This is a genomic window from Rahnella sp. BCC 1045 (assembly GCF_019049615.1).
Classification (GTDB): Bacteria; Pseudomonadota; Gammaproteobacteria; order Enterobacterales; family Enterobacteriaceae; genus Rahnella; species Rahnella contaminans.
Genome location: NZ_JAFMOZ010000126.1, coordinates 57,672 through 115,342, shown reverse-complemented (window position 1 = coordinate 115,342; position 57,671 = coordinate 57,672). Strand labels below are relative to the sequence as shown.

The 57,671-nt window shown below is 54.1% G+C and carries 53 protein-coding genes (1 of these 53 only partly in view); 23 read left to right on the top strand and 30 right to left on the bottom strand.

The features are described from left to right. Positions 1-55: 55 nt before the first annotated feature. The 5 genes from J1782_RS12910 (at position 56) to J1782_RS12890 (ending at position 4,758) form a co-directional block, all read left to right on the top strand. Positions 56-1,258 carry a benzoate/H(+) symporter BenE family transporter gene (locus tag J1782_RS12910; protein ID WP_217153288.1) on the top strand — a complete coding sequence of 401 codons (1,203 nt, stop codon included), beginning with the start codon at positions 56-58 and terminating at the stop codon, positions 1,256-1,258. A gap of 132 nt (positions 1,259-1,390) precedes the next feature. Beyond that, positions 1,391-2,422, top strand: a complete 1,032-nt coding sequence (gene idnD / locus J1782_RS12905) for an L-idonate 5-dehydrogenase (protein WP_165060737.1) — start codon at positions 1,391-1,393, stop codon at positions 2,420-2,422. Positions 2,423-2,504: 82 nt separating this feature from the next. Continuing rightward, positions 2,505-3,101: a DJ-1/PfpI family protein gene (locus J1782_RS12900; RefSeq protein WP_152323689.1), complete on the top strand. Its 597-nt coding sequence runs from the start codon at positions 2,505-2,507 to the stop codon at positions 3,099-3,101. Positions 3,102-3,220: 119 nt separating this feature from the next. Next, entirely contained in the window at positions 3,221-3,775 is a 555-nt protein-coding gene (locus J1782_RS12895; RefSeq protein WP_152323690.1) for an isochorismatase family protein, read from the top strand. 35 nt (positions 3,776-3,810) lie between these two features. Beyond that, complete coding sequence (locus J1782_RS12890; RefSeq protein ID WP_217153287.1) at positions 3,811-4,758, top strand: GlxA family transcriptional regulator; 948 nt, start codon at positions 3,811-3,813, stop codon at positions 4,756-4,758. 164 nt (positions 4,759-4,922) lie between these two features. Here the strand turns inward: J1782_RS12890 and J1782_RS12885 are convergent, their stop codons facing one another. Continuing rightward, positions 4,923-5,465, bottom strand: a complete 543-nt coding sequence (locus J1782_RS12885; RefSeq protein ID WP_217153286.1) for a hypothetical protein — start codon at positions 5,463-5,465, stop codon at positions 4,923-4,925. A 167-nt stretch (positions 5,466-5,632) separates the two neighbouring features. Then, positions 5,633-6,628, bottom strand: coding sequence for an acyltransferase (locus J1782_RS12880; RefSeq protein ID WP_217153285.1), 996 nt, complete (start codon positions 6,626-6,628; stop codon positions 5,633-5,635). A 237-nt stretch (positions 6,629-6,865) separates the two neighbouring features. On the opposite strand from J1782_RS12880, the gene J1782_RS12875 reads away from it, so the two are divergent. Continuing rightward, a complete protein-coding gene (locus J1782_RS12875; protein ID WP_165060725.1) occupies positions 6,866-8,104 on the top strand; it encodes an MFS transporter in 1,239 nt (412 codons plus the stop codon). Positions 8,105-8,214: 110 nt separating this feature from the next. Here J1782_RS12875 and J1782_RS12870 read toward each other — a convergent pair whose 3' ends face one another. The 6 genes from J1782_RS12870 to fdnG all read right to left on the bottom strand — a co-directional run bounded on the left by J1782_RS12870 (position 8,215) and on the right by fdnG (position 16,139). Next, on the bottom strand, positions 8,215-9,753 hold the full coding sequence (locus J1782_RS12870; RefSeq protein ID WP_152323695.1) for an aldehyde dehydrogenase family protein: 1,539 nt from the start codon (positions 9,751-9,753) through the stop codon (positions 8,215-8,217). 101 nt (positions 9,754-9,854) lie between these two features. Continuing rightward, positions 9,855-10,496, bottom strand: coding sequence for a glutathione S-transferase (locus tag J1782_RS12865; RefSeq protein ID WP_217153284.1), 642 nt, complete (start codon positions 10,494-10,496; stop codon positions 9,855-9,857). 95 nt (positions 10,497-10,591) lie between these two features. After that, on the bottom strand, positions 10,592-11,518 hold the full coding sequence (gene fdhE, locus J1782_RS12860) for a formate dehydrogenase accessory protein FdhE (protein ID WP_165060719.1): 927 nt from the start codon (positions 11,516-11,518) through the stop codon (positions 10,592-10,594). Beyond that, a complete protein-coding gene (gene fdoI, locus J1782_RS12855; protein ID WP_152323698.1) occupies positions 11,515-12,168 on the bottom strand; it encodes a formate dehydrogenase cytochrome b556 subunit in 654 nt (217 codons plus the stop codon). The genes fdhE and fdoI overlap by 4 nt, the downstream gene beginning before the upstream one ends. After that, complete coding sequence (fdxH, locus tag J1782_RS12850) at positions 12,165-13,079, bottom strand: formate dehydrogenase subunit beta (protein WP_217153283.1); 915 nt, start codon at positions 13,077-13,079, stop codon at positions 12,165-12,167. Before fdxH ends, fdoI begins: the two co-directional genes overlap by 4 nt. Before the next feature lie 12 nt (positions 13,080-13,091). Then, positions 13,092-16,139, bottom strand: coding sequence for a formate dehydrogenase-N subunit alpha (gene fdnG / locus J1782_RS12845; protein WP_217153282.1), 3,048 nt, complete (start codon positions 16,137-16,139; stop codon positions 13,092-13,094). A gap of 145 nt (positions 16,140-16,284) precedes the next feature. On the opposite strand from fdnG, the gene fdhD reads away from it, so the two are divergent. The 4 genes from fdhD to yiiM all read left to right on the top strand — a co-directional run bounded on the left by fdhD (position 16,285) and on the right by yiiM (position 20,990). Then, entirely contained in the window at positions 16,285-17,127 is an 843-nt protein-coding gene (gene fdhD / locus J1782_RS12840) for a formate dehydrogenase accessory sulfurtransferase FdhD (RefSeq protein WP_217153281.1), read from the top strand. 208 nt (positions 17,128-17,335) lie between these two features. Further along, on the top strand, positions 17,336-17,956 hold the full coding sequence (gene sodA / locus J1782_RS12835) for a superoxide dismutase [Mn] (protein ID WP_217153280.1): 621 nt from the start codon (positions 17,336-17,338) through the stop codon (positions 17,954-17,956). A 311-nt stretch (positions 17,957-18,267) separates the two neighbouring features. Beyond that, complete coding sequence (locus J1782_RS12830; protein WP_217153279.1) at positions 18,268-20,211, top strand: methyl-accepting chemotaxis protein; 1,944 nt, start codon at positions 18,268-18,270, stop codon at positions 20,209-20,211. A 107-nt stretch (positions 20,212-20,318) separates the two neighbouring features. After that, a complete protein-coding gene (gene yiiM, locus J1782_RS12825) occupies positions 20,319-20,990 on the top strand; it encodes a 6-hydroxyaminopurine reductase (protein ID WP_152323703.1) in 672 nt (223 codons plus the stop codon). Between the two features lie 65 nt (positions 20,991-21,055). On the opposite strand, the gene J1782_RS12820 is transcribed toward yiiM, so the two are convergent. After that, positions 21,056-21,415: a YibL family ribosome-associated protein gene (locus J1782_RS12820; RefSeq protein WP_208951435.1), complete on the bottom strand. Its 360-nt coding sequence runs from the start codon at positions 21,413-21,415 to the stop codon at positions 21,056-21,058. Positions 21,416-21,480: 65 nt separating this feature from the next. After that, positions 21,481-22,983 carry a PLP-dependent aminotransferase family protein gene (locus J1782_RS12815; RefSeq protein WP_208951434.1) on the bottom strand — a complete coding sequence of 501 codons (1,503 nt, stop codon included), beginning with the start codon at positions 22,981-22,983 and terminating at the stop codon, positions 21,481-21,483. A 145-nt stretch (positions 22,984-23,128) separates the two neighbouring features. Between J1782_RS12815 and J1782_RS12810 the strand changes: the two genes are divergently transcribed. Next, positions 23,129-23,737 carry a LysE family translocator gene (locus J1782_RS12810; protein ID WP_152323706.1) on the top strand — a complete coding sequence of 203 codons (609 nt, stop codon included), beginning with the start codon at positions 23,129-23,131 and terminating at the stop codon, positions 23,735-23,737. A 2-nt stretch (positions 23,738-23,739) separates the two neighbouring features. Here the strand turns inward: J1782_RS12810 and J1782_RS12805 are convergent, their stop codons facing one another. From J1782_RS12805 to J1782_RS12735, 15 genes are all read right to left on the bottom strand, one after another. Continuing rightward, complete coding sequence (locus J1782_RS12805; RefSeq protein WP_014411435.1) at positions 23,740-24,288, bottom strand: MltR family transcriptional regulator; 549 nt, start codon at positions 24,286-24,288, stop codon at positions 23,740-23,742. A gap of 136 nt (positions 24,289-24,424) precedes the next feature. Further along, positions 24,425-25,573, bottom strand: coding sequence for a mannitol-1-phosphate 5-dehydrogenase (locus J1782_RS12800; RefSeq protein WP_217153278.1), 1,149 nt, complete (start codon positions 25,571-25,573; stop codon positions 24,425-24,427). A gap of 125 nt (positions 25,574-25,698) precedes the next feature. Beyond that, positions 25,699-27,612, bottom strand: coding sequence for a PTS mannitol transporter subunit IICBA (locus tag J1782_RS12795; RefSeq protein ID WP_152323708.1), 1,914 nt, complete (start codon positions 27,610-27,612; stop codon positions 25,699-25,701). A 528-nt stretch (positions 27,613-28,140) separates the two neighbouring features. Beyond that, complete coding sequence (locus J1782_RS12790) at positions 28,141-28,935, bottom strand: DsbA family protein (RefSeq protein WP_165060708.1); 795 nt, start codon at positions 28,933-28,935, stop codon at positions 28,141-28,143. 116 nt (positions 28,936-29,051) lie between these two features. Continuing rightward, entirely contained in the window at positions 29,052-29,759 is a 708-nt protein-coding gene (locus tag J1782_RS12785; protein WP_217153277.1) for a nucleoside/nucleotide kinase family protein, read from the bottom strand. Then, a complete protein-coding gene (locus J1782_RS12780; protein WP_152323711.1) occupies positions 29,737-30,264 on the bottom strand; it encodes an MltR family transcriptional regulator in 528 nt (175 codons plus the stop codon). The genes J1782_RS12785 and J1782_RS12780 overlap by 23 nt, the downstream gene beginning before the upstream one ends. A gap of 42 nt (positions 30,265-30,306) precedes the next feature. Next, positions 30,307-31,575 carry a zinc-binding dehydrogenase gene (locus J1782_RS12775; RefSeq protein WP_217153276.1) on the bottom strand — a complete coding sequence of 423 codons (1,269 nt, stop codon included), beginning with the start codon at positions 31,573-31,575 and terminating at the stop codon, positions 30,307-30,309. Beyond that, positions 31,572-32,975 carry a PTS mannitol transporter subunit IICB gene (locus J1782_RS12770; RefSeq protein WP_217153275.1) on the bottom strand — a complete coding sequence of 468 codons (1,404 nt, stop codon included), beginning with the start codon at positions 32,973-32,975 and terminating at the stop codon, positions 31,572-31,574. Before J1782_RS12770 ends, J1782_RS12775 begins: the two co-directional genes overlap by 4 nt. Positions 32,976-33,005: 30 nt before the next feature. After that, positions 33,006-33,452, bottom strand: a complete 447-nt coding sequence (gene cmtB, locus J1782_RS12765) for a PTS mannitol transporter subunit IIA (RefSeq protein WP_152323714.1) — start codon at positions 33,450-33,452, stop codon at positions 33,006-33,008. A gap of 329 nt (positions 33,453-33,781) precedes the next feature. Further along, positions 33,782-34,504, bottom strand: a complete 723-nt coding sequence (locus J1782_RS12760) for a DUF3053 domain-containing protein (RefSeq protein ID WP_152323715.1) — start codon at positions 34,502-34,504, stop codon at positions 33,782-33,784. A 183-nt stretch (positions 34,505-34,687) separates the two neighbouring features. After that, positions 34,688-36,757: a glycine--tRNA ligase subunit beta gene (gene glyS, locus J1782_RS12755; RefSeq protein WP_165060699.1), complete on the bottom strand. Its 2,070-nt coding sequence runs from the start codon at positions 36,755-36,757 to the stop codon at positions 34,688-34,690. A gap of 9 nt (positions 36,758-36,766) precedes the next feature. Continuing rightward, complete coding sequence (gene glyQ, locus J1782_RS12750; protein ID WP_152323717.1) at positions 36,767-37,681, bottom strand: glycine--tRNA ligase subunit alpha; 915 nt, start codon at positions 37,679-37,681, stop codon at positions 36,767-36,769. A gap of 111 nt (positions 37,682-37,792) precedes the next feature. Beyond that, positions 37,793-38,077 carry a type II toxin-antitoxin system RelE/ParE family toxin gene (locus J1782_RS12745; RefSeq protein ID WP_152323718.1) on the bottom strand — a complete coding sequence of 95 codons (285 nt, stop codon included), beginning with the start codon at positions 38,075-38,077 and terminating at the stop codon, positions 37,793-37,795. Further along, complete coding sequence (locus tag J1782_RS12740; protein ID WP_152323719.1) at positions 38,067-38,315, bottom strand: type II toxin-antitoxin system Phd/YefM family antitoxin; 249 nt, start codon at positions 38,313-38,315, stop codon at positions 38,067-38,069. Before J1782_RS12740 ends, J1782_RS12745 begins: the two co-directional genes overlap by 11 nt. A 73-nt stretch (positions 38,316-38,388) precedes the next feature. Next, complete coding sequence (locus J1782_RS12735; RefSeq protein WP_217153274.1) at positions 38,389-40,389, bottom strand: autotransporter outer membrane beta-barrel domain-containing protein; 2,001 nt, start codon at positions 40,387-40,389, stop codon at positions 38,389-38,391. Positions 40,390-40,572: 183 nt separating this feature from the next. Here J1782_RS12735 and J1782_RS12730 point away from each other — a divergent pair, with 183 nt between their 5' ends. The 11 genes from J1782_RS12730 to J1782_RS12680 all read left to right on the top strand — a co-directional run bounded on the left by J1782_RS12730 (position 40,573) and on the right by J1782_RS12680 (position 52,932). After that, entirely contained in the window at positions 40,573-41,139 is a 567-nt protein-coding gene (locus J1782_RS12730; RefSeq protein ID WP_152323721.1) for a DNA-3-methyladenine glycosylase I, read from the top strand. Next, positions 41,136-41,579 carry an N-acetyltransferase gene (locus J1782_RS12725; RefSeq protein WP_208951426.1) on the top strand — a complete coding sequence of 148 codons (444 nt, stop codon included), beginning with the start codon at positions 41,136-41,138 and terminating at the stop codon, positions 41,577-41,579. The genes J1782_RS12730 and J1782_RS12725 overlap by 4 nt, the downstream gene beginning before the upstream one ends. A gap of 223 nt (positions 41,580-41,802) precedes the next feature. Beyond that, positions 41,803-42,465, top strand: a complete 663-nt coding sequence (locus J1782_RS12720) for an OmpA family lipoprotein (protein WP_152323786.1) — start codon at positions 41,803-41,805, stop codon at positions 42,463-42,465. Positions 42,466-42,567: 102 nt separating this feature from the next. Next, a complete protein-coding gene (locus J1782_RS12715; RefSeq protein WP_217153273.1) occupies positions 42,568-43,575 on the top strand; it encodes a LacI family DNA-binding transcriptional regulator in 1,008 nt (335 codons plus the stop codon). Positions 43,576-43,715: 140 nt separating this feature from the next. Continuing rightward, positions 43,716-45,842 carry an alpha-galactosidase gene (locus J1782_RS12710; protein ID WP_217153272.1) on the top strand — a complete coding sequence of 709 codons (2,127 nt, stop codon included), beginning with the start codon at positions 43,716-43,718 and terminating at the stop codon, positions 45,840-45,842. Positions 45,843-45,900: 58 nt separating this feature from the next. Next, positions 45,901-47,187, top strand: a complete 1,287-nt coding sequence (locus tag J1782_RS12705) for an MFS transporter (RefSeq protein ID WP_217153271.1) — start codon at positions 45,901-45,903, stop codon at positions 47,185-47,187. A 68-nt stretch (positions 47,188-47,255) separates the two neighbouring features. Then, positions 47,256-48,290, top strand: coding sequence for a LacI family DNA-binding transcriptional regulator (locus J1782_RS12700; protein ID WP_152323726.1), 1,035 nt, complete (start codon positions 47,256-47,258; stop codon positions 48,288-48,290). A 212-nt stretch (positions 48,291-48,502) separates the two neighbouring features. Then, on the top strand, positions 48,503-49,252 hold the full coding sequence (locus J1782_RS12695; RefSeq protein WP_217153270.1) for a sugar phosphate isomerase/epimerase: 750 nt from the start codon (positions 48,503-48,505) through the stop codon (positions 49,250-49,252). A gap of 28 nt (positions 49,253-49,280) precedes the next feature. Continuing rightward, a complete protein-coding gene (locus J1782_RS12690) occupies positions 49,281-50,558 on the top strand; it encodes an MFS transporter (RefSeq protein ID WP_152323728.1) in 1,278 nt (425 codons plus the stop codon). A 14-nt stretch (positions 50,559-50,572) separates the two neighbouring features. After that, entirely contained in the window at positions 50,573-51,550 is a 978-nt protein-coding gene (ghrB, locus tag J1782_RS12685; protein WP_165060680.1) for a glyoxylate/hydroxypyruvate reductase GhrB, read from the top strand. A 131-nt stretch (positions 51,551-51,681) separates the two neighbouring features. Continuing rightward, positions 51,682-52,932: a valine--pyruvate transaminase gene (locus J1782_RS12680; protein WP_165060677.1), complete on the top strand. Its 1,251-nt coding sequence runs from the start codon at positions 51,682-51,684 to the stop codon at positions 52,930-52,932. A gap of 78 nt (positions 52,933-53,010) precedes the next feature. Here the strand turns inward: J1782_RS12680 and ibpB are convergent, their stop codons facing one another. Both ibpB and ibpA read right to left on the bottom strand, forming a co-directional pair. Further along, positions 53,011-53,445 carry a small heat shock chaperone IbpB gene (gene ibpB / locus J1782_RS12675; protein WP_152323731.1) on the bottom strand — a complete coding sequence of 145 codons (435 nt, stop codon included), beginning with the start codon at positions 53,443-53,445 and terminating at the stop codon, positions 53,011-53,013. A gap of 118 nt (positions 53,446-53,563) precedes the next feature. Continuing rightward, positions 53,564-53,974 (bottom strand): small heat shock chaperone IbpA, encoded by a 411-nt coding sequence (gene ibpA, locus J1782_RS12670; protein WP_152323732.1) that lies wholly within the window; start codon positions 53,972-53,974, stop codon positions 53,564-53,566. A gap of 390 nt (positions 53,975-54,364) precedes the next feature. Between ibpA and J1782_RS12665 the strand changes: the two genes are divergently transcribed. Continuing rightward, positions 54,365-54,742, top strand: coding sequence for a YceK/YidQ family lipoprotein (locus tag J1782_RS12665; RefSeq protein WP_152323733.1), 378 nt, complete (start codon positions 54,365-54,367; stop codon positions 54,740-54,742). A 51-nt stretch (positions 54,743-54,793) separates the two neighbouring features. Here J1782_RS12665 and J1782_RS12660 read toward each other — a convergent pair whose 3' ends face one another. From J1782_RS12660 to dgoD, 3 genes are all read right to left on the bottom strand, one after another. Then, a complete protein-coding gene (locus tag J1782_RS12660; RefSeq protein ID WP_217153269.1) occupies positions 54,794-56,059 on the bottom strand; it encodes a DUF3748 domain-containing protein in 1,266 nt (421 codons plus the stop codon). Positions 56,060-56,127: 68 nt separating this feature from the next. Next, positions 56,128-57,423, bottom strand: a complete 1,296-nt coding sequence (locus J1782_RS12655) for an MFS transporter (RefSeq protein WP_217153268.1) — start codon at positions 57,421-57,423, stop codon at positions 56,128-56,130. Positions 57,424-57,641: 218 nt separating this feature from the next. Beyond that, a protein-coding gene (gene dgoD / locus J1782_RS12650) for a galactonate dehydratase (RefSeq protein WP_152323736.1) crosses the window boundary here: on the bottom strand, positions 57,642-57,671 show its final stretch. 1,119 nt of this gene lie beyond the right edge of the window; 30 of the gene's 1,149 nt are visible here — the last part of the coding sequence; its start codon lies beyond the right edge, outside the window; it ends in the stop codon at positions 57,642-57,644.

Sequence of the window (57,671 nt, the reverse complement as noted above, 5' to 3'; positions counted from 1 at the left end):
CTATAACGCACAACAGCATACCGCCAGCGTCCGCTAACCCGAAGGATTTTCACAAATGACCATGCGTATCAGTTTGCAGGATGTCACTTTTTCGGCGGTGATCGCCGGATTTGTCGCAGTTTTAGTCGGCTATACCAGCTCCGCGGCAATTATCTTTCAGGCAGCTGAAGCGGCGGGTGCCAGCGCGCCACAAATCGGCGGCTGGCTGAGCATGCTGGGCCTGGGAATGGGCGTGACGAGCATCGGACTTTCGCTGTATTACCGCACGCCGGTCGTGACCGCATGGTCGACGCCCGGCGCAGCGTTACTCGTCACCAGTCTGCCCGGCACGTCGATTAACGAGGCCATTGGCGTGTTTGTATTTGCCACCGGTCTGATCCTGCTGTGCGGCGTGACCGGCTTGTTCGCCAGACTGATGCATTACATTCCGCAGGCGCTTTCGGCTGCGATGCTGGGCGGCATTCTGCTGCGTTTCGGGCTGAATGCGTTTACCTCGCTGCAAAGTAATTTCGCGCTGGCGGGCACGATGTGTCTGGTTTATCTGCTGGCGAAACGCGCCCTGCCACGCTATGCGGTGGTGCTTGCGCTGATTGCCGGGCTGATCGTCGCCGGCTTACAGGGCGATATTTCGCTGCACGGCCAGACCATGACGTTTGCCGCGCCGGCATTTGTGATGCCGCATTTTACGTGGCCTTCTATTATCGGCATCGGCATTCCGTTTTTCGTGGTGACCATGGCGTCACAAAATGCACCAGGTATCGCCACGCTGAAAGCGCACGGCTATCACCTGCCCGTTTCGCCGCTGATTTCGTGGACCGCGCTCACCGCGTTAATTCTCGCCCCGTTCGGCGGATTTACCGTTTGTATCGCCGCCATTACCGCCGCAATTTGTATGGGTGAAGATATCCACCCGGATCCGAAAAAGCGCTACATGGCCGCCGTCGCCGCCGGGATTTTCTATCTGATTGCCGGCGTATTTGGCGGTTCGATCGGCCTGGTGTTTACCGCGCTACCTCCCGCGCTTATTCATACCATCGCCGGGCTGGCACTGCTCGGCACTATTGCCGGGAGTTTATACCGGGCGCTGGAAAATGAACGTCAGCGTGACGCAGCGGTTATCACGTTTCTGATCACCGCGTCCGGCGTGACATTACTCGGCGTGGGTTCGGCGTTCTGGGGCTTAACCGGCGGCGTAATCTCGCATCTGATCCTCAGTATTCCTGCGCGTAACAAGGCGCAACCGCCCGCGAAAGGTTGAGTCCGTTCAAGTTATGGGTAACAGGTTTTCGTAACACGAAACAAAGTGACGGTGGTCACATTTTCCGCCGTCCAAACGCTCTTTACTGGGAGCCATCAGGCCAAAAATGCCCCTTTAAAGAGCGAGAATTCCATGACAATTGCCACTCAATCCTGCGTCGTAACCGGGAAAAAAGACGTCTCGGTGATCGGCCAGACCATCGACTACACAGGCCAGGGCACGCTGGTAAAAATCACCCGTGGCGGCATCTGCGGTTCCGACCTGCATTACTACGAACACGGCGCGGTGGGCGATTTCAAAGTACGCGAGGCGATGGTGCTCGGGCATGAAGTAGTGGGTGTGGTGGAGAAATCTGACAACCCAAATTTGCAGCCGGGCCAGAAAGTCGCGCTGAACCCCAGCAAGCCATGCAAGGCCTGCAAATATTGCCTTTCCGGTGATGAAAACCAGTGCACCACCATGAAATTCTTTGGCAGCGCGATGTATTTCCCGCACATCAACGGTGCATTCACGCAGTATAAAATCGTCGACAGCGAACAGTGTATTCCTTACGACAATCAGGTCAGCGACCGGCTGATGGTTTTCGCTGAACCGCTTGCGGTAGCAATCCACGCGGTCAATCAGGCCGGGGATATTCACGGCAAAACGGTGTTTGTTTCCGGCGTCGGTCCGATTGGCTGCCTGATCGTGCTGGCCGCTAAAGCCAAAGGTGCAGCACAAATCGTGGTAACGGATCCGAGCGAACGTTGTCGCACGCTGGCACTGGCCGTTGGTGCAAACAAAGCGCTGGACGCCGCGCAGGGTGATTTCAGCGAATATCAGGCCGAAAAAGGTTTCTTCGATGTCTCCTTTGACGCCTCCGGCCATCCTTCTTCTATCCGCCGCTGTCTGGAAGTCACCCGCGCACGCGGCACACTGGTGCAGGTCGGCATGGGGCCGGTGGTGAATGAATTCCCGCTGATGATGCTGATTGCCAAAGAAATTAACTGGGTCGGCAGCTTCCGTTTCACCGGGGAATTTAATACGGCGGTGGAATGGCTGGCGAATAAAACCGTCGATCCGATGCCGTTACTGTCAGCGGAATTCCCGCAGGAAAGTCTGGTCGAAGCACTGGACTATGCAATGGATAAATCCAAAGCATCGAAAGTTCAGCTGGTTTTCTAGTCTGCTGACGGACTCACAATATCAAAACATCGTTTCATTTTATGATGTCCTCTGATTTTCATCCTCAGAGGACATTTGCATTATGGTGAAGGATAACGCGAAAAAGCAGGTCGCGCTGCTGCTGGCCGACGGATTTGAAGAAGGCGAAGCGGTGATTGTGCTCGATATTCTCGAGCGGCTGGAAATTCAGGTCACTACGCTGGCCTGCCAGAAAAGCCTGACGCTGCGCACTTACCACGGCATTCAGATGCAGGCCAATGAATTGCTGAGCGCACAGGGCGATCGTTTGTATGACGCGGTGGTGATGCCCGGCGGCCCGGAAGGCTCGGTGGCGCTGGCGGCCAGCAAAGATGTCGTGGAATTTGTCCGCCGTCATGACGAAGCTGGAAAACTGATTTGCCCGCTGTGCTCGGCGGCCGCTCGCGTTCTGGGCGGTAACGGCCTGCTGAAAGGACGGCGTTATGTCTGTTCCGGCGATTTATACAAAGACGTCAAAGACGGTGTTTATGTGAATCAGTCTTTTGTCGAGGACGGCAATCTGCTCAGCGGAAAAGGCTTAGGGCTGGCATTTGATTTCGCTTTCCAGCTGGCGTACCGCCTGACCGGCGACGCCCAGACCACCAATTTTCAGGCCGACCACATCGATTATCACCACTGGCGCGCTGACCAGAAAATCTGATTTTTATCAGCGGGCGATGCAGATCGTCCGCCAACATCAGCATCATGTCCGTTTTTGGCATTCTCCCGGCAGGTTTTCAGGCGCAGACTGGTTTCACATTCACCAGACGGAGTCCGAAAATGACCCACAGCGCCCTGTTAAATATCGACGTGCAACGTTCTTTCGAGCAAAAAGATTTCTGGCAGCAGGATGATTTACCGGCTTTCAGCCAGGCATTAACCCGCCTGATCGACGGCTGTCAGACCCGTAAAGTTCCCATCATCGACGTGTTTCATGTCAATCCTGACGGTGTGTTTTCGCTTGAATCCGGGCTGGTCACGCCGATGGCTTTTCTCACCCATCAGCCGCAGCACGTTGTCCATAAACATGTTCACAATTCCCTGACCGAATCCGGCCTCGACGCGTGGCTGCGGGAACGAGGTATCACACATCTGATCATTGCCGGAATGCGTACCGAACAATGCTGTGAAACCACGGCGCGCGTGGCGTCCGATCTGGGTTACACAGTGACGTTTGTTACCGAAGCGACGCTGACGTTTCCGATGACACACGCCAGCGGCGTGACGCTGAGCGCGGCTGAAATCAAATTGCGCACCGAGCTCGTGCTGGCCGACCGTTTTGCCACGATTACCGACGTCAGCGGCGCACTGGCGGAACTCGCTCGCGCTGTGTGAAGATAGGCGCAGTGATGATGAATCTGTGAGGCGATATGCAACGAAATGTCTACTTTATGACGCTACCGGGCGTGATGGCCTTAGACCTGACCGGTCCGGCGGAAGCACTGCGTATCGCCGGGCATTTTGCTTTGCACTACATCGGCCCGCTGCCGGAAATCACGATGTCGACCGGGCTGACGGTCAGCCATTTGCAGCCACTGCCGGAAACGTTGCCGGAAGGCAGCATTCTGATCATGCCCGGCGTTGATCGTTCGGAAGAAAATTTTTCCTCACCCGTCGCCCAATTTGCCTGTGACTGGCTGCGTCAGCAAAAAAATGCCATCGAAAACGGTTTGCTGACGCTGGTTTGTATCTGTTCCGGCAGCCTTCTGGCGGGAAAGGCCGGGCTGCTCGACGGCTATCAGTGCACCACGCATCACGACGTGATCGCGCGTCTGCGCCAGCAGGTGCCTGCCGCACAGGTGAAAGATAACCGGATATTTGTCGAGGATCGTTCCGTGCTGACCAGCGCGGGGATCAGCGCCGGTATCGATCTGGCACTGCACCTGATCGCCACACATCTCGGCCCGCAGGCCGCGCTGGACGTCGCCCGCGAAATGGTGGTGTATTTCCGCCGCGGCGGCGATGACCCGCAACTTTCCCCGTGGCTGCGCTACCGCAATCATCTGCATCCTGCCGTCCATCGTGCGCAAAACCTGATGGCCGCCGAACCGGAATCTCCGTGGCAGGTGGAAGACGTCGCCGCCAGAGCCCACATCAGCGGCCGCCACCTGACGCGCCTGTTCCGCCAGCATCTGGGTATCAGCGTACGCGACTACCACGAACAGCTGCGCATCGCCGTCGCACAACAACGCATCCGGCAAGGATCAGGCATCGAGAAAGCCGCCCTCGCCGCCGGATTTTCCTCCGGCAGGCAATTCCGGCGGGCGCAGGAGCGCTGGAATGATGGTGTTGCTGATTGCAAGTTGAGCAATAAGTGAGTAAAATTTTACTCACTGACGGTTTGTGGGACTGAATAGCAACGCTAAACAGTACGTCAGTGTCTGCCTTTAAAGGTCGCTGGCCGTGCCGCGATAAGATGAAAAATCCAAAGACCTCCGCCTGAAGCTGTAAAACAAAAAAGCGACCCTGAGTCGCTTTTTTGTTATCTGCGCTTTGCCGGCAGTTTTATTCCTTTCATTCTCGCATCAAAAATATACCAAAAACTGAATCGCCCGTTTACACCAACCTGTCCGGCCCATTTTTCTCTCGGATAACCTGTCATTACTTTTAATCGGATATCACTCGCAGGATGTGTGTTTTTCGTTATCTCAAAAAACATACAATAATCTACACCCATATAATGTTCTTCAAGATAATAAAAGGTGTCCTGATGCTGATGAGGAGTTCTTGCTAATATCGCATTTTCGTTAATCAATTTATTAACAAGGTCGGGTAAGCGGCATGAATAAGAATAACGCTCCCGGCAGAAATAGCGCCGGTGCTTACCAGGGCTGTGCGGATAAACCCAGAGTTCAGACTCAGCCTGATGTGCTGTAAAACAATGATCAGTATAAACAATAAAAATCTGCAACTGACGAACTGGAAAGTCATGGCTGGCAGGCCTGACCGCGGTAATTGTCGATGCCCGCAGATGTTCCAGCGAATAAATCTCACCGTTGATTTCAAAGGGCAGCCAAAATGTCATGTTGATTTGCCTGAATAAAGGAAATGAAAGAGTATCCAGAAAAAACAGACAAAGATAATGAAATAGATTAATCGTCCTGCGGTACATTCCTGACATAATAAAATAGACAAAGGAATTAATATATAACCCGATATCATTCACGCCAGTTATAATCACATTACTCCGAATTAACTCACCCAATTCCGCCGGTCAATTTTCCCCAGCGCCATCGCCAGCAGCAGGCCGCCGCCGAGCCCGCAAATAAATAGGTACGCGACATTGAACAGCGGGAATTGGGGGAAATCGAGATGGCGGCCGCGCAATCCGATGATAATCAGCGCATGAAAGCCGTAGATAGCCAGAGAATGGCGGGAGATCAGCGCAAATCCTGGCAGGATGCGTTGCGCCAGCGCGTTTTTAAACACCACAAACAGTGATATGGCGGAGATAAACACCAGCGGGCCGGTGTAGACGTAGAAAGTATCGGCGAAATTCTGGTTAATCAGCATCTGCCGGTAAGTCCCGTCCGCAATCGCCAGCGTGCTGAGAACGAAAACGGCCACGGCGGTCAGCGTCACGCCGGGTTTTCGGGTATCAATATGGCTGATGGCACGCCCCATCAGGGCATACAGGACGTAATAAAACGTGTCGCCGCTGATGTACAAATCCAGCGGTAACAGATGGATTTTCTGCCAGGTGAAAGCCGGAAGCTGCGGGTTCGCCAGAACGCCGAGCAGTATTCCGGCGATCAGCAGATATTTGCCAGACACAGTTTTGACGTTTATCAGCGGGGAAAGGAGGTAAACCACGATAATCGCGTAGAAGAACCAAAGGTGATAAAACACCGGTTTTTCCAGAATCAGACGCAGAGACGGCCAAAATCCAATCTTTGTCATCGTGAGGATATAGATTAGCGAGACAACGCTGTAAAAAATCAGGCATAGTGTGACGCGCAGGAAATGCCGTTTTTGTGCGCTCCGTTCACCAAAAAACAGCGCGCCGGAAATCATAAAAAATAGCGGTACACAGACACGCGAAGCCGAATTGAGCAGATTGGCAACGGTCCATTCCGCCGTGTGTATCGCCGAAAAATTCACTACCAGTGACGTGCTGGCGTGAATCATCACCACCATCATGCAGGCGAGCGCGCGCAGGTTATCTATCCAGCTGATTTTTTGGCTCATTACCTGCGATTTCCTTCCCGTTGATGTGCTGTTTGCAGCGTAGTCACCTTTTTGAACGTAAACAAGGCAAAAGTGCCGATCTCAGATTGTGCTTAACGTGAATCAGAAGATTGCGCTGCGCTCAATAAATGGGCAAAATAACGCCCATTACTGCCTCGCTTGCGAATCCCGCCCGGACAGTCTCTTATTCTTCCGCTAATAATCAAACGATTAGCCTTACGTCTGTGAAATAAAAATATGCATAATTCTCCAAATACTGCGTCCCTTCTGGGGCGGCAGGCGCTTTTGTTCCCTCTGTGTCTGGTGTTGTTCGAGTTTGCGACCTATATCGGCAACGATATGATCCAGCCGGGCATGCTGGCCGTCGTGGCTAATTTTAATGCCGGGGAAGAATGGGTGCCCACCTCAATGACCGCGTATCTCGCGGGCGGAATGTTCCTGCAATGGCTGCTCGGGCCGCTGTCCGACCGGCGCGGGCGGCGGCCGGTGATGCTTGCGGGCGTCAGCTTTTTCATCGTCACCTGTCTGGCGATTCTGTTCGTACAGAACATCGAACAATTTATGGTGATGCGCTTCCTTCAGGGCATCAGTCTGTGCTTTATCGGCGCGGTCGGGTATGCCGCGATACAGGAATCTTTCGAGGAATCCATCTGCATCAAGATCACGGCCATGATGGCAAACGTCGCGCTGATCGCACCGCTGCTGGGCCCGCTGGCCGGTGCGGCGCTGATCCACGTTGCGCCGTGGCAGCTGATGTTTGTGATTTTCGCCGTGCTGGCCTCGATTTCGCTGTGGGGGTTGTGGAAATCCATGCCAGAAACCGCGTCACGCCTCGGCGAGAAGTTTTCCATGCCAAGCCTGCTGCACGATTACAAACTGGTGCTCAAAAACCGCCAGTTCCTGTGTGGCGCACTGGCAATTGGCTTTGCCAGCCTGCCGCTGCTGACGTGGATTGCGCAGTCGCCGGTCATCTTAATCAGCGGCGAAGGCTTACCGGCGTACGATTACGGCCTGCTGCAGGTGCCGATTTTCGGTGCGCTGATTATTGGTAACGTCACGCTGGCGCGCCTGACCGGGAAACGGACGGTCGAATATCTGATTAAACTCGGCGCGGGCCCGATGGTTGTCGGTCTGCTGATTTCCGCCGTGGCGACGCTTTTCTCCGCCCATGCTTATCTGTGGATGACCGCCGGTCTGAGCCTTTACGCTTTCGGGATTGGTGTGGCGAACGCCGGTTTGTACCGCCTGACGCTGTTCTCCAGCGACATGAGCAAAGGCACCGTTTCTGCGGCGATGGGCGTCATCAGCATGATGATTTTCACGTTAGGGATTGAGCTGGCGAAAGTAGCTTACGTAGAAGGCGGTGCGGGAATGTTTAACCTGTTCAACCTGCTGAGCGGCCTGTCGTGGCTGGCCCTGGTGGTCGTTTTCCTGCGCAGTCGTCAGGTTGTGCTGCCGCCAAACAGCGTAGTTTGATTTCGTTCTGAGTCGCCATTAATACCCCCTTCGCAGGGAGCAGATCGCGCTTTTGCTCCTCCCCCTGCGAAGGGGGAGGCTGGGAGGGGGTTTAGCAGACAGCTCAGTGTTTAGAATAACCCCATCGGTTTACTCGAATATGAAACGAGTAAACACTTGGTTTGCTGATAGTGATCCAACATCATCTTATGGGTTTCACGCCCGATGCCGGATTGTTTGTAGCCACCGAACGCCGCATGTGCCGGATAGGCGTGGTAGCAGTTGGTCCAGACGCGACCGGCCTGAATGTTGCGTCCCATGTGATACGCCACATTGCCGTCACGGCTCCAGACGCCCGCACCCAGCCCGTACGCCGTATCGTTGGCGATTTGCAGCGCGTCATCCATATCTTTAAACGTGGTCACCGCCAGCACCGGCCCGAAGATTTCTTCCTGGAATACCCGCATGTTGTTTTTACCCAGCAGGATGGTCGGTTGCAGGTAATAACCGTCGTTCAGCGAGCCTTCGAGTTTTTTCTTCGCGCCACCGGTCAGCACTTCCGCGCCCTCTTTCTTACCGATTTCGATGTAATCCAGAATGGTTTTCATCTGTCCGGCAGAAACCTGCGCGCCCATCTGGGTTTCGATATCCAGCGGGTTACCGGTTTTGATGGCCTCTACGCGTTTGATGGCGCGCTCCATAAAGCGTTCGTAGATGGATTCCTGCACCAGCGCGCGGCTCGGGCAGGTACAAACTTCGCCCTGATTGAACGCAAACAGCGCGAAACCCTCCAGCGCTTTGTCAAAAAACTCATCTTCTTTGTCCATCACGTCGGCGAAGAAAATATTCGGGGATTTGCCGCCCAGTTCCAGCGTAGCCGGGATCAGGTTTTGTGCCGCGTAACCGGCGATTTGCTGGCCGACTTCGGTCGAACCGGTAAAGGCGACTTTGGCGATACGTTTGGACGTCGCCAGATATTCGCCGATTTCACCGCCTGAACCGTTCACCACGTTGATGACGCCCGCTGGCAGAATGTCCTGCACCAGTTCCATCAGCAACAGCACGGAAAGTGGGGTCAGTTTGGCTGGTTTGAGCACGATACAGTTACCGGCAGCCAGCGCCGGTGCCATTTTCCAGCAGGCCATCAGCAGCGGGAAGTTCCACGGGATGATTTGCGCCACCACGCCCAGCGGCTCGTGGAAATGATAGGCGACAGTTTCGCTGTCGATTTCGCTGATCCCGCCTTCCTGCGCACGCACGCAGGACGCAAAATAGCGGAAATGGTCGATGGCCAGCGGAACGTCCGCACCGCTGGTTTCGCGGATCGGTTTCCCGTTGTCCCAGGTTTCGGCATTCGCCAGCAACTCAATGTTTTCTTCCATCCGGTCGGCGACTTTCAGCAGCAAGTTTGCCCGCTGCTGCACCGGCATTTTGCCCCAGTCACCTTTGGCTTTGTGCGCGGCGTCCAGCGCCAGCTCAATATCATCGGTGCCGGAACTGGCGACTTTGCACAGCACCTCACCGGTCACTGGCGTCAGATTGTCGTAATACTCTTTTTTCACCGGCGCGACCCATTCGCCGCCAATGAAGTTGTCGTATTGTTTTTTGAGTTTGAGCGGGAAACCGTATTCTTCCGGTTTGACGGCATGAGGATTTTTATCATAAGCCATGATGGAACTCCTTTATGCAGCAGGTTTTAGCAGAGCGCTGCATAAAGTTTAGGCAGTGAAAATCTAACCGACGGGATGTAAAGAGAACTCTTCGAGCGGCTTCACACCTTTTTTGCTGCAACGCTGGCGTTACCGCTGGCAGGGGGTGTCGTGCGCGCAAAACTCTCGCGCAGGAACAGGCGTTCAACCAGTTTGATCAGCGCCGGACGCTCAACACACCAGCCCGGCGCAATGCGGCGAAAGTTGATATAACCGAGCGAACAGGCGGTGGCGATATCGGCGACGTTAAGATGGTCAGAATTCAGCAGCGTGCGGTTTTCGGCGTGTTTTTCCAGCGCGTCCAGCCCGCGCAGAAGTTTCTCCCGCTGGCGTAAAATCCAGGCTTCGTTGCGTTTAACGGCTTCACGGCGGTTTTCCAGCACCAGCGCGACGGCGGCGTCTGTCACGCCATCGGCCAGCGCTTCAATCTGTTTTACCCGCAACGCTTCCAGCGGCTGCCACGGCAAAAAGGTCGGCGCGACGTTCATCAGCTCGATGTACTGCACAATTATGGGGGAATCGTAAAACACTTCGCCGTCGTCAGTGACCAGCGCGGGGACTTTGCCAAGGGGATTAAACTGGGTGATTTTGCAGCCCGCGTCGTGCGGCACGTCGTTGATGAAATCGAACGGGATACCTTTTTCCAGCAACATCACCGAAATTTTGCGCACATACGGGCTGGTATAACTGCCGATCAGTTTCATCTGAGCCTCCACGTTTTTCACCGGAACCTCTGTTAAAGCTAGCAGCCACGGCACGCTTTACCAGTAAAGACGCGACGGACTGCCAGCTTTCAGAGTCATCCTGCGGGGAACAGGAAGGGGTTCACGCCGCTGCCAGTAAAGCCTTTATCTTCCATGCGGTCGTCGAGCAACAGCGTGGCGAGATCGTCGGCGACGGCATCGGCCTGCGGATCTTTATCCTGATAAATCACTTTGAGATACGCGCCGCAATCATCGCAGGCTTCGGCTTTGATCGTCGCCTGCTCAGCACCGGCGGTATCTTCGCTTAAAGACCAGTAGTGAAGATTGCCCATTTCGTCGCAATTGCTGCATTTGGCGCGCACGACGTGCCATTCGCTTTCGCACAGATTGCAGTGCAGATAGCGCAGGCCGTTATTAGCCCCCATCGCAATCACCGCCGAAACCGGAATGCTGCCGCACACCGGACAAAACTGGCGGCTTTCACCATAATCGGCGCGGCCAACGCCACGAAGCTGCGCAGCCATCTGCGCCCAGTACAGCGACAGCGCCGCCCAGATAAACGGCGCTTTGTCAGCAGGAACGTGTACGAAATCCTGGTTCAGTAATTGCGTCGCCATCATTTCCCGCTGAAGGCTCGGGGAATGTTCGAGGCGTTCCAGTACCTGGCGCACTGTTTCATCGGCACCCGGTTTGAGTTCCGCAATCAGCGCATCCAGCAGAACCAGCCAGTGCGGCGTTCGCGGAAACAGGCTGCAATCGAGCGGTGGTTTACCGGCGGCTTTTTGCAATTCTTCGCTGAGGTCAATTTCCAGCGGGAATGCCGCCAGAACGCGCTGCTGCGCGTCGCAAATCGTCGCGGCAAAATTCAGATACCCGTCCAGCGGGCTGTCTTCAGCCAGTGCGCGCAAACGATCGGCGCGGCGCTGGTAAAGGTTTTTCAGATTGGCGAACAATACGGGCGGGATATTTCCCGCCGTTTTGCCGTCAGCCAGTTCGTCCTGTGGAACAATCTGTATGCTCATCCGGCTTTCCTTTCATCCTTGTCTTTTTTCAGTTGTTCAGCACGCACCTGACGATACCAGCGGGGATGATGATATTTCGCCCATGACGCCGGAACTTTGCCTTCCGTCATGGCCGTGATGGAGCCTCTCGCCCAGGTCGCCGCGTATACATGCATGATAATCACCAGAATCAACCCGATACCGGCCAGCGAATGCACCAGCAGTGCAAGGCGGATCAGCGGGATCGGGAAGTAACCGGCAAACCACGGGCGCCAGATAATGACGCCGCTCGCCATCAGCAGAACCAGACAGCTGATGGCCGCCCAGAATACGCATTTCTGACCGAAGTTATAGCGACCGGTGTCTCCGACTTCTTCATTCATCAGGACTTTATGAATATTTTTCGCCCACACGATGTCATCTTTTTCCGGCAGATTGTGCTTCCAGTAACGGAAGAACATGCCGAGGAAAGAGACGAACATCACCACGCCGAAGAACGGATGCAGAATGCGCGCCATTTGCGGGGTGCCGTAAACGTTCATCAGCCAGTTAAACGACGGGAAAAAGAAGCCGATGCCGCTGAGTGCGAGCGTCACAAAACAAAAAGCGACGATCCAGTGATTGAGGCGTTCCACCAGGCTATAGCGCTGGATTAACTTCTCTTTTTTCATGGGTGTGTCTCCTCATCATTCTGTTTTTCTTCCTCTTTCTCATCTGCGTGATCTTCTTTCACGTAGTTTGGCCCCACGCCAAGGAAGTGGAAGGCCGCCGCCGCGAAGGTCACTGCAAAACCAACGGCCGCCAGCGGTTTCCAGATGCCTTTCCAGAGCGTTACCGCCGTGCTGATGGCCGGGTCTTTTGGCAGGCCGTGGTACAGGTCGGGTTTGTCAGCATGATGCAGCACATACATAACGTGCGTGCCGCCGACGCCCTGCGGATCGTACAAACCGGCCTGTTCAAAGCCGCGCCCTTTCAGCTCGCTGACACGTTCTGCCGCCAGCTCCTGCATTTCCGTTTTGGTCCCGAAATGAATCGCGCCGGTCGGGCAGGTTTTCACACAGGCAGGTTCCTGCCCGACGCTGACGCGGTCAACGCACAGCGTGCATTTGTAAGCGCGGTTATCCTGCGGGTTAATGCGCGGGATGTTGAACGGGCAACCAGCGATGCAGTAACCGCAGCCGATGCAGTGTTCCGACTGAAAATCGACGATGCCGTTGGCGTACTGCAAAATCGCTCCCTCTGCCGGACAGGCTTTCAGACAGCCCGGATCGGCGCAGTGCATGCAGCCGTCTTTGCGGATCAGCCATTCCAGCTTGCCGTTCTCTTCCACTTCCGAGAAACGCATGACCGTCCAGGATTTCGCGCTGAGATCCATCGGGTTGTCGTAAACGCCGGTGTTCACGCCGACTTCATCGCGCAGGTCGTTCCATTCGGAACAGGCGACCTGACAGCCTTTGCAGCCGATGCAGGTGGTGACGTCGATGAGTTTCGCCACTTCCTGCTGATGATCGCGGGCACGCGGCGCTGGCGTGAACCCGTTGGTTGCGGACTTACGAAGTATGTCCTGAGATTGCATTGCCATAATTCGCCTCCGTTAAACCTTTTCCACGTTAACCAGGAACGCCTTGAACTCCGGCGTTTGCGAGTTAGCGTCGCCGACTGACGGCGTCAGCGTATTGGCCAGATAACCTTTACGCGTCGCACCTTCAAAACCCCAGTGACACGGGATGCCGATGGTATCGACATGTTTGCCGTCGATGGTCAGCGGGCGGATGCGTTTGGTCACCACGGCTTTCGCCACGATAAAACCGCGCTTCGAGGAGACTTTAATCTCATCGCCCTGAGCGATATTTTTCGAGGCGGCCAGACTTTCGCCGATCTCGATAAACTGCTCAGGCTGCGCGATGGCGTTCAGCAAGGCGTGCTTGGTCCAGTGGCGGAAAAGTTCGGTGATCGAATAGGTGGTCGCGACGTAAGGGAAGTCTTTCGCGGTGCCCATATTCGGTAAATCGCTGGCAAAAATGCGGGCGACCGGATTGGAGATCACGTCCGGATGCAACGGGTTGGTGCCAATCGGCGATTCGATCGGTTCGTAATGCTCCGGGAACGGGCCATCGGCCATTTTGTCGGTCGCAAACAAACGCCCGACGCCTTCCTGTTGCATGATGAACGGCCCGACGCCGGTGCCCGGCGCGGCGGTGCTGTAATCGGCAACGTCGAAACCGGTCCATTTCGCGCCATCCCAGCGGATGATTTCACGTTTTGGATCCCACGGCTGGCCCTGCGGATCAACGGAGGCGCGGTTATACAGAATTCGACGGTTCAACGGCCAGCTCCATGCCCAGCCGGACGTACAGCCCAGACCGGACGGATCGGCGTTATCGCGGCGCGCCATCTGGTTACCGGCTTCGGTCCAGCTGCCGGCGTAAATCCAGCAGAAACTGGCGGTCGAACCGTCATTTTTCAGGTGCGCAAAGGTGGAAATCTGCTGCCCTTTTTTCGCCAGAATATTGCCCTGATCGTCGCGGATATCCGCCAGCGCTTTGCCGTTGGCTTCGCGGGCAATTTCTTCCGGCAGCGGGTCAAGTGGATCCTGATAATCCCACGCCATGTTCATTACCGGCAGCGGATTCGCCCCGCCTTCTTTCTGGTACAGTTCTCGCAGTTTCATGAACAGACGCGCGATGATTTTGCCGTCGTGCAGCGCTTCACCCGGTGGCTCAGACGCCTGGAAGTGCCATTGCAGCCAGCGGCCGGAGTTCACGATTGAGCCATTTTCTTCCGCAAAACAGGAAGACGGCAGGCGGAACACTTCGGTCTGAATGTCGGCGGTTTGCACGTCGTTCATCGCGCCATGGTTCTGCCAGAAGTTCGAAGACTCAGTCACCAGCGGGTCGATCACCACCATGTATTTCAGTTTTGAAAGCGCACGCGAGGATTTGTTTTTGTCCGGGAAAGCCGCCAGCGGGTTGAAGCCCTGCACGATATACCCGTTGAGTTTGCCCTGGGTCATCAGCTCGGCCTGTTGCAGCACGTCGTAGCTTTTGTCCCATTTCGGCAACCAGTCATAACCCCAGTCGTTGTCCGCCGTGGCGTGTTCGCCCCAGAAACTTTTCATCATGCTGACGAAGAAGTTCGGCGTGTTTTTCCAGAAGTTAACCTGATTTTCGACCAGCGTTCCCGGCGTAATTTGCTTCAGGTAATCGGTGATATTGGTTTGTTTCTCAGACGGCAGCGGCATGTAACCCGGCAGATTGAGCGACAGCAAACCAAGATCGGTATAACCCTGAATATTCGAGTGGCCGCGCAGCGCATTGACGCCGCCGCCAGGCATGCCGATATTGCCGAGCAGCAACTGAATCATCGCCGCACAGCGGATGATTTGCGCGCCGCCGGTGTGGTGCGTCCAGCCCAGTGCATACAGGATGGTGGAAGTTTTATCGCGCGCGCAGGTTTCCGCCAGAATCGAGCTTATCAGCAGGAAATCTTCTTTCGACGTTCCGCACAGGCGTTCGACCATTTCCGGCGTATAACGGGAAACGTGCTCTTTCAGCAGATTCCAGACACAGTGCGGGTCTTGTAACGTTTTGTCCTGTTTTGCGATACCGTTTTCATCGAGCTGATAATGCCAGCTGTCTTTGTTGTAGGATTTTTTGGTCGCATCAAAGCCGCTGAACAATCCGTCATTAAATTCATAATCTTCACGCACCAGCAGACTGGCGTTGGTGTATTCCCTGACGTATTCCGTCTGGATTTTATTATGCGTAATCAGGTAGTTGATCATGCCGAGCAGGAAGGCGGTGTCGGAACCGGCGCGGATTGGCGCGTAAATATCGGCGACGGCGGCACTGCGGTTAAAGCGCGGATCGACAACAATGACTTTGGCGTTATTTTTAGTTTTGGCTTCAATCACCCATTTGAATCCGACCGGATGGGCTTCCGCCGCATTACCGCCCATAATCAAAATGACGTTGGCGTTTTTGATATCCACCCAGTTGTTGGTCATCGCACCGCGACCAAAGCTAGGCGCTAATGCCGCCACGGTCGGACCATGACAAAGACGGGCCTGACAGTCGATGGCGACCATACCCATTGCGCGGGTGAATTTCTGATCCAGCAGGCCGGTTTCGTTACTGGCCGCAGACGAACAGAGCATTCCGGTGGTCAGCCAGCGGTTAACGGTGACGTTATTTTCGTTTTTCTCGATAAAGTTGGCGTCGCGGTCATCTTTCATCAGGCGGGCAATACGGGAAATCGCCTCGTCCCAGGTGATACGCTGCCATTTATCTGAGCCCGGCGCACGGTATTCCGGGTATCTCAGACGGCCTTCGCTGTGAATATAATCCAGCACACCTGCCCCTTTCGGGCACAATGAGCCACGACTGACCGGATGATCGGCGTCACCCTCTACGTGGAAGATATTTTCAGTGACGTTTTTCGCGCCATCGCCCTGGCTGTAAATCAGCATGCCGCAACCGACTGAACAGTACGTGCAGTTATTGCGGGTTTCACGCGAACGAAGCAGCTTATACTGGCGGGTTTCCGCCAGCGCCAGCGTCGGGGCGAACCCTAACAATGCTGCCGTGGTGCCGGCCATACCGCCCGCACATATCTTGAATAATTGTCTTCTGCTGACCTGCATGAAAGACTCCTTCCCATCATTTGTTAACACATTGCATTTCAAATTGGCGCTTTCCCCGTCAGACGCGGAAGCGGTAAAATTAAGACTCATTACCCATATTTTTTGTACGGCTTATGTAGCCGGATTGTTTATAAGGTTATTGCCAATGGATGTCCATCAAGTAAACGAACTGGGCGAAAAAGATGACAAAAAAGTGACTCAGATCATCGGAGTGCGCCAAAAAACGGTGATGCAGCGCGCCCGTCTGGACGCGCCTGAAGAGGACTGGATTGCTGAAGAAGTGCCCGTCGCGCTGGTCTATAACGGGATATCGCACGTGGTGATGATGGCGTCGCCGAAGGATCTCGAAGCCTTTGCGCTGGGATTTTCGCTGTCGGAAGGCATTATTGAATCATCGGCGGATATTTACGGGCTGGACGTGACACCAAACTGTAACGGTATTGAAGTTAACATCGAGTTATCGAGCCGCCGCTTTGCCGGGCTTAAAGAACGCCGCCGCGCGATGGCGGGCCGCACCGGTTGCGGCGTTTGCGGTATCGAACAGCTGGGCGATCTGTTTCGCCCGCTTGCGCCGCTGCCGTTTACGCAAACCTTCGATCTGGCGAATCTGGACGCCGCGCTGCACCAGCTGAAATCCGTTCAGACCATCGGTCAGCTGACCGGCTGCACACACGCCGCCGCGTGGATCACACCGGATGGCACACTGTCGGGTGGCTGCGAAGACGTGGGACGTCACGTGGCACTGGATAAAATGCTCGGCCTGCGCGCCAGACAAAACGACTGGTACACCGGCGCTGCGCTGGTGTCTAGCCGCGCAAGCTATGAAATGGTGCAGAAAGCCGCGATGTGTGGCGTCGAAATTCTGTTTGCCGTCTCCGCCGCCACGACGCTGGCGGTAGACGTTGCCGAAAAATGCAACCTGACGCTGGTCGGTTTCAGCAAACCAGGACGGGCAACGGTGTATACGCATCCTCAGCGGTTGCGGTAACCCTCTAAGCATCACGTGCCTTTAGACAATTTAGGATTGTTTGCGGTTATCTGGTTCTAAGCCCTCAATAACAGGGGCTTACGCGTAACCTCACGAAGCGTCGGGCTTAGATAATCATTTTCAATATCATTTAATTAACTATAATGATCCGACTGATTACGCGGTGCTCACAAAGACGGTGCCGCCCTACACTATGGAGACGATGAACATGAGTTATTCACTGCCATCACTGCCTTACGCATACGACGCACTCGAACCGCATTTCGACAAAGAAACGATGGAAATCCATCACTCTAAACACCACCAGGCTTACGTTAATAACGCTAACGCCGCGCTGGAAAGCCTGCCAGAACTGGCTGCGCTGTCTGTTGAAGAGCTGATTGCTAACCTGGACAAAGTGCCTGCGGACAAGAAAGTTGCACTGCGTAACAACGCAGGTGGCCACACTAACCACAGCCTGTTCTGGAAAGGCCTGAAAACTGGCACTACCTTACAGGGCGAACTGAAATCTGCGATCGAACGCGATTTCGGCAGCGTTGATGCTTTCAAAGAAGCTTTTGAGAAAGCAGCAGCAACCCGCTTCGGTTCCGGTTGGGCATGGCTGGTTCTGAAAGACGGCAAACTGGCTGTTGTTTCTACTGCTAACCAGGACAGCCCGCTGATGGGCGAAGCTGTTTCAGGCGTTTCCGGTTACCCGCTGCTGGGTCTGGACGTTTGGGAACACGCTTACTACCTGAAATATCAGAACAAACGCCCTGATTACATCAAAGCCTTCTGGGCTGTTGTAAACTGGGACGAAGCAGCAAAACGTCTGGCTGAAGCGAAATAATTTCGCTTTACCGCCCTGAACGGGCACGATGTTTTCGCAAGAGGCAGGTCGGTGACCTGCCTTTTTTTATGCCTTCGTTTCAATACCCCCGACTTATATGCCCTGACTTTATGCAAAAAAAACCTAAGCCTGATCACTGTGTTACAGTGAATTATCCTCACCTCTTCCGCCATTTTTAGACCGCCCTCTCATTATTCAAAAATACCCCCCGACACCTATAAAGTTTCTCTTAAGTACTGACGATAGATTGTTCACAAAGGCGTCACAAAATCGCAAATTTTATTGCATGGAATGCTTGACGGAGAACAGCAATGGGCAACGGCACGGGTCTTTCGCAGTGGATGAATAATCTCAAAGTCGGCACCAAACTGGGGCTCGGCTTCGGGTTGGTTCTTTTGATCGCCGCGGTGATCACCGCAGCCGGAATGATTAAGTTTAATGACATCAGCCAGCGCGCTGAGAAAGTTGATTTTAGTAATCAGATGAATGCGTTACTTAATGATGCCCGCCTCAGCCGCACGTTGTATCAGCTCAACTACGACCCTGCCTATCTCAAGCAAAATCAGGACAAAATTAATGCACTGTCGCAGCTGATTGCGCAGTCGAAAGGCAAACTGGAATGGGATGCGACCAGCCAGGCCGATCTCAATCTGGTACCGGTAAAAATCCGTGAATATCAGGTAGCGCAGGACGCCTTCAAACAGGCTGTCGACAGAAAAGATGCCGTGCGTGCCAGCTGGAACCTTTCCGAAACAGAAGCCGTTGTGAAGCGCCTGCAAGAGCAACTGCGCGTCGAAGATGCCGATCCGTCGATTCGTCTTTCCCTTGCGGAAGTGATTCAGAAACTGATTAGCGTACGTTATTACGTGCGCGGCCTGTTGCTCAGCATCAACAAGGAGTCTGAGGCCACATTGTTGCAGGCCATCGACGATACGCAGGCCAACGCCAAAAAACTCAACGCACTGCTGCTCCCCAATCAGCAGGCGACACTGGCTCCGCTGATGACCGCGCTGGCGACGTACAAAAGCCACGTTGTGGCGTATATGCCAGCCTATGAAGATGAACAGAAAAACTCGCAACTTCTGTCTGTGAAAGCCGCGGAGATGAACGCGCTGGTGGCGAAAATCTTCAAAAACGAACTCGATAATACCCACAACGATATCAGCAATGCGCAGATGATCATGATGGTGATTACGCTGATTGTAATGCTCGCCGGTATCCTGATTGCGTGGCGAATTACCCGTCAGATTGCGCAACCGATCCGCGATACGCTGAAAACCGCCGAAGCCATTGCACAGGGTGATCTGACCGCTGCCCGAACCACCACGCGCCGTGACGAACTGGGCATGCTGATGAATGCCGTTGCCGGGATGAGCCAGAATCTCAGCACGATGATTTATGAAATCCGCTCAGGCGTCTCGCAGGTTTCCCACGCAGCAGCGGAAATCGCCGCCGGAAATACCGATTTGTCTTCACGCACCGAACAGCAGGCCGCCGCGGTTGAAGAAACGGCCGCCAGCATGGAAGAACTGAGCGCCACGGTGAAACAGAACGCCGATAACGCCCATCACGCCAGCAAACTGGCGAGCGAAGCATCGGGCACCGCCACCTTGGGCGGCAAACAGGTCGGCGAAGTGGTCGATACCATGCAGCAGATTTCCGGCAGTTCAAAACGCATCGCTGAAATCACCTCTGTCATCAACGGCATTGCGTTCCAGACCAATATTCTGGCGCTGAACGCCGCCGTAGAAGCCGCGCGCGCTGGTGAACAGGGCCGGGGATTCTCGGTGGTGGCGTCTGAAGTTCGCACGCTGGCACAGCGCAGTGCGCAGGCAGCAAAAGAGATAGAAGGACTGATTGCCGAATCCGTTGAACGGGTGAATACCGGCGCGAAGCTGGTGGAAAATACCGGGCGCACGATGCAGGACATTGTGAAATCCGTCTCGCACGTCCGCGATATTATGGGCGAAATTGCGTCGGCTTCTGACGAACAAAGCCGCGGGATCAGCCAGATTTCGCAGGCGATTGTGGAGATGGACAGCACCACCCAGCAGAACGCCGCGCTGGTTGAACAGTCTTCGGCGGCGGCGGATTCTCTGGAAGATCAGGCCGCAACGCTGACGCAGGCGGTGTCGGTATTCCGTCTGGCCGATAACGGCAATATGCTGAAAGCGCCAGACTCCGGCGCGCTGCGCCGCCCGGTTCTGCCGGCTGTACAGGGCAAAACCAGTCAGGATAATTGGGAAACCTTCTGATTTTCCCCTATCGCCCTGCGTAATTTTAGCGCAGGGCGATTCCTGATACTCCGAACCAGTAATGCAGGTTATGCTGAGGTTAACGACTGATTCCTCGCGGAGACCATATGCATTATCCCGACGTTTATATCGGCAATATCGAAAGCTACCCGGATTATTCGCCCAGCGCGATTGCCAAACGACAGATCGACGGTGCGGTCGTTCTGACGTCTGCCGGGCTCGAAGGCGATCAGCAGGCAGAAAAGAGTTATCACGGCGGCGCAGACCGCGCACTGTGCCATTTCCCTCGCGAACACTACGCCTGGCTGCGTCAGCAGTTTCCTGAAGAAGAAGAACGTTTCCATCCTCCCGCCTTCGGCGAAAATCTCTCAACGCTCGGCATGACGGAGGATAACGTGTTTATCGGCGATATTTTCCGCTGGGGCGAAGCGCTGATTCAGGTCACACAGCCGCGCGCGCCCTGTTATAAGCTCAATCATTTTCTGGGATGCAAAAACCTGTCGCCGTTGTTGCAACAAAGCGGCCGCTGCGGCTGGCTTTATCGCGTTGTCGGCACCGGAAATGTCAGCGGCGATCGCCCGCTGGAGTTGCTGACGCGTAACAGCGAAGTCTCCGTGGCTGAAGCGATTTCGATAGCCTTTAACATGCCGTTCGATGAGGAGCAGTACCGGCGTCTGATGTCTGCGGCGGGGATTTCGGCGAGCTGGACTAAAACCATGCAAATGCGGTTGGTGAATCGCAAGATCGAAGATTTTGGGCGGAGATTGTTTGGGAAGTAATGTTAACGCCCTCCCCCTTTGCAGGGGGAGGAGCAGGGCAAAACTTCACCCCCGGGAGTATTTCATCAGAATTCTTTTTTCGCGAAACCGGTGACGACTTTCAGGCCCATTTCGCGGCCCAGTGCGGTCATCGGGTGAACCACCACGATACCGCGCACGGTTTTCTTCAGCGTGCCCATATCAGCCTGTTCTTTCTTGGTGATTTCACGGCTGAACAGCTTTTCCAGTTTTTGCGCTTCGGTGCTGAGCTTTTTCACACGCACTTCTTTGAGACGCGCGATCTCGGCAGCCAGCTTTTCTTTCTCTTCTTCGTGCTTGTCGATCAGTTCAGCGTTACCTGCCTGAATAACGGTCGCATCTTTGTGATTCAGTGCATCCAGCATGTCGCTGAGACGCTTGATCTCGGCTTTTTCGACTTCTTTCATGGTTTCAGATCCGTTCATGCCGCAGCGGGCATAACTGTAAATTGGGAATAATAAACATCAGTGTATCAGGAAGTGCGCGATTCTTCAGCTTGCTCCTGCGTTTCTGCCAGCCCGGGCGGCAAGCCACACATCTCGCACGCCCGCTCGCCGATGCGGATCATCGCCGATATATAGCGGGTATCAAAAACATAGCAGCACGATAAACGCAGGCCGTTACTGTAGCGGCCACTCGGCGAATATAACTGTCCCGGCGTCATACAAATTTTATCTTTCAGCAACTGCTTAAACAGCGTGACACAATCCACGCCCGGCGGAAAATCGACCCAAATCACAAAGCCTCCCGCAGGTTGCGTGGCGCGCGTTCCCTGCGGGAAATGGCGGGCGATCAGCGCACGTGCCTGCTCGACCTGCGACGCGTAACGCTTACGCAAAGCCCGCAGATGATGGTCATAGCCACCCGATTCCAGAAACACCGTCAGCGTTTGTGAAAGCAATGCGGATTCTGCCATCGACGAGACCGCTTTGAGTTTATGTAGCTTGTCAGCAAAGCGCCCGCCTTCTACCCAGCCGATACGAAAATCGGGTGCCAGCGTTTTAGTGAAACTGGTGCAGAACAGGATCCAGCCATCGGTATCAAACGATTTCACCGCCGGAGACAACGTCGTACCGAACTGGATTTCCGCATAAAGGCCATCTTCAATCAGCGGGACCTGATGAACGTTCATCAACCGCGCCAGCCGTTTTTTGGCTGCCAGCGGCATGGTGAAGCCCAGCGGATTTTGCGCCGTTGGCATGGCGATCACCGCATTCAGGCGCTTCTCGCTGAGCAGCATTTCCAGCACATCCAGCGATAAACCGGTTTGCGGATCGGTCGGGATTTCCACCGCTTTCAGCCCGAGGCTCGCCAGCATTGGCAGCAGATAAAAATAGGTCGGCGTTTCCAGCCCGACGCTGTCACCCGGTTTGGTGGTCACGCGCAGCGCCAGCTGTAACGCTTCCATACAACCGTGCGTAATCGTAATGTCGGTCGGTTCTAAAATCATGCCCAGCGCCAGCGCACGGCGGGCGATTTGCTGTCGCAGCGCCGGATGCCCCGGCGGCAAAGCATATTTCCCGATCAAGTCTGGCTGACGGCGCAACAGGGACGACATAATGCGCCCGAGTTTTCCGCTCGGATAAAAGTCATTGGACTGCGGACACGCCAGCGAAAGATTGGTATACGCCGGGTCGGTTTGCGAGGCAAAAACGGTGTCGATCAGATCCAGTACTTCGTCTGCCGGTTCGGCGGCTGGCGTCTGAGGTTGTTCCTGCGGCGGCTGATGTTCCAGCGCGGGCAATGCGGCACGCACATAAAAACCGGACTGCGGACGCGCCTCAATAAAACCGCGATCTTCCAGCCGCCGGTACGCTGCCACCACGGTATTAATACTGACTGACCAGGTTTGTGCGCTGCGCCGTACCGAGGGCAAACGGCTGCCGGGCGCGAGCGTGCCCCGCCGGATGGCATCCGCCAGTTGTTCCGCCAGCTGGTTATATCGGGTGTCAGTGAGATCCGCAGTGTCAGTCATGGTGTCAGTTCCGTGAAAAGTGATGGGTACAGTTTTTTGTTACGCAATCTGTAACCATGACAATAGCGTATTTTTGGTTCTGTTACCTTCGACTGACTCTGATTATTCTGGTTCTCTGGAAAACAGGGGATGCAGGAAAACGAAAATGATAGATACCGCTTTTGTCAGTTATGTCACCGTGATGTCGATTACGCCCGGTCCGAACAATCTGTTGCTCGCTGCTTCCGGCGTCAATTTCGGGCTGCGACGCAGCGTGCCGATGATGCTGGGGATCACGCTCGGCTGCGTGGTGCAGTGCGCGCTGATGACCTCGATGCTGGCGATTTTACTCAGCTGGATGAATGTGGTGCGCCTGCCGATGGCGGTGATCGGCTGTACCTATCTTTTCTGGCTGTCGTGGAAAATCTACCGTTCCGGCACGCCAAAAGAAGGCGAAAAACAGCAGCCGATGAATCTGTTCAGCGGTGCACTGTTTCAGGCCGTTAACCCGAAAGCCTGGCTGATGGCGACTAACGTCGCGATCCTGTTTACGCCACCGGACGGCAATATGCTGCATCACACGCTGCTGATTTGCGTCGGATTCGCGCTGATCAACCTGCCGTGCATACTGGTCTGGGTGGTGATGGGTGACAGATTACGTCAGGCTTTACGCGTGGAATGGAAGCTGAAACTGTTCAATACGATTATGGGCGGCATGATGGCGTTAACCGCGCTGTGGCTGCTGGTCGGCGAAGTGCGCCACGTACTGGCGTAACGTTATTTTTGCACCGGAGAAAGTCTTGAGGGCTGCTGATTGCTGATATGGGCGATCAGCCCGGTCACGGAAAGAACCATCGTGGAGCGGACGATTTGCTGGTAGCGCTGACGTTGCATGGCGATCAGCGATTCGTCGGCTTCACCGGGTTTGAGGAAGGTTGGTGCAGGCGGAAGCTCCGTAACGCAATGTAATTCACCAAACGGGCCAAGAATTTCATCGTCGGTAAAACGATACTCTTCGCCGTCGTAATTCAGTTCTTCCCGCAGCGCCATCAGTAATTCGGCGTCTTCATATTCATGACGGCTGATCACTCCCAGCGCGTAAATCAGTTTGAGACGCACAGATAAATCACCGAGCGGGCCGGTACCGGTCAGTAACGGTTCGACGGCATATTTCACCGCGTAATCGTCTTTGCGGAAAACCTGCACCACCAGAATATCCAGCGCTTCGGCCAGCAATTCCACGGCGGTCATCAAAAAGCTGCGCACGGTTTTACCCGCATTGAGCTTTTCAAGAACCCGGTTTTCAAACGCCTGAGCTTTTTCCATAGGGCTTACTTGCAGTAAAGTGCCGATGCTGACAGCGCCCCTGGCGTCATCCATGATGCGCGCATGTCGGGCAGAAACATCCTGCCCGACAGGGCTTTCTTTGCCTGGTGTTGGCGAAATCAAAATAAACGCAGTATTAGTGCATCGATTCGTAGAGAGCGACGGCTTTCGCCACAACTTCGCCATCTTCCGGCAGACCTGAAATCTGGGCGAGGGCGGCTTTTGGCCCTACTTTCTCCAGCAACTCTACCAGTTCTTTAGCTTGCGGGTCTTGCTCGCTGCGATAATGCATCGCGGCCGCAATCCCTCTGACAAGATTGTCGTTCGGCAGGCGGTATTCCTGCGTGCCCAGCAACGGTTTAATCAGCCGGTCGCCTGCGCTCAGTTTACGCAGTGGCTGACGGCCAACGCGTTCAACATCGTCATGCAGGTACGGATTTTCAAAACGAGACAGAATTTTTTCGATGTACGCAGAATGTTTTTCCGGATCAAAGCCGTAACGGCGGATCAGGACTTCACCACTTTCTTCCATCGCACCACGAACCACCAGACGCACTTTCTCATCGAGGATCGCATCACGAATCGTCGCGTGGCCTGCCTGCTGACCGAGATACGCAGTGATCGCATGACCGGTGTTCAGGGTGAACAGTTTACGCTCGACGAAGGCCATCAGATTATCCGTCAGCTCCATACCGGCGATTTGCGGCAACTCCCCTTTGAACTGGGTTTTGTCCACAATCCACTCGCTGAAAGTTTCAACGGTGACTTCCAGTGGATCGGTAGTACCCGCAGCCGCTGGCGGAACGATGCGGTCTACAGCGGAATCGACAAAGCCGATATGCGCTTCAACCCAGGCTTTTTCATCTTCCGGCAGCGCGTTGAATACATGCTGTTTGAACTGGCTGGTGCCCCGCACCATGTTTTCACAGGCGATAATATTCAGTGGCTTTTCGTTGCCCTGCTGATGACGCAGCACCAGACCTTTCGCCACGTTCGGTGCGATTTTTTCGAGCACGGTCGGGCCAACGGCGGTGGTCACTAAATCGACTTCGGCAATCAGGTTGATGGCATCCTGACCGGCGCTGTTCACGGCATTCACATTGCTGACAGGCTCAACGGTGGCCTGTTCACCGACAACGTGCACGTTGTAGCCTTTGCGGCTGTTCAGTGCATCCAGTAAAGCAGGGCTGACATCGGCAAATGTCAGTTCAGCCCCGGCATCAGCAAGTAATTTACCGATAAAACCGCGACCAATGTTACCTGCGCCAAAATGTAATGCTTTCATAATATTTCCTTCAAATCGGGGGCCATACTTTCTGGTAAAAAGCTTTAGGTAAAGCTGGGAGCCGCCCGGCTCCGAATCAACAAGCGGGTCTCAATATCAAGACCCGCTTAGTAACGCTCTACTGATTAACCGCGAAGAATCGTCAGAACTTCTTCAACGCTGGTGGTGTTCGCCAGACGTTCGATAACACCGTCTTCGTCAAGCGCAGTCGTCAGCTTGGTGATCACGTTGATGTGTTCGTTGTTGCGTGCGGCGATACCCACCACCAGACGCGCTGAATCATCTTCGTCTTCACCCCAGCGGATGCCCGCCGGATACTGACAGAACACGATACCGGTTTTCAGTACGCGATCTTTCGCTTCGATTGTACCGTGTGGCACCGCGATTGACTCGCCCAGATACGTGGACGTCAGTTTTTCACGCGCCAGCATCGCATCGACATATTCTGCCTGAACGTAACCGCCTTTAACCAGTTGTTCACCTGCAAAACGAATGGCGTCTTCTTTCGTTGCTGCGTGCAGGCCCAGGAAGATGTTGCTTTCGCTGATGCGGAACAGGTTTTCGTTTTCACTGTCGGACACGATGCTGTCGCCCAACGTGGTGGTCACTTTCTCTTTGTACTGGCTGCTTTTGTTCACTTCCACCAGACGGGAAGTCAGGTCAGTGTACAGGCCGCTGTCGAGGAAGTTAGTCAGCGAGATGTGCTGTGCATGTGGCACCTGGCGCATCGCACGTTCAGTCAGGTCACGGTGCGTAATCACCAGGTCCACATCGTCAGGCAGATTGTTGATCGCGCTGTTGGTTACGCTGATGTTGGTCAGCCCTGCATCCTGCACTTTTTTGCGCAGAACACCGGCACCCATTGCGCTGGAACCCATACCGGCATCACAGGCAACGATGATTTTGCGTACGGTAGACAGGTCGCCAGCAACGCCAGTCGCGCCTGCTTTACCGCCTTTAGATTCGGCTTTCATGTCCTGAACGCGACGGGTTGCGTCTTCCAGATCATCACCTTCTTTCGCCTTGGTGGTTTTGAGCAAGAAGGAAGAAATCACGAAGGACACCGCAAACGCAGCCACGATAGCAGCGATGTTAGCGAAGTACGCACCTTTTGGCGTCATCGCCAGCACGGCCAGGATTGAACCCGGAGAAGCCGGAGACACCAGACCGCCGTTCAGCATAGTCAGGGTGAACACGCCAGTCATACCGCCCAGAATAACCGCCAGTAACAGACGCGGGTTCATCAGAACGTACGGGAAGTAAATTTCGTGGATACCCCCCAGGAAGTGGATGATTGCCGCGCCGCCGGCAGATTGCTTAGCGCTGCCACGACCGAAGAACATGTACGCCATCAGGACGCCCATACCCGGACCCGGGTTCGCTTCGATCAGGAAGAAGATTGATTTACCGGTTTCAGTCGCCTGCTGGATACCCAGAGGAGAGAAGATACCGTGGTTGATGGCGTTGTTGAGGAACAGGATTTTCGCCGGTTCAACAAAGATAGAAGCCAGCGGCAGCAGGTTATGAATAACCATGATATGCACGCCTGCGGCCAGCACTTTAGACAGCGCTTCTACCAGCGGACCGATAGCCAGGAAGGCGAGGATCGCCAGCAGCATACCGATAATCCCGGCGGAGAAGTTGTTAACCAACATCTCGAAGCCGCTTTTGATTTTACCGTCAACCCAGCGGTCGAAACGCTTGATTGCCCAGCCACCCAGCGGACCTGCAATCATTGCGCCGAGGAACATTGGCATATCCGCACCGACGATAACACCCATAACGGTGATTGCGCCGACCACACCACCGCGATCACCACCGACCAGACGACCACCGGTGAAACCGATGAGCAACGGGAGGAGATAAGTGATCATCGGGCCCACCAGCTTCGCTAATGTTTCATTAGGGATCCAGCCGGTAGGAATGAACAGAGCAGTAATGATACCCCACGCGATAAACGCGCCGATGTTGGGCATTACCATGTTACTCAGGAAGCGACCAAAGTTTTGAACCTTGATCTTAACGTCTGGTGAAAACATAAAACGCACCCCTATTGATACGCGCTGACAATAGAGCGCGTGATATCAGTTAATTATCGGTGACGGTTATTTCGGTTTTTCTGCCACTGCTTTAAAAATCCGTCCGTCGAATTGCTGTCTGCGAGGCGGACTCTACCACGTGATTATAGGCCTCGCGTAGCCACCCCACAGCCCGTGACAGAGATCACACGTATACGACCACTACCCCCTGCATTTTGGTGATCGCGATCACAAAACACCCCTGTAATCCGGCTACACAGACGATAATTTGAGCTTGATACGTATAAAAACGTGATGAAAGTCACTTTTTATTAACGAGTCTTTATCATAAAAACGTGATATTCATCACAAAGTATTTTTCGATAACCTTGCTTATTTCGCTTAAAAACCGTTCAGACGTGTCAGGTGGATGCGGAATTGAGTTTACGGGGGAGAGTTTGAAATAAAATTACAGGATGGGGTGCTGAAAAAAAAAGCGAGCTGTCTGCCAGCCCGCCGTTATTTAATGAGTTTTTCGCAGCGAAAAAATTACTTCCCGCCTTGCGCCTTAACAATGGCAGCCTGCAATTCTTCGGCTGAAACCGCACCCGGAAGCACGGTGGTGTTCGCCGCCGTTGCGCCGCTGGTTGGCATCACGACAAAGCCGGGTGTACCGCTGAAGCCCAGCGTACGGGCCAGTTCGTCATTGGAGGCTATCGCCTCATGCGTGGCTTTACGCTGCGCATCAGTAGGCTGGGTGGCTTTGGCCGCTTTCACCGCACCGGCGATATCGGCATCGGTCAGTTTACCTTCGTCATGGCCGGTGCGATAAATGCTGTTGTGGTAGTCGAAGTACGCCTGCGCGCCCTTCTCTTTCCAGATAGCCATACCGGTTTCCGCCGCAGTAATGGACGCTTTCCAGCGGTCACCGAAGATTGGCCATTCTTTGAAGACGAAACGCACGTTCGGATTGGCTTTCACCGTTTGCTCGACTACCGGTGCCATGTGGCTGCAATACAGGCACTGGTAATCGAAGAATTCTACGAAGGCCACTTTGGCATCTTTCGGGCCATAACTCGGCGTGGCAGGGTCTTCAGTCAGGGCTTTTGAATTTGCCAGAACGGCACTCAGGGTTTCCTGTTGCTGCTGATCCGCCTGCTGTGCCTGCAACTTCTGGCTGACCTGCACCAGAATTTCAGGATGCTGAAGCATGTAATCTGCTGCAATTTTACCAATGGCTTCCTGTTGCGCCGGGGTGAAATCTGCCGTTGCGCTGTCAGCAGCAAAAGCCAGCGTCGGAGCCAGCACCAGAGAAGCCAACAGAGTCATCGTCTGACGTTTCATCAAAAATCCTTAAAGTGAAATACGGGGAAAACCGGACAGTTGCCTTCAAAAGTAGAGGAATTTTCTCGGCTTTGCAGGCTAAAAATTGTCATTTTTTATAAATCCCGCCGTCACTATCACTCAAAATGAAACGCGCCATCGCCCGACATTTGCAGCGTGATATCTGCCTGACGGCTATCCCTCAGAACCCGCGCCACATTGGGTCCGTCCGTGGCAGCGTAAAAATCACCGGCCCGGGCAGGCGTCAGTCCACCGCGGATTTTACGTTCAATGAGACGACCGCGCAGGACTTCCGGACTGGCACGAATAAAGACGCTCAGATCGCAATTTTCTGTCAGTTGCCGCCAGCCGTCATCGTCAAGCAGCAGCCAGTTTCCCTCGACGACCAAAACAGGCGCGGTAACATGGATCGCGCCTTCGACCGGCTCATGCAGCGTGCGGCTGTACTCCGGCCAGCGGCTTCCCGGCTCGCGTAAAGCGATCAGTGCGTCCCGCAATTTGGTCACATCAAACGTCTGTGGTGCGCCTTTACGCTGACGCAAGTTGTGTGCGTCCAGCCAGTCATTGCGATGATGGAAACCGTCCATCGGCAGGGTCTGCAAAGGGACTAAATCCGGCGTTTCATGAGAAAGCTTTTGCCAGAATGCGGAAAGCGTCGATTTGCCGGTGCCGGGCGGCGCAACCAGAAACACCACCAGCGGGCGGTTAAGCAGGCGCTGCTGTGAAGAAAAACGTTGAAGAAGGGGGAGGTGTAGTTGTTCGATATCTTCGTCGGGGAAAAAAGCCTGCGTGGACAGTCCGTTAATGGTCAGCGTCACGTTCATAAGTCAGTTCCTTGAGTAAATCCGTCACTGCCAGAGACAGTGCCGTCCTCATCAGATTGCCGTAACGCGCCTTACTGAAGGTTTCAAAACTGGCAAACTTCATTTTCTCGACAGACTGAAACATCAGCGTGTTATCCGTCACGCAGCTCAAATTCTGGAGAAATTCATAAGCCGTTTCTTCATGAAATTCCACAATCTCTGTCCCTGCTTTCAGGTGCTCGTCCAGCTGAGAAAACAGCAAAATATCGGCATACACCGGTTTTTTGATTTTCCCCAGGGCATAAATCAGCCTCAGGGAAACATCAATACTGTCCAGCGGGCCTGATTTAGCGAGTAAGGGCTTTACGGCAAATTCGCGGATGTCCTCGTCATTATTGATAAAAAGGTGGGGAAGGAACTGTTTTATACCGCTGAGTAAAATGGCATTCGCGGCATGCAGAAAATCATTGAGATTCGTCTGGCCGGATAACCTCTCCAGCACCTGATCTTCAGTTAATACAGTCATCCTTCCCTTAAACACCGTCAGTAATGAGGAGAACCGATAATATTACAGCCCGGTGGAAACACCAAAATGGTTCAGCAGCGCCTGCTCGGCCTGCTCATTCCAGACGCCATGCGTCGGTGCTACCCGTTCCGCCAGCAGGGCAAACAGCGGATCGGTTTTGCCCAATTCTGCAAAATCTTCAATGGCGGTCAGCGGCAGAGAAATGCCGTTATAAATAAGCTTTTTACCGCCGGGAATATGCGGCAGATTGAGCACCGTTTCCGGTACAGCGTCCAGGCCGCCGATGTGCGTAATCATATAAGAAGGCTGAATACGTCCGGCCGCCGTCAGTGCCAGCGCCTCTTCCATATCGCCGGTCGAACCGCCGGATGTGCCGACAATGTGCGTAGAACCGTAGTGAACGTTGTAGAAATTGAAGGGAACGTTGAAGTTTTTGTCGGTCGGTCCGGCAAAGAAATTCAGGCAACCGTCCTCACCCAGCAGCGCGTCGCCCAGTTCGATAACTTCAGCCACGGCAGCGAAAACAAAGACATCATCAAAACCTGCGCCGCCCGTCATTTCGCGCAACGTGGCAGCCGGATCAGACAACGTTTTACTGTTGATATACACCAGCTCGATGCCTTTTTCTGCCGCCATCGCCACCGGCAGAAGCTGCTCTGCGCGCGCCAGCCGTTGTTCGTCGATATCCACCACCACCACCCGCGCCGGGCGCACATCGCCGTTGATCGCATAATCAATGGCACCAATGCCCATCGGCCCCGCGCATGCCAGCAGCGCCAGATTTCCCCCCGCTTTGATGCCCATCTGATGTTCATACACATATTGCGTGGTGTGATAGCTGGCGTGATAGGCGCCGATAATGCAGCACATCGGTTCAGCCAGCGAGGCGGCGGCGAAATAATGCCCTTCGTACGGCAGAACACAGCCCAGGTCGATCGCCAGTTTCGGGATGATCATGTACGTCGCGTTGCCGCCAAAGGTTTCGTAACTGTAACCGGCGGAATACCCGCTGGGCAGCCCCATCGCCGGTTGCAGCACGAAGCGTTTTCCCGCTTCAAACCGGTTCGTAAGATTTTTGCCCACCTGCACAATCACGCCCGCGCATTCGTGCCCCGTTACCGCCGGATGGTCGGCGATATCTTCCGGTACACGTTTATGTTCACCGCCCAGCAAAGCGGCTTTGTAAGTCGAGAGGCAAACGCTGTCCGACACCACGCTCACCAGCAGTTCGTCATCGGTGATTTCCGGCAGTTCAAATTCACGGAGTCTCACATCTTTTTTACCGTAAATGGCGGCGACTTTGGTTTTCATGCTGTTGCTCCTTGCTGAACCGGGGAAGTGATATCGGCAAACAACGCATCGAGCGCCGGATCGCCGAGATAGTTTTTAATCAGAATCAGTGGCTGGTCGGTCACACGCTGAGCGCGGCCTTCAAGACTGGCGTGGGTCACAATGATGTCGGCATCGGCCGGAATGTTTTCGATGGAGTAATGCTTCACTTCGATTTCATAACCGGCTTTTTGCAGCTTTTTGCGAAAAGTCGTCGCCCCCATCGCGCTCGACCCCATTCCCGCATCACACACAAAAGCGATTAACCGGATACTGGCCGCCACAGGCTGCATCCCGCTTTTGCCTTCGGCTTTGCGCTTTTTGCTGGCGGCCTGAGAATCCGCAAAACTGTCCGCCGCAGGGGATTTGTCCAGTTTCAGAATGGCAGAGGCGACGACGAAAGAGACCACGGTTCCGGCCAGCACGCCCGCACAGGTTCCCATAAAGCCCCCGCGTGGCGTCAGTGCCAGATACGCAAAGATAGAACCCGGACTTGGCCCCGCAACCAGCCCTGCGCCAAAGAGTTCGAAAACATAAATGCCGGTCATGCCGCCCGCGATCATGGCGATAATCATCAGCGGTTTCATCAGCACATACGGGAAATACAGCTCGTGAATACCACCGAGAAAATGAATGATCATCGCGCCGGGCGCAGATTTTTTACTCAGCCCTTTGCCGAACAGCGAAAATGCCAGGAGGATCCCCAGACCGGGGCCGGGATTTGAGGCCACCATGAAATAAATAGATTTTCCGGCGACGGCGGTGTCCTGCATACCCAGCGGATAGTAAACGCCCTGATCGATGGCGTTATTCAGAAATAACACCTTGGCGGGTTCATTAATCACCGACAGCAGCGGCAGGTAACCGGTCGCCACCAGCGCCTCAATGCCCTGTTTCACAAAATTATTGGCTTCCATTACCGCCGGGCCGATTACTTCATACGCCAGCAAACAAAGCAGCATGCCGAGAATGCCGAGTGAGAAATTATTGATCACCATCTCAAAGCCCGCCGGAATACGTTTCTCCAACGCCTTATCGACCACTTTAATGAGATAACCGCCCAGCGGCCCCATGACCATCGCGCCGATAAACATCGGAATATCCGCCCCGACAATCACGCCCATCGTGCCGATACCGCCCATCACGGCACCGCGTTTTCCGCCAATAAGATGCCCACCCGTAGACCCGATCATCAGAGGCAATAAATAGGTGATCATAGGGCTAACGAGTTGCCCGAAATGCGAATTAGGTGTCCATCCGGTGGGAATAAACAATGCTGTAATAAAACCCCAGGCAATAAACGCGCCTATATTGGGAATGACCATCGCTGTGAGAAACCCGCCAAAAGCCTGCACTCTGGCGCGTATTGATTTATTAGCCATATTAAAATCCTGTTGAGTGTTAGGATAAAACTAATAACGCTGAATGATGTTAATTAATTCCTCTGGGTTATTTGCATTGAGTAATTCATCAATAACCTCATCTTCGCAAAGCATTTCACTTAACGCCTGAATCGCCTCAATATGTGAATCAGAATCTTTTGCCGCTAATCCGATAAGCAGCCTAACGGGCGGGCTTTCAGCTTCAAAGCTGACGCCTTCTCGCAACAGCGTAAAACTGAGCGCCGTCTTTAACGCACCGCATTCCGGTCTGGCATGTGGCATGGCAATGCCGGGCGCGAGCAAATAATAAGGCCCGATTTCCGTTGTGGTATCTTTTATTGACTGAATATAATCCGCAGTAATGTATTTTCTTTGCAGCAGGTTTCTCATCGATAAATCTATTGCCTGCGACCAGTCTTCCGCTGATGGATATATGGCAATACTTTCACTGTCGAAAAAATCCATTAATGATGACATTATTTATCCTTATTTTTATCGATGAGAATTTATATTCCTGAGCATATTCTCTGAAAGGGATTTAATCAAACCGGCGGGGATTTGTGATCAGCATTATAAAAATGGCGTTCGCAATAATAAAACCCGACATGCATCACACCGATGGTGGGTTATTTCAATTAATTAGAATAAATGCAATAGCCTGTTTGTGAACAAGACCACAAAAAATGTTTTTATATTATTATTCATTTTTGTGACCGCCGTCTGATTGACGTTATTGCGTTTGGTTTTCGCTCATAAAAAAGCCACGCGTTGAGGCGTGGCTTCTGTTCATCACATCGTAAACTGGCTTAGTTGCTGAAATCGCCCTGGGCGACTTTCTGCGCCTGAAGCAATGTCTGCTGTTTGCCGACCAGATTCGACATCATGGTGTTGTACTGCGTCGCCTGTTGCTGCGTCGGGAACTGCACGCCGCCGTTAGCGAATGCCACCTGAGGGCCCTGTTGTTGCAGGAAATCACCCACGGAGACGATATCCTGCGTGAAGCTTTGCAGCGCCGGCACCAGCGGAGTCAGCACGTTAGCTGGCTGGGTCACCACGGTGTTGTAGACCTGACCATAAACCGCTTTCAGGTCATCCGGTTGTTTCAGGGCAGCCATCGCCGTATCGGCTTTCACTTTTGAATCACGCAACTGCGCATTCAGCATGCTCAGCGTGCTGGCCGCCTGTTGTAACGCGCTGCGCTGGGTCATGTAATCCTGCGGGGTACGCACCTGGCCAATCGCGCTCACCACCGGTACCAGACTGCCATCAACAGCGCCTTTCATCTGGCGGGAGAACGACAGGATGATGCCGTAGTCATTCGCGTAATTACCAAACCGTTGTTTCTGATCTTCACTCAGCGAAGGCAGGTTTTGCCCGCTGCGCATGACGGTATTTTGCAAATAATCGATAAAGGCTTTGCGTTGTTCCGGTTCTTTATCGCCACAGGCAGTGAGCTGGAAAACAACCAGCAGTGCGATAAACGGCGCCAGCCAGCGAGAAAATACACCGCTTCTGATCCCTACAGCCATGAGTCCTGACTCCTGATTTCAATGTTCTTCTTCCGGCCAGTTCCCTGCCGATGCTGTGCATTCCATGCGGGATATAGGATAGAACAATTGGGGGGATAACGCTTTTTAAAAAAGCGTAGAAATTGACATCTGATAAGGTGCCTTGCTCCTCCCCCTTCGCAGAGGGAGGAGCAAAAACTTCACTTACTGAAGCAGCGAAATATCCGCGACCTGCAGGAACAGCTCACGCAGCTTGGACAGCAGTGTCAGGCGGTTGATACGCACCGCCTCGTTCTCATCCATCACCATCACGGTGTCAAAGAACGTATCGACGGTTTCGCGCAGCGCAGCCAGTTCCACCAGCGCTTCTTTGTACTCACCGGCCGCAAACAGCGGTTCCAGTTTGTCGCGCAGAACCACCAGATGCGTCGCCAGTTTCAGCTCGGCAGGTTCTTTCAGCACGGAGGCGTGAACGTGATCCAGCAGAACGTCGGTGGATTTCGCCAGAATGTTCGACACACGTTTGTTAGCCGCCGCCAGCGTTGCCGCTTCATCCAGCGTACGGAAGTAGCTCACCGCTTTCACACGCGCATCGAAATCGGCCGGTTTGGTTGGACGACGTGCCAGCACGGCCTGAATGGTATCGACCGCGTGACCTTCTTCCTGATACCACGCGCGGAAACGACCGAGCATGAAATCAACCACCTCATCGACAACCTTGGCGTTAGTCAGCTTGTCGCCGTACAGGCGCACCGCTTCTTCGGTCAGGGTTTGCAGATCAAGAGACAGGTTTTTCTCAACGATGATACGCAGCACGCCCAGCGCAGCACGGCGCAGTGCGAACGGGTCTTTATCGCCTTTCGGATGCTGACCGATGCCGAAAATTCCGGCCAGGGTGTCCATCTTGTCAGCGATAGCCAGCGCACAAGCCACCAGCGATGCCGGTAATTCGTCGCCCGCAAAGCGTGGCTGATACTGTTCGTTCAGCGCAACGGCGACTTCTTCCTGCTCGCCGTCGTGACGCGCATAGTGCATGCCCATCACGCCTTGGGTGTCGGTGAACTCGAAGACCATGTTGGTCATCAGGTCGCATTTTGACAGCAGGCCGGCGCGTTTAGCGTTCTCAACGTTGGCACCGATTTTCTCAGCGATCCAGCCAGACAGCGCCTGAATGCGGTCGGTTTTATCACGCAGCGTACCCAGCTGTTTCTGGAACAATACGGTTTCCAGACGCGGCAGGTTATCTTCCAGACGTTTTTTGCGGTCAGTATTGAAGAAGAATTCGGCATCGGCCAGACGCGGGCGAACCACTTTCTCGTTACCGGAAATGATTTGCTGCGGATCTTTAGATTCGATGTTGGCGACAAAGATGAAGTTCGGCAGAAGTTTGCCCGCGGCGTCGTACACCGGGAAATACTTCTGGTCGCCTTTCATGGTGTAAACCAGCGCTTCCGCCGGGACTGCCAGGAATTTCTCTTCGAATTTCGCGGTCAGCACCACCGGCCATTCCACCAGAGAAGCCACTTCTTCCAGCAGGCTTTCGCTCAGATCGGCGATACCGCCAATCTCTTTCGCCGCTTTCTCAGCATCCTGTTTAATGATGGCTTTACGCTGCTCGTAATCCGCAATGACTTTGCCGCGTTCCAGCAGAATTTGCGGGTACTGATCGGCATTATCAATCGTGAATTCCGGCTCGCCCATGAAGCGGTGACCGCGAAGGGTACGCGCAGAATCGATACCCAGGATTTTCGCCGGGATCAGTTCGTCGCCTAACAGCAGGGTCACGGTGTGAACCGGACGCACAAACTGTACGTCAGAATCGCCCCAGCGCATCAGTTTAGGAATGGGCAGTTTAGCCAGAGAGGTCGCGATCATCGCCGGCAGCAGTTGTTGCGCGCTTTCGCCTTTGACGTGCGCACGGTAAACCAGCCATTCGCCTTTGTCGGTGACCAGACGGTCAGCCTGATCGACGGTGATGCCGCAACCACGAGCCCAGCCTTCAGCGGCTTTGCTTGGTTTGCCTTCGGCGTCAAACGCCTGCGCCACAGCGGGACCACGTTTTTCAACTTCGCGGTCAGCCTGTGATTCATGCAAACCGGAGACTTTCAGCGCCAGACGGCGCGGTGCAGCAAACCACTTAACGTCGCCGTGTGGCAGATTCGCCGCATCAAGCTCCGCAGTCAGGTTAGCGGCAAAAGATTCAGCAAGGCTACGCAGGGCCTTCGGTGGCAGTTCTTCCGTGCCGATTTCCACCAGAAAAGTTTTTTCAGTCATGGCTGTTTCTCACTTCTCGTTCTTTTTGCACATCGGGAAGCCCAGCACTTCGCGGGAAGCGTAATACGCCTCAGCTACCGCTTTAGTCAGGGTACGGATGCGCAGAATGTAGCGCTGACGTTCAGTCACAGAAATCGCTTTACGCGCGTCGAGCAGGTTGAAGCAATGGGCCGCTTTCAGAATGCGCTCGTAAGCAGGCAGTGCCAGCGGCTTTTCGAGCGCCAGCAGGGTTTGCGCTTCTTTCTCGTGCTGTTCAAAACAGGTGAACAGGAAATCGACGTCGGCGTATTCAAAGTTATAGGTGGATTGCTCCACTTCGTTCTGGTGGAACACGTCGCCGTAGGTTGTTTTGCCCAGCGGACCGTTACTCCAGACCAGATCGTAAACGCTGTCCACGCCCTGGATGTACATCGCCAGACGCTCCAGACCGTAAGTGATTTCGCCGGTCACCGGTTTACATTCCAGGCCGCCGACCTGCTGGAAGTAAGTGAACTGCGTCACTTCCATGCCGTTCAGCCACACTTCCCAGCCAAGACCCCAGGCGCCGAGCGTCGGGTTTTCCCAGTTGTCTTCAACGAAGCGGATATCGTGGACAAGCGGGTCAAGGCCCAGCTCTTTCAGGGAACCGAGGTACAGTTCCTGAATGTTTTCCGGTGACGGTTTGATCATCACCTGGAACTGATAATAGTGTTGAAGGCGGTTCGGGTTTTCGCCGTAGCGGCCGTCAGTGGGACGGCGTGATGGCTGAACATAGGCTGCCGCAAAAGGCTCAGGGCCGAGTGCGCGCAGGCTGGTCATCGGGTGCGAGGTGCCTGCACCGACTTCCATATCCAGCGGTTGAACAATGGTGCAGCCCTGCTGCGCCCAATAATCTTGCAGTGTCAGGATCAGGCCCTGAAATGTCTTGGTATCAAACTTTTGCATGTTGGATTCGCACGCGAGAAAGTGGGTTTATAAAGAGTCGGACAGTATACCCGCTGAACGGAAGATAATCACACAACAGATCCCTGTGAACTACCTTAAAAACGCCAGTATTCAGCGCTTCTCTGCCAGTTTATAGGCTTCATTGCCCTCACGTTTATCAATCGCGACAACAATTACCACGATTTCCTGATCCTCAACCTGATAGACCAGACGGTAGCCGAGGCTCTTCAATTTAATTTTATAACGGTTAGTTTTTGGGCCACATAAACGGGCAGAAACAACATGAGGATTTTCGAGCCGCTCAGCGAGTTTCTTTTTAAACTGGTCTTTAATGGGAGGTGCCAGCGCCTTCCATTCTTTCAGGGCTGACTTCAGAAAATCGATTTTATAAGTCATCCAGCGTCAGCCTTATCCTTTCTTCGCCCTGCCGCGCATCCATTATGCGGTTTAGTTCCACGTCTTCTGCAAGACTCAGGAAATAGGCGTAAACCTCTGGTGGAACACAATAAAAGGCCGGTTCATTACGGTTAAGGATCGCCACGGCTTCACCTTCTCCGGCGGAGAACGTTCCCATCGGATCACGTTTTAGCTCGGTAATACTGGCGGCTGAGGAAGTGAGTATTTCAAACGGCATAGCTTTTCTCCTGTCACACTATGCCGTTATTATAGCCTTAAAAGCATCTTTAAAAGCACCCTTTAAGATGCTTTTAAAATCTTGCGCTGATCCCCGCGTTGTATGACGTTTGTTCGCCGGAATCCAGTCCGGTGCTCTGGGAGACGGCGGCAAAGGCGGAAATGCTATGGGTGATCTGGACGTTGGCGCCGACGGTCATATCGACCCAGTCGTCATCCTGCTCGCCTGTGGTGCGGCTAAAATGCGTGCGGGTGGATTTGATGGCACCGGTCGCGGTATAGGTTTTGTCCCCAAACTGCCGGTCATACGTCACCTGTGCATATGGATTGACGATGCCGAGTTCTGCATTTACACGCCAGCCGAGTGCGCCGATCTGCGAATGGGACGTCTGGTCGCCAAAGCGCATTGAGGTGCTGTTGTTACCTTGCTCGCTGTAGCCATTGATGCTGCTGTAATCCCAGCTGTATTGCGCTACAGGGCCGGTTTTCAGCACCGGTAAAATTGGGAAATCCCAGCCCGCGGTGACGCGTCCGCCGATCTGTTTACCGTCTGTCTCACCGCGCTCAGTGCGGGTGGTGGGCCCGAGCGTGATGCGGCGGTTAATGTCATCATAATTGAGTGAACCATAATGCACATCGCCGTTGATCCAGCCGTTTTCGGCGATTTTCACGCCGGTAAACGCCGTCGCCATCCAGCCGCGTGTGCGGTAGCTGTAATGGTCAGTCGGATCCTGTTTATCGTCTGAACCGGAAATCATCAGCCCCATCATCCAGCGATCGGTCATCTGATAATCCATGCCGATATTGAGCGAATTCGAGGTCAGATCGCCATCCCCCAGCGACGGATTGATTTTGCTGTCGGCACTCTGCCCGGCATACCCGCCAAACATACCAAACGTACCGGCATCGTTATCCTGCGTGCGCAGTTGCTGATAACGGCTGTCGAGCAATCCCTGCGTATTTCGCGCCAGCGCCAGCGAGCCCTGATTCAGCGCCGTGGCTTCCAGCGGACCGTTGATCACCGATTGCATGTACTGGGCGATCAGCGCGTGCGCCTGAGGTGTCGGGTGGAAATGATCGGAAAACAGGAACGATTTACTGGCGTCGAAGCCCGGCAGATTCGAGGTGCATTCCGACGCGGATGTCCCGACCGGACAGGCCGTGCCGGCAGTATTGGCGAAACCGTATAACGCCGGATCGGCTACCACTTCGTTGAACAATCCGTTGATATCCACGCGGGCAATATTGCCGCCAGTTTTCGCCAGCGCGATATCCTCAGTGGTGTTGTAGGTATCGGTCAGGCCGCCCGCTACGTCTTTGAGCGCGTCATACGCTGCCGCCAGCCCTTTGGCGATAACGTCCTGCACCAGCGGAATACCGGAACCTTCCGCCGCGGCTGCGGCCAGAGCCTTGTGAATCGCTTCGGTACGGGCACCGGCATCCGGCGTATTCTGCGCATTCAGATACTGATAGGCCGCTTCCAGCGCCTGTTGCTGCACCGGCAGTAATCCGACCTGAATCACGCCTTCCATCAGTACCGGCGTCAGTCCGATGTTGGGCACCGTCGGCACGATGACCGTTCCGGCACCCGCCTTCAGTAAATCATTCACCTGCGAGGCCGCCTGCGTGGCGCTGTTGGTGGCAATTTGCAGCGCCGTGACCGGATTCAGGCTCAGCGCCGCAGCGGCCAGATCGTTACCGCCGATCCAGTGAATATACAGCCCGTTCGGGTCGGCTTTGCCGCCGGTCGATGCCAGATAATGTTGAACCTGTTCCTGCGTGGTGTAATCGGAATCCAGCCCCGGCACCGCGACGCCGCCGCCTTCGGCATAGTTCTGCCCGCCTTGTGAAGAGGGTTTTAAGGTCGTGCCGATGTTGTTCGCCAAAATTTCGTCATACAGCTGATGTGAGCTGCTGTCGAAGGTCCAGCGGCCAATATTGCCGGTATCACTCAGGCTGTCGCCGAAAACATACAGCTGATCATAAGCCTGCGCTGAAGCCTGCGTTCCGAGGCAAAGCGCCACGGCGAATGCGCCCTGCGTCAGCCGTGTTGCGTACTTTTTTGTGCCTGCCATAAACCTGTTTTCCTGAAGTTTCAGCGGCGCATGCCCCTGATTAAATGTAAGGAATTCGTAATGAATGGCTTTAAATATTGTTCAGATCCGACCAGCGTCAAGTTCACGGTGCGCAAATTGCGACGTTGCAGAGTTATCCGAGAAACCACACACTGGAGCCCACGCTTTCAAGGAGAAAACGAGATGACGCGCTGTAGCTGGGTTTCCAAAGAACCGATTTACCTCGATTACCACGATAAAGAATGGGGCGTGCCGGTCAAAGATGGCCGCGAGTTGTTTGAGATGTTGTGCCTCGAGGGCCAGCAGGCAGGACTTTCGTGGATAACCGTGCTGAGAAAGCGCGAAAATTACCGCCAGAACTTCCACGCGTTTGATCCGGTGAAAATTGCCAAAATGACTGACGACGACGTTGAACGCCTGGTGCTTGATGCCGGTATCATCCGCCATCGGGGAAAAATCAAAGCCATTATCGGTAACGCGCAGGCATATCTGGCCATGGAAGCCAGCGGTGAAAGTTTCTCAGAATTCATCTGGAATTTCGTGGGCGGCCAGCCGGTCATCAATAATCCGCTCGGCCCGGAAGGCGTTCCGGCGAAAACGACGGTGTCCGATGCCATGTCCAGGGCACTGAAAAAGAAAGGCTTTAAATTTATCGGTTCAACGATTTGTTATGCCTTTATGCAGGCAGCCGGGCTGGTGAACGATCATCAGTCTTATTGCTTCTGCCATCCGGCGAATCAGCCGTCATGATCCGCCTTGCGCAGCCCGCCGATCACGAAACCATTTTGTTGCTCTGGCTGCGCAGTTCTCTGATCTCTCACTCTTTTATTGCCGAATCCTACTGGATTGAAAGCCTGCAAATGGTGAGGGAAGATTTTTTGCCCAAAGCCCGCATCTGGGTGGATTGCGATACAAATGATGAAATTTGCGGCTTTATCGGCGTGCTGAATCAGCAGTTTATCGGTGCCCTGTTTGTCGAAGCGTCCCATTACGGCGACGGTACCGCGCAACGGCTGATGGCGGCGGCTAAGGAGGAATATCCGGTTCTGCTGCTCGAGGTGTACCAGCAAAACCACCGTGCGATGGCGTTCTATCGTAAGGAAAACTTTGAGATCACCGCCGAAACCCGTCATCCCGGCACCGACATGCCCACCTGGATCCTCCGCTGGTTCCATCCCCTTTCCGAATAAGTTCCCAAAATCTGCAAAAATACAAAAACAGATAACCGGAATTCTCCTACTGCTTAACGCCCCAAAATTGCGCATAAAGAGCGCCAGAACGCCGCAGGGCTGAACTCTGCCTGTTGCATTTGTTTATGTTTTGACACCTTTTTCTGTGCAACTTGCCGCCAAAAGAGCAGTCATAATGCCGCAGTAAAGTTCTGAAAAATTAAACATCCAGAAAGGAATAATGATGAACAAAAGACTTCTAGTGGTTGCAGGCGTGCTGTGTGTGACGATGGGCCTTTCCGCCTGTACCACCAACCCTTACACCGGGGAATCAGAAGCAGGCAAATCCGGCATTGGTGCGGGCATCGGTGCCGCACTCGGCGCGGGCGTCGGTATGCTTTCTTCATCCAAACACGATCGCGGCAAAGGCGCGCTGATCGGGGCAGCGGCAGGGGCTGCACTGGGTGGCGGTGCGGGTTATTACATGGATGTGCAGGAATCTAAACTGCGCGACAAGATGAAAGGCACCGGCGTCAGCGTGACCCGTCAGGGCGACAACATCGTGCTGAACATGCCGAACAACGTGACGTTTGACACCAACAGCAGCACGCTGAAACCGGCAGGTGCAAATACGCTGACCGGCGTGGCGATGGTGCTGAAAGAGTATCCGAAAACCGCCGTTAACGTCGTCGGTTACACCGACAGCACCGGTACCCGCGCGCTCAACATGAAACTTTCACAGCAACGTGCTGATGGCGTCGGCAGCGCGCTGATCACTCAGGGCGTTGAAGGCAGCCGCGTACACACCACTGGCGCAGGCCCGGACAATCCGATCGCCAGCAACAGCACTGAGGCCGGTAAAGCGCAGAACCGTCGCGTCGAGATCACCCTCAGTCCGTTGCAGTAAATTTTGTCCTTCCCCTGATAAAAACGGAGCCATTCGGCTCCGTTTTCACGTTTGTGATATTCTCCCGCCACGCGCCTTCCCCCCTGTGTAACGGATGCCAGTATGTCTCTGAAAGCGATTGCGAAAGATCTCGGTCTCTCTGTCACCACCGTCAGCCGTGCGCTGAACGGGTACGATGATGTTTCAGCGGATACCAAAGCGCGGGTTCAGGCGGCAGCAGATTTACGCGGCTACCGGCCAAACACTCTCGCCCGCCGGTTGAAAATGGGGAAGATCGACGCCGTTGGCCTCATTTTCCCTTTCACTTCTCATCCGTTGAGCAATTCCGCGTTTATCGAAATGGTCGGCTGTATCACCCGCGAACTGGCAAAATATGAAATCGATTTACTGCTGGTGCCGGATGAACTGGGCACGTTTTCCTGGCGGCGGCTGATCGAAAGTAAACGCGTCGATGCCATGCTGGTGGCGCATACGCTGGATAACGACCCGCGACTGCTGGATTTACAACAGCGTAATTTTCCGTTTCTGGCACTGGGGCGCAGCCAGTGTCTGACGCAGGATTACGCCTGGTTTGATTTCGATAACCGCGCCGGAATGCAGATGGCAGTCGATCATCTGGCCACACTCGGGCATCAGCGCATCGCTTTTCTCGGCGAAAACAATCAGCAATCATTTATCGGCCAGCGCTATCAGGGTTATCTCGACGGTTTGCGGGCAAACGCGCTGCCGCACAATCCTGATTACGTGCATAAAATCAGCCCGAGCCGTCGCGCCGGTTATCAGACTACGCAGGCGCTGCTGACGTTGCCGGTGCCTCCGACGGCCATTGTCTGCGACTGCAATATGCATGGCGAAGGTGCCGCGCTGGCGTTGCAGGAAGCCGGATTACTGCTCAGCGGCGGTATTTCCCTGATTATTTTTGACGGTTTGCCGGGCGACAGCGTGCCCGATGTCGCCGTTACCGCCGTCCGTCAGGGCACGCGCGAAGCGGTCGGCCTGCAAATTGCCACGATGACCATGGCGCTGATCCGCAACGAACCGCTGAAAAATTTGCAGGTTCTCTGGCAGCCCGAATTGCAGGCAGGCGTCACCGTCCATCCACCACGCTGATAATTCACCCTTAGGTTATTTTTCCACCCTATATCACATTTTTAACTTTTCTCATTTCCTATCCGAAACGTTTCGGATCAATAGTTACTCCACCTGATCGCGTCTTATCAGCGCAATTTTATGTGTGGAGCAGTGACTATATGGAAAACCAGATTATTCATTTAACCGGCGGACAGACCAGCCTGATCGTCCGCTGCACGCCTTACGCTGAGATTCTTTACTGGGGAAACCGCCTCAGTCAGTTTTCTGCGGATGACATTATTTCGCTGAGCCGCGCAGTGCCAAATGGCCGGATTGATGTGGAAGCGCCGGTGAATTTCAGCGCCGATTCAGGCCGCGGTTCTTTTGGTACGCCGGGCATGGAAGGTCATCGCGACGGACTGGACTGGTCGCCGGTGTTCAATACCACGCAGGTCAAGCACGACGGCAATCAGCTGACGATCACCACCGAAGACGCGATCGCCGGTTTGCAATTTCGCAGCGAACTGCGCCTTGATGACAGCGGCGTTTTACTGGCACGCAACGCACTGACCAGTCTCAAACCCGGCACGTATCAGGTCACGCGGCTGGCTGTCACCCTGCCGCTGCCGGAACGCGCCGCCGAAGTCATGGCGTTTCATGGCCGCTGGATCAAAGAGTTTCAACCGCACCGCACACTGCTCGGTCATGGCGGCATCATTCAGGAAAACCGCCGCGGGAAAACGTCCTCCGAATATTTTCCGGCGATGATGATCGGTCATCCGGGTTTCAGTGAAGAACAGGGCGAAGTTTGGGGAATGCATCTGGGCTGGAGCGGTAACCACCGTCTGCGCGCTGACATCAAAACCGACGGTCGCCGTCTGGTGCAGGCCGAAGCGTTGTATTTCCCCGGCGAACAGCGCCTGGAACAGGGCGAAACGCTGGAAACCCCGTGGCTGTACGCCAGTTATTCCGCCAGCGGCCTGAACCGGATGAGTCAGCAGTTCCACCGGTTTGTGCGTGAACAGATTTTGCGGTTCCCGACCGAGAAACCACGTCCGGTGCATCTTAATACCTGGGAAGGCATTTATTTCGATCACGATCCTGACTACATCATGCAGATGGCGACAGAATCCGCCGCGTTAGGCGTTGAACGATTCATTATCGACGACGGCTGGTTTAAGGGGCGCGACCACGATCGCGCCGCGCTGGGGGACTGGTATCTCGATGAGAAGAAATACCCGAACGGGCTGAAACCGGTGATCGACCACGTTAAAAATCTCGGCATGGAATTTGGTATCTGGGTCGAGCCGGAAATGATTAACCCGGATTCGGATTTGTACCGCGCCCATCCCGACTGGCTGCTGGCATTGCCGGGTTATCAGCAGCCGAGTGGCCGTCATCAGTTCGTGCTCGACCTGAACAATCCGCAGGTCTTTGATTATCTGGTGGAACGCATGAGCTGGCTGCTCGGCGAGCACGATGTCGATTACGTGAAATGGGACATGAACCGTGAAATCGTCCAGCCCGGCCATGAAGGCCGCGCGGCGCTGACGGCACAAACGCAGCAATTCTACCGTTTGCTGGATGTGCTGGGCGAACGCTTCCCGCACATCGAGTTTGAATCCTGCGCGTCCGGCGGGGGCCGCATTGATTTCGAAGTGCTCAAACGCAGCCATCGTTTCTGGACATCGGACAATAACGACGCGCTGGAGCGGCAGAAAATTCAGCGCGGCATGAGCTATTTCTTCCCGCCGGAAGTCATGGGCTCGCACATCGGCAATAAACGGTGCCACGCCACGTCACGCCAGCACAGCATTGAATTTCGCGGCCTGACGGCGCTGTTCGGCCATATGGGCATTGAGCTGGATCCGGTGAAAGAAGGGGAGGCTGAGCGCGCCGGTTTTGCGAAATATAGCCGCCTGCATCAGCAGTTGCGCCCGTTATTACACAGCGGCGAGGTGTACCGCGTAGATACGCACGACGAAACGGTGCTGATTAACGGCGTGGTAAGCGTGAACAAAGATCACGCGGTGTTTCTGGTCAGTCAGCTGGCAATGCCAACCTGGTCGCTGCCCGGTACGTTACGCGTGCCGGGGCTGAAAGCAGATGCGCGTTATCGCGTGACAGTGCTTGATGAACCGGCGTTGCTGAAAGGCGGCGGCAGCGGTCACACCATGCGTGTACAACCGGCGTGGCTGCATGAATCGCCGGTGCTGAGTGGTGAATGGCTGGCAAATGCCGGGGTGGCGTTACCGGTACTGGATCCTGAAAGCGCCCTGCTTCTGGGCTTCGAACAAATCAGATAATAACTAAAAACACCGGTGCGACAGTGCCGGTTTTCATGGTTTCGGCAAGGAAATCACTATGAACCCTACACAAACTTCCGACCGCTGTTTCTATAAAAACAATGCCAACTTCTGGATATTTGGCAGCTATTTCTTCCTCTATTTCTTCATTATGGCGACCTGTTATCCGTTTTTACCGATCTGGCTTTCGGACATTATCGGCCTGAGCAAAACGGAAACCGGCATCGTGTTTTCCAGCATGTCGCTGTTCGCCATTTTGTTTCAGCCGATTTTCGGCGTTATTTCTGACAAGCTCGGCCTCAAAAAACATCTGCTGTGGATTATCGCCGTGCTGCTTTTCCTGTTCGCGCCGTTCTTCATTTACGTTTTCGCACCGTTGTTAAAACTCAATATCGTGCTCGGCGCCATTCTCGGCGGTGCCTATATCGGTTTCGTGTTCGCGGGCGGTTCAGGCGCAACTGAGGCATATATCGAAAGAGTCAGCCGCAACAGTTCATTTGAATACGGCAAGGCGCGGATGTTCGGTTGTTTCGGCTGGGGAATTTGTGCCTCGACAGCGGGCGTGCTGTTTAACATTAATCCCGACATCGTGTTCTGGATGGGTTCCGGCGCGGCGCTGATCCTGATGGTTCTGCTGCTGATTTCCCGCCCGCAGGAAAACAAGAATGCGGTAGTGATGGATAAACTCGGCGCCAATCAGCCGCAATTCTCACTGAAAACGGCGGCTTTGTTGCTGAAAGAACGCAAACTGTGGATGCTGATTTTGTACGTTATCGGCGTCGCCTGCGTCTACGACGTATTTGATCAGCAATTCGCCACGTTCTTCAAAACCTTCTTTGCATCACCGCAGCAGGGCACGGAAATGTTCGGCTACGTCACCACCGCGGGCGAGCTATGCAACGCATTGATCATGTTCTGTTCGCCGTGGATTATTAACCGCATCGGCGCGAAAAATACGCTGCTGCTGGCGGGCACCATTATGTCGATCCGCATTGTCGGCTCGTCATTTGCGACCACCGCCATCGAAGTTATTTTACTCAAAATGCTGCATGCGCTGGAAGTGCCGTTCCTGCTGGTCGGCGTATTCAAATACATCACGCAGATTTTTGATGTCCGGTTCTCGGCGACCATTTATCTGATCGGGTTTAACTTTGCCAAACAGCTGGCGGCCATCTTCCTTTCGGCGTTCGCCGGTAACTTGTATGACCGCATCGGGTTCAGCGATACCTACCTGATCCTTGGCGGTATTGCCTTTAGCGTGACAATCATTTCGGCCTTTACGCTGAGCAGCAGACCAAAGACCGGGACGGTTTCCGGGGTGCAAACGGCGCAGGGATTGCGCTGACTTACGGGATGCAGCCTTTCGGCACTCTGTGCTAGTCTCCGTGGGACTAGCATGAGGAGAGAAAGGCTGTGAGTAAAAAACAGGAACCGGGCGCACCGGTACGCGCCACGATACGTGATGTCGCCAGCGCCGCGAAAACGGGTAAAACCAGCGTTTCACGTTATCTCAACGGTGAAAAAGACCTGCTGTCCGACGCGTTAAAAGAACGCATCGGACGGGCGATCGCCCTGCTCGATTATCAGCCCAGCCAGATGGCGCGCAGCTTGAAAAGCGGCCAGACGCGTCTGATTGGCCTGATTATTGCCGATATCACCAACCCGTATTCCGTTGAAGTCATGCGCGGTGTCGAAGCTGCCTGCCGCCAGCAAGGGCTGACGCTGCTGGTGTGTAACACCAATAACGAGCTCGATCAGGAAAAACATTATCTGCAATTGCTCAGCAGTTATCGCGTGGACGGCATTGTCGTGAACGCCGTCGGAATGCGTGAAGCGGCGATTTCCACGCTGCAACAGGCCAATTTACCGATGGTACTGATCGACCGTAAAGTCGCGAATTTTGCCTGCGACGTCATCGGCCTGAACAACGTCGAAGCCACGCAGATGATGACCAATCATCTTCTGCAACAGGGTTTTGAAGCTCTGCTTTTTATCAGCGAGCCCGCCACCATTAATACCCGTTTTGACCGTCTGCGTACTTTTCTCCATCGCATGCAGCAATCGCCGCAGCACATCGCCGAACAGGGCGAGATTGAGATTTCGAATACCGACGGACTGGATAATCTGCTGCGTGAATTTATTGCCCGCCATCCCGACAAACGAAAAGCCGTAATGTGCGTGAACGGTACGCTCACATTGCAGGTCGCTCGCGCCATGCGACGGCAGGGGATTGTCTGGGGGCAGGACATCGGATTATCTGGTTTCGACGAACTGGACTGGGCCGAACTGGCAGGTGTCGGGATCACTACGCTTAAACAACCGACCTACGAAATGGGCGTGGCCGCGCTCGGCCAGCTGGTCGCGCGGATACAGGGAAATACCGATCCCGTTAAAGACCTGGAATTCTCCGGCGAGCTGATTGCACGTGGTTCCACGGCAGCGCGCTGATTCTTTTCCCCTCCGTTTCCTGCCCCGTTCTTCGTGAGCGGGATCATGTTTTAGGCCTTTTGTTCTGTTGATTGGAACCGGTTCCAATTAGGTTGTATAAAACGAAACAAAACATTAACAACACCTCCAACTGGCGTTTGTTTTACTAAAATGATGTTTTGGATTTGATCGCCTGCGCCGCCGCAGTGGCGCGTTTACCAGGATACACACGCATGAAAAGAGAAGTCGTCATTGTCACCGCCGCTTACGGAAACAGCGTGGTGAAGGCCCTTGGCGGGCAGGCCGCGCTGCTTTCAATCATTGCAGACGCGCAGGCAGACGGTGTGGAAATTCGTCGTGAATTGTTCAGCGAGCAGGAACTGGATGCCCTGCCCGAACTGGCGGAAAACATTAAGCGCCACGGGCTGTTTTCGATCTATTCGGTGCCCTTCCCGCTGTTCATTTCAGGCGGCAAACTGAATCCGGATGCAAAAAAGTATTTTTCCGAAGCGCATGTTTTAGGTGCCCGCACCATTAAGTTTTCACTGGGCGAATTTGAACCCGGTGCCGACCTGACGCCGTTGCGCGTACTGCTGGATTCTCAGACCGTCAAATTGGTGGTGGAGAATGATCAGTCGAGTGATTGCGGAATTTTGTCGCGCATTAATGCCTTTGCGTTTGCGGCGGAATCGCTGCATCTGCCGCTGAGCCTGACGTTTGATACAGCGAACTGGCTGTGGGTGGGACAGGATCCGAGTGCGGCCGCTGAACGACTGGCACGCCATGTGGGTTATGTGCATGTGAAAGCGGCGGAACAGCGAGACGGAAAATGGCACGCCGTGGCGCTCGATAACAGCGATGGCAGCTGGGAACCTTTATTGAAAATGTTGCCTCAGGATGTGCCGCGCGGCATCGAATTCCCGCTGGAAGGGGATGACCTGACCGCCGTGACGCGTTACTACGTCGAACTACTGCGTCAGTAATTCTGATGCCTCATCCGGAGAAATCACCATGAAACAACCCGGGATCGCCGCCCGCCGGTGGTGGTACATCATGCCGGTCGTGTTCATCACGTACAGCCTGGCCTATGTCGATCGCTCGAATTTCAGTTTCGCGTCGGCGGCGGGCATTAATGACGATCTCGGCATCACCAAAGGTATGTCGTCCCTGCTGGGCGCGCTGTTTTTCTTGGGCTATTTCTTCTTCCAAATCCCCGGCACGATTTACGCCGAGCGGCGCAGCGTTAAAAAACTGATTTTCTGGTGCCTTTTACTGTGGGGCGGATTCGCCTCGCTGACCGGTGTCGTCACTGATATTCCGATGCTGGCAGTGATCCGATTCGCGCTGGGCGTGGTGGAAGCCGCGGTCATGCCCGCGATGTTGGTGTATATCAGCAACTGGTTTACGAAGTCCGAACGTTCGCGTGCCAATACGTTTCTGATCCTCGGCAATCCGGTCACGGTGCTGTGGATGTCGGTGCTTTCCGGCTATCTGATCAAGTCGTTCGGGTGGCGGGAGATGTTTATTTTCGAGGGTATTCCGGCGGTGATCTGGGCGATTATCTGGTGGTTTACCGTCAAAGATAAACCCGAAGAAGTCAGCTGGCTGAGCAGTCAGGAGAAGAAAGCGCTGGCCGCACAGCTGGAAAAAGAGCAGAAAAGTATTCAGGCGGTGGGCGGTTATCGCGAAGCTTTCCGTTCGCGGAACGTCATTTTCCTTTGCCTGCAATATTTCTTCTGGAGCATCGGCGTGTACGGTTTTGTACTGTGGCTGCCGTCGATTTTGCGCGACGGGAAATCGATGGGCATGGTCGAAGCGGGCTGGCTGTCGTCCGCGCCGTATCTGGCGGCCACGATCGCCATGATTCTGGTGTCGTGGGCTTCCGACAAGATGCAAAACCGCCGGTTATTTGTCTGGCCACTTTTACTGGTCGGCGCGCTGGCATTCTTTGGTTCATGGGCCGTTGGCACAAACAATTTCTGGCTTTCGTACAGTTTACTGGTGGTCGCTGCCGCGGCAATGTATGCCCCATATGGCCCGTTTTTCGCCATCATTCCTGAAATGCTGCCGAAGAATGTTTCCGGCGGCGCAATGGCGTTAATCAACAGCCTCGGAGCGCTTGGCTCGTTCTTTGGTTCCTGGTTTGTCGGTTATCTGAACGGTAATACGGGCAGCCCGGCAGCCTCCTTTATTTTTATGGCCGTGTCGTTACTGGTTTCCGCAGGATTAACCCTGCTGGTAAAACCGCGACAATCTGAAATGAAACAAAAAGAAGTTTCCTTAACCTGAGGGAGTTGTAATTGATGAAGCCGTCTATCGTTGTGTATAAGAAACAACCCGCAGACCTGCAACAACGCCTGGAACAGCATTTCGCCATCACTCAATTTGATGACATCACTGAAGAAAACCGTGCGCAGGTTTTAGACGCTTTGCAGAACGCAGAAGGACTGCTGGGCTCAGGCGGTCGGGTGGATAAAGATTTGCTGGATCACGCGCCGCGCCTGCGCGCCGTTTCCACCAGCTCCGTAGGCTACGATAATTTTGACGTCGCGGAACTGACGCGTCGTGAAATCCCGCTGATGCACACCCCGACCGCGCTGACCGATACGGTCGCTGATACCGTGATGGCGCTGGTGCTGGCGACGGCCCGCCGCGTCGTGAATCTGGCCGAACGTGTGAAAGCGGGTGAATGGACAGAAAACGTCGGCCCGGACTGGTTCAGCATCGACGTTCACCACAAAACCATGGGTATCGTGGGTATGGGCCGCATCGGCCTGGCGCTCGCTCAGCGTGCGCATTTCGGTTTTGATATGCCGATTCTGTACAACGCACGCAGTCAGCATACCGAAGCGGAAGAGCGTTTTGGCGCACGCAAATGTGAGCTGGACGAACTGCTGGAGAAATCTGATTTCGTCTGTGTTCTGCTGCCTATGACCCAACAAACGTTCCATCTGATCGGCAAGGAACAGCTGGCGAAAATGAAATCCAGCGCCGTGCTGGTCAGCGCCGGTCGTGGCCCGGTCATTGATGAACCTGCGCTGATTGAAGCCCTGAAAGACGGGACGATTTATGGTGCCGGGATGGACGTGTTCGAGAAAGAACCGTTGCCGAAAGATTCTCCGCTGCTGAGCCTGCCCAACGTGGTGGCGCTGCCGCACGTGGGATCCGCGACACATCAGACCCGTTACGATATGGCGGCCTGTGCGGTGGATAACCTGATCGCCGCCCTGAACGGCGACGTTAAACAGTTCTGCGTGAATCCTGAAGTTCTCAGAAAGTAACCCCTTCCTTCTCCTTCCCTTTCAGGGATTTTTGAAAGGGAAGGACAGTTCAAAACCCCGTGGTCGGATTGCACTGCTTAGCCTCAGGCGTTATGGTGGGCATCACATTTCGATAACATACAAAGCTTTCTATGACGTTTTCTGCTTTCGGTGACAAATTTACCCGTTTTTCAGGCATTACCCGCCTGATGGGCGATATGAATGACGGTTTACGCACACCAGGTGCTGTGATGTTGGGCGGCGGTAATCCGGCGCAGATCCCTGAGATGCAGGATTATTTCCAGACGCTGCTGACGGAAATGCTGGCCGAAGGCAAGCTGACCGAAGCGCTGTGCAATTACGACGGCCCTCAGGGCAAGGACGTGCTGCGTCACGCACTGGCAGAAATGTTGCAGAAAGAACTCGGCTGGCAGCTCGATGCGCAAAATATCGCGCTGACCAACGGCAGCCAGAGCGCCTTCTTCTATTTATTCAATCTGTTCGCCGGACGTCGCGCCGACGGCAGCATGTCGAAAGTGCTGTTCCCGCTGGCTCCGGAATATCTGGGTTACGCGGACGCCGGGCTGGACGAAAATCTGTTTGTTTCCGCCAAACCGAATATCGAGCTGTTGCCCGAAGGCCAGTTCAAATATCACGTCGATTTTGATCATCTGAATATCACTGATGATATCGGCCTGATCTGCGTTTCACGCCCGACCAATCCGACCGGCAACGTGATTACTGACGAAGAGCTGATTCGCCTCGATGCACTGGCGCAGCAGAAAGATATTCCGTTATTAATCGATAACGCCTATGGGGTGCCGTTCCCCGGCATCGTGTTTACCGACGCAACGCCGCTGTGGAACCCGAATATCATTCTGTGCATGAGCCTGTCGAAGCTCGGCCTGCCGGGTTCTCGCTGCGGCATCGTGATTGCCGATGAGAAAATCATCAAAGCGATCAGCAACATGAACGGGATTATCAGTCTGGCACCGGGCAGCGTCGGGCCTGCCATCGCCACAGAAATGATTGCCCGTGGTGACTTGCTGAAGTTATCAGAAAACGTGATCAAGCCGTTTTACTCTCAGCGTGTGCAGGAAACCATCGCCACGCTGCGCCGCTATCTGCCGGAAGAACGCTGCCTGATCCACAAACCGGAAGGCGCAATTTTCCTGTGGCTGTGGTTTAAGGATCTGCCGATTACTACTGAAGTGTTGTATCAGCGCCTGAAACAGCGCGGCGTGCTGATGGTGCCGGGGGATTATTTCTTCCCGGGGCTTGAGCATCCGTGGCCGCATACGCATCAGTGCATGCGCATGAACTACGTGCCGGATGCGGAACAGATTGAACGCGGCGTGAAAATTCTGGCGGAAGAAGTCGAAAAAGCGCACGCCGAAAATTAATTTTCCTGCACGACAGGCATAAAAAAACAGGAGGACAAATGTCCTCCTGTTTTCGTTTTTAGCGACTCTGCCGCCGGATTACGCTGACTGATTCTCCAGTGCAGGTTTCTCGGTGCCGATCGCAATTTTCTGTGGCTGCAAAGCTTCCGGTACGTCACGCACCAGATTGATGTGCAGCAGGCCGTTTACAAACTCGGCGGCCGACACATGCATGTGCTCTGCCAGCGTGAAGCTCAGGGTGAAAGGCTTGATCACTAACCCCTGATGCAGATATTCCACTTTCGCTTCCGGCTGAGCAGGCGTACCGCTTACGGTTAAACGCGGCCCTTCCACTTCAATATTCAGCTCGCTCTGCTGGAAACCAGCGAGCGCCAGCGAAATGCGGTAATGATTGTCGTCAGACTTCTCAATATTGTACGGAGGAAAAGCCTGATCGCCGCCTTGCATTGAGCTGGCTAATTTATCAAAACCAATCCACTGACGAAGTAATGGGGAAATATCATAATTACGCATTGTGTAACTCCTTCTTTGAAGCGAGATTAATTAATCCGTCGCCCGATTTGGGTGTGACGGTTCAGCCCCCTGACGGCGAGCCTAAACTTTTTCATTTGTGCGTTGTCTTTATAAACGCTTAGCGGATCTCAATACGCCGTGGTTTGGACGTTTCAGGAACGATGCGTTCCAGATCGATATACAGCAAACCATTCGACAAATTGGCCGCTTTAATTTGAATGTGTTCGGCCAGCTGGAATTTGCGTTCGAAATTACGCTCAGCAATGCCCTGATATAAATATGTGCGGTCAGCGTCAGTCGGTGCATGCGCGCCTTTGACCACTAACATATTGTCGTGCGCTGTAATGTCCAGTTCGGATTCGGCAAATCCCGCTACCGCGATGGCAATCCGGTAATGGTTTTCGTCAACTAATTCAACATTATAAGGAGGATAGCCGCCACCCTGATTCTGACCCGATTCGATAAGATTAAATAAACGGTCAAAACCAATTGCAGAGCGGTATAGTGGTGATAAATCAAAATTACGCATTACTACTTCTCCTGACATTCAGCGAGTATATGTATATAGCCTTCCTGATGGACAGGCTCGCGGCGCGGTTTATATTCACGATCCCTTCCGGCGATCGTTCCCCTGCGTCGTACATTAAAAATGGCGATGAAAGAGAGTATTTCAAGTGGGCATTCGCAAGAAAAAGACAAAAATTTTGTTTTCGTTTGAACTGCGGACGTCAAAATACAAATAGTGCGAGGGCGAAAAGCCAGGGACAGCAGGCGGTTTCCTGCAAGATTTCAAATAGTCATTACACTTAATGGGATCGCAGCCACAGAGCTACAGCTTGCTTTGTTAATTTTTTTTGCTGGGTGGTATAAGTCGTTTTGACTTAAAAACTCAGACTGACAGCATAAGATGAGTTCTAACATGATGAAATTTGTACTGACGCCGCTGATGACAGGATGTATTTTTTTAGCGACGAGCGGTTGTTCCAGCGTGATGAGCCACACCGGCGGAGACACCGGCTATTATTCAGGCGCACGCGCTGATGTGAATATGATGAAAAGCGACGACACCAGTTGGGCGATGACCCCGCTGTTGTTAGTGGATTTACCTTTCAGCGCCTTACTCGATACGGTTTTGCTGCCTTATGATTATTATCGCAGCGGAAAGGTCACAACGCGCGACCGCGTCAAAGCCAGCGAAGAGCACAACATTGCGCTGAGCAACGGGGTCGATATCGATCACGTTCCGCCGATGACCACGACGCCGCGCACTCAGAAATCCTCCACACATAAAAAGTAAGCCTCAGCCTGAGGGAATGAAACCGGCCAGACCGGCCGGTTAGGTAAAATCTCAGCGGCTGGCCGTCACGAAAATTTGCGCAAATTCCCCCACCTGACGCATAAAAGCTATCTGGCTGCCGTCGGGGGAATACACTACAGCATCCGCGCACGGCGCGATTTCCGTTCTTCCGGTCAGCCGGTGCATTTCTCCGCTTTCCACATCAAGGCGCATCACGCTGTTATCGCACACCAGCGCCACCGATTTTCCGTCCGGGCTCCAGCTAAACGCCGACTGAATTCCGCTGGCCGAATGGCTGATCTGCACCGGTTTGCCGCCATTGGGCGACACCGTCCAGAACTGCACCACGTCTTTTCCATCTTTCATCAGAAACGCAATCTGGCTGCCATCCGGCGAAGACCGTAACCAGTGACGCGGCTGAGCGGCGACGCCTTTTTCGGTAAACGTAATGCGCCGCTGTTTCACGCCCGACGGTGGCGCAGGCAGCGTGTGCAGCGTTCCCTGCAACGGTTTTACCCCTGCTTTCAGGTAATCCGCGTCGTCTTCCGGCAGATCCACCACGAAAATTTCCGGATGCTTTTCTCCGCTGGCGGAAAGCGTGTCGCCAATAAAGGCCAGCGCCCACCGCTGACGTGAACCGCCTGTTTTGACATAGCCTTCGTGCCCGATCCAGCCTTCTTCGTAAGCACGGTTAATGTCATCGCTGCCAGGCCGCGGATGGGACGTTGTTTCGCTGACCAGCACGCTGAAATGGCTGCCATCGTATTCGCGGGGATGATGTTTTGGCGGCATGACGGGGTGTCCGGAAAAGGCGACACCGACATTACGTAAATCCAGAGCAGGATTCAGTTCATGCAAAACATGGTCGTTGTAGGTAAAGCTGAGGCGGGAGCCGTCGGGGCTGAAAACGTGAACATGCGTACCGCCACGCAAAGCACCGGGCGTAAACGGCGCGGTGATGTCCATCGCATCGAGCGTCACGGCCTGCGCGCGCTGCGGCTCAGAGACAATGACACCGCGGCGATGATGGAAATCATACTGCCAGCGGGCATCCGGGTTTTCCGGACCATGAATAAACGCATAACGGGCCGGCTGGAGCGGGCTGACTGTGACCACGCCCACATGAGCATTTTCACCGGCGCGATAGAGGACTTCAGTCTCGCCGGTTTTCACATTCACACGCTCAATGGTCGAACCGGTGAAAGAGCCACCGTGCGGACGCACGTCATACACCAGCCACTGGCTGTCCGGCGTCCAGACGTTAATGTTGGTCAGCTGATGCCCGCGGGCATCAGTAGTGAGTTGTTTTTCATTCATGCGTTCAGGCGCGCCCTGCCGTTTAAAGTATGCCTAAGAATAGGGGACTCAAACGGCAGTGGCAATCTTCAGCAATCTCCGACACGTTTCACTTCACCCACCAGGAAGATATAAGAAAGTGCACCCAGTAAAGCGACAACGGAAATATAAGTTAATGACGGGGCAAAACCGTAATTCTGCGCCAAATAACCGACAACTAACGGGACGGTAATTCCTCCTAAACCGCCTGCCAGATTAAATACACCCCCGGTCAGCCCGATTAATCTTACCGGAGCTAATGACGAAACCAGCGACCAGGTAATAGAGGCAAAACCATTACCAAAGAAAGCCAGCGCCATTAATATCATGATCCACATCGGGTCATTGGTATAATTCGCCCCCATAATGCAGGTAGATAATAACAACCCGCAGATGATCGGTAATTTACGCGCAAAACCAATCGACTTACCTTTACGCACCAGTTTATCCGCCACCATTCCGGATAATAACACGCCGAAAAAGGCCGCGAGGAAAGGTACCGTTGTCATAAATCCGGCGGTGAGCGCCGCAATATGTTTTTCCTGGGTCAGATAATTAGGGAACCAGGTCAGGAAAAACCATAACGTTGACGCGACAGCAAATTGTCCTAAATAAACCCCGACCAGTTTGCGGTTAAATACCAGTTTCCAGTCTGCGGATGTCAGCGGAGTTCGTGATTTTTTATCCGCCGGTGCATCGCCATCCACCATGCCGCCGCCCGCGCGGATATGTTCCAGCTCTTCTGCATTCACGCCTTTGCTTTTACGCGGCGACTGATACACGCAGAACCACAGCAGCGACCAGATAATACCGATGCCACCGGTGATAATGAACACCCAGTGCCAGCTGAGCATTTCCTGGATCCAGATCAGCAGCGGCGTCAGGAAGGCTAATCCGACAAACTGGCCGGAGGTGTAAAAGCCCACGGCAGACGCACGCTCCTGTTCCGGGAACCAACTGGTCACCATGCGGTTATTAGTCGGGAAAGCGGGTGCTTCAAACATGCCCGTCACGGCGCGCAGGCCAATCAGTGACGCTAATCCGCCAGCAAATCCCTGTAAAAGGGTGACGACTGACCAGCCGAAAATGGCGATGAAATAGGTCATCCTCGAACCAAACCGGTCAAGGAACCAGCCGCCGGGGATCTGGCAGGCGGTATAGGTCCATGCAAAGGCGGAGAAGATATATCCCATCTGCGTTTTGCTTATTCCGAATTCCTGCTGAATATGGGAAGACGCGACAGCCAGATTCGCGCGATCGACATAACAAATAACAACTGTAATGAATATCATGAATAAGGTGACGTAACGTCTTTTTGTCGGTCTGACTTGTAGGGTGGTATCCATTTTTATTTCCTGGTAATGGTTATTCTGACTAACAGGCGTAAGGGTGACTCAGAAATTGCCCTGATTATTTAATGTTTGTAATCACTTAAATTATTACCTTAAATCATTCGAACGTTATCAAGGCGGCAATGGAAAGAATCCCCGGGAGCTTACTTAAGTAAGTGACCTGAGTGAATGAAAGCAGCCAGCGCAGAAAACGTTTGAAAGATGACAGGTAATTACCATTCAGCGACGGCACCGTCAGGATA

Excerpts from the sequence above, each read along its gene's own strand:
- J1782_RS12910 (WP_217153288.1), top strand. The coding sequence starts at position 56 with ATGACCATGCGTATCAGTTTGCAGGATGTCACTTTTTCGGCGGTGATC.
- idnD (WP_165060737.1), top strand. The coding sequence starts at position 1,391 with ATGACAATTGCCACTCAATCCTGCGTCGTAACCGGGAAAAAAGACGTC.
- J1782_RS12900 (WP_152323689.1), top strand. The coding sequence starts at position 2,505 with ATGGTGAAGGATAACGCGAAAAAGCAGGTCGCGCTGCTGCTGGCCGAC.
- J1782_RS12895 (WP_152323690.1), top strand. The coding sequence starts at position 3,221 with ATGACCCACAGCGCCCTGTTAAATATCGACGTGCAACGTTCTTTCGAG.
- J1782_RS12890 (WP_217153287.1), top strand. The coding sequence starts at position 3,811 with ATGCAACGAAATGTCTACTTTATGACGCTACCGGGCGTGATGGCCTTA.
- J1782_RS12885 (WP_217153286.1), bottom strand. The coding sequence starts at position 5,465 with ATGACATTTTGGCTGCCCTTTGAAATCAACGGTGAGATTTATTCGCTG.
- J1782_RS12880 (WP_217153285.1), bottom strand. The coding sequence starts at position 6,628 with ATGAGCCAAAAAATCAGCTGGATAGATAACCTGCGCGCGCTCGCCTGC.
- J1782_RS12875 (WP_165060725.1), top strand. The coding sequence starts at position 6,866 with ATGCATAATTCTCCAAATACTGCGTCCCTTCTGGGGCGGCAGGCGCTT.
- J1782_RS12870 (WP_152323695.1), bottom strand. The coding sequence starts at position 9,753 with ATGGCTTATGATAAAAATCCTCATGCCGTCAAACCGGAAGAATACGGT.
- J1782_RS12865 (WP_217153284.1), bottom strand. The coding sequence starts at position 10,496 with ATGAAACTGATCGGCAGTTATACCAGCCCGTATGTGCGCAAAATTTCG.
- fdhE (WP_165060719.1), bottom strand. The coding sequence starts at position 11,518 with ATGAGCATACAGATTGTTCCACAGGACGAACTGGCTGACGGCAAAACG.
- fdoI (WP_152323698.1), bottom strand. The coding sequence starts at position 12,168 with ATGAAAAAAGAGAAGTTAATCCAGCGCTATAGCCTGGTGGAACGCCTC.
- fdxH (WP_217153283.1), bottom strand. The coding sequence starts at position 13,079 with ATGGCAATGCAATCTCAGGACATACTTCGTAAGTCCGCAACCAACGGG.
- fdnG (WP_217153282.1), bottom strand. The coding sequence starts at position 16,139 with ATGCAGGTCAGCAGAAGACAATTATTCAAGATATGTGCGGGCGGTATG.
- fdhD (WP_217153281.1), top strand. The coding sequence starts at position 16,285 with ATGGATGTCCATCAAGTAAACGAACTGGGCGAAAAAGATGACAAAAAA.
- sodA (WP_217153280.1), top strand. The coding sequence starts at position 17,336 with ATGAGTTATTCACTGCCATCACTGCCTTACGCATACGACGCACTCGAA.
- J1782_RS12830 (WP_217153279.1), top strand. The coding sequence starts at position 18,268 with ATGGGCAACGGCACGGGTCTTTCGCAGTGGATGAATAATCTCAAAGTC.
- yiiM (WP_152323703.1), top strand. The coding sequence starts at position 20,319 with ATGCATTATCCCGACGTTTATATCGGCAATATCGAAAGCTACCCGGAT.
- J1782_RS12820 (WP_208951435.1), bottom strand. The coding sequence starts at position 21,415 with ATGAAAGAAGTCGAAAAAGCCGAGATCAAGCGTCTCAGCGACATGCTG.
- J1782_RS12815 (WP_208951434.1), bottom strand. The coding sequence starts at position 22,983 with ATGACTGACACTGCGGATCTCACTGACACCCGATATAACCAGCTGGCG.
- J1782_RS12810 (WP_152323706.1), top strand. The coding sequence starts at position 23,129 with ATGATAGATACCGCTTTTGTCAGTTATGTCACCGTGATGTCGATTACG.
- J1782_RS12805 (WP_014411435.1), bottom strand. The coding sequence starts at position 24,288 with ATGGAAAAAGCTCAGGCGTTTGAAAACCGGGTTCTTGAAAAGCTCAAT.
- J1782_RS12800 (WP_217153278.1), bottom strand. The coding sequence starts at position 25,573 with ATGAAAGCATTACATTTTGGCGCAGGTAACATTGGTCGCGGTTTTATC.
- J1782_RS12795 (WP_152323708.1), bottom strand. The coding sequence starts at position 27,612 with ATGTTTTCACCAGACGTTAAGATCAAGGTTCAAAACTTTGGTCGCTTC.
- J1782_RS12790 (WP_165060708.1), bottom strand. The coding sequence starts at position 28,935 with ATGAAACGTCAGACGATGACTCTGTTGGCTTCTCTGGTGCTGGCTCCG.
- J1782_RS12785 (WP_217153277.1), bottom strand. The coding sequence starts at position 29,759 with ATGAACGTGACGCTGACCATTAACGGACTGTCCACGCAGGCTTTTTTC.
- J1782_RS12780 (WP_152323711.1), bottom strand. The coding sequence starts at position 30,264 with ATGACTGTATTAACTGAAGATCAGGTGCTGGAGAGGTTATCCGGCCAG.
- J1782_RS12775 (WP_217153276.1), bottom strand. The coding sequence starts at position 31,575 with ATGAAAACCAAAGTCGCCGCCATTTACGGTAAAAAAGATGTGAGACTC.
- J1782_RS12770 (WP_217153275.1), bottom strand. The coding sequence starts at position 32,975 with ATGGCTAATAAATCAATACGCGCCAGAGTGCAGGCTTTTGGCGGGTTT.
- cmtB (WP_152323714.1), bottom strand. The coding sequence starts at position 33,452 with ATGTCATCATTAATGGATTTTTTCGACAGTGAAAGTATTGCCATATAT.
- J1782_RS12760 (WP_152323715.1), bottom strand. The coding sequence starts at position 34,504 with ATGGCTGTAGGGATCAGAAGCGGTGTATTTTCTCGCTGGCTGGCGCCG.
- glyS (WP_165060699.1), bottom strand. The coding sequence starts at position 36,757 with ATGACTGAAAAAACTTTTCTGGTGGAAATCGGCACGGAAGAACTGCCA.
- glyQ (WP_152323717.1), bottom strand. The coding sequence starts at position 37,681 with ATGCAAAAGTTTGATACCAAGACATTTCAGGGCCTGATCCTGACACTG.
- J1782_RS12745 (WP_152323718.1), bottom strand. The coding sequence starts at position 38,077 with ATGACTTATAAAATCGATTTTCTGAAGTCAGCCCTGAAAGAATGGAAG.
- J1782_RS12740 (WP_152323719.1), bottom strand. The coding sequence starts at position 38,315 with ATGCCGTTTGAAATACTCACTTCCTCAGCCGCCAGTATTACCGAGCTA.
- J1782_RS12735 (WP_217153274.1), bottom strand. The coding sequence starts at position 40,389 with ATGGCAGGCACAAAAAAGTACGCAACACGGCTGACGCAGGGCGCATTC.
- J1782_RS12730 (WP_152323721.1), top strand. The coding sequence starts at position 40,573 with ATGACGCGCTGTAGCTGGGTTTCCAAAGAACCGATTTACCTCGATTAC.
- J1782_RS12725 (WP_208951426.1), top strand. The coding sequence starts at position 41,136 with ATGATCCGCCTTGCGCAGCCCGCCGATCACGAAACCATTTTGTTGCTC.
- J1782_RS12720 (WP_152323786.1), top strand. The coding sequence starts at position 41,803 with ATGAACAAAAGACTTCTAGTGGTTGCAGGCGTGCTGTGTGTGACGATG.
- J1782_RS12715 (WP_217153273.1), top strand. The coding sequence starts at position 42,568 with ATGTCTCTGAAAGCGATTGCGAAAGATCTCGGTCTCTCTGTCACCACC.
- J1782_RS12710 (WP_217153272.1), top strand. The coding sequence starts at position 43,716 with ATGGAAAACCAGATTATTCATTTAACCGGCGGACAGACCAGCCTGATC.
- J1782_RS12705 (WP_217153271.1), top strand. The coding sequence starts at position 45,901 with ATGAACCCTACACAAACTTCCGACCGCTGTTTCTATAAAAACAATGCC.
- J1782_RS12695 (WP_217153270.1), top strand. The coding sequence starts at position 48,503 with ATGAAAAGAGAAGTCGTCATTGTCACCGCCGCTTACGGAAACAGCGTG.
- J1782_RS12690 (WP_152323728.1), top strand. The coding sequence starts at position 49,281 with ATGAAACAACCCGGGATCGCCGCCCGCCGGTGGTGGTACATCATGCCG.
- ghrB (WP_165060680.1), top strand. The coding sequence starts at position 50,573 with ATGAAGCCGTCTATCGTTGTGTATAAGAAACAACCCGCAGACCTGCAA.
- J1782_RS12680 (WP_165060677.1), top strand. The coding sequence starts at position 51,682 with ATGACGTTTTCTGCTTTCGGTGACAAATTTACCCGTTTTTCAGGCATT.
- ibpB (WP_152323731.1), bottom strand. The coding sequence starts at position 53,445 with ATGCGTAATTATGATATTTCCCCATTACTTCGTCAGTGGATTGGTTTT.
- ibpA (WP_152323732.1), bottom strand. The coding sequence starts at position 53,974 with ATGCGTAATTTTGATTTATCACCACTATACCGCTCTGCAATTGGTTTT.
- J1782_RS12665 (WP_152323733.1), top strand. The coding sequence starts at position 54,365 with ATGATGAAATTTGTACTGACGCCGCTGATGACAGGATGTATTTTTTTA.
- J1782_RS12660 (WP_217153269.1), bottom strand. The coding sequence starts at position 56,059 with ATGAATGAAAAACAACTCACTACTGATGCCCGCGGGCATCAGCTGACC.
- J1782_RS12655 (WP_217153268.1), bottom strand. The coding sequence starts at position 57,423 with ATGGATACCACCCTACAAGTCAGACCGACAAAAAGACGTTACGTCACC.